The organism is Allosphingosinicella sp., assembly GCF_046295735.1.
Taxonomy (GTDB): Bacteria; Pseudomonadota; Alphaproteobacteria; order Sphingomonadales; family Sphingomonadaceae; genus Allosphingosinicella.
Map to the genome: position 1 here is coordinate 1 of NZ_JBKBMQ010000014.1, position 52,610 is coordinate 52,610.

Below are 52,610 nucleotides of genomic sequence, written 5' to 3' on the forward strand. Positions count from 1 at the left end.
GCGGCCCGATCAATGCCCACTCGTCATCCGTAAGACCAATCCACTCGCCCAACGCCGCCTCCAAAAGGAAGCTTTGAATCAACCTGCGAGTCCCCCGTCAAGCTTTGTCCACGAAACCTAATCATGAACGTTGTGGAAAATTACGGCCTCGCGATTGATCAGATACGACATGGCGAGAGGACTTTGGCTCCCGGCTCCATCGCCGCGGTGCCCAAGCAGATGCTTAATCAGCTAAGGACTGAGCTTGCGCAGCCGTTGGGGACTGAACCCATTCCAGCACACAAGATTGCCGGCCTCATGACCATCGTAGCTGATGCATCCGTGTTATTCACGACTAGGGACTGGAGCGTGGCTGGCACGCTCTCGACCATGGCCGGAGGCTTGGCAGCTACCGCAGCACCGTAAAAAATCAGGTTGCCGAATTGCCAATTTGGAAACAAAGATCTCGTTATGTTCCGCTCCGCCGCCGACCTTCCGAAGCCGGAATCGACCTTCTCGCTTCGGCGCGCGGAAAGAAGTTCGGCACCATCCTCGCCGATCCGCCGTGGTAGTTTCAGAACCGCACCGGCAAGGTCGCGCCGGAGCAGGAGATGCTAATCGTCTACTGACGCATACCCTCAGTGGCGGCGGCACCACGTCGCCGGCATCCGGTCCCTTGTCCAAGAACCGAACCCTCGTCGCCTCATAGGCTCGCCGCACCGCCTGGAGCAGTTCCGGCCTCACGCCCCGATGATAGCGTTCGAAGCGCAGCACCGTGCGCCGGCTGACGCCCGCCGCCGCGGCCGCATCCTCGAGCGACCATAAGAGCGCCGCCCGCGCCATGCGTGACTGCTCCAGCCGAAGAACAGGACGCTCCAGATCAAACCCTCTGGACGGCATCCCCACCCGCTCCGGCACCACCCGGTCGACAAGTGGGTCGCCTCGCGCCTTGAAGTCAGGCTGCGGCCTCTTCGCGGTCACGATTCATGACCGCGAAGGTCAGGCTCCAGCGCCTATCTCGGCGGCGGCACCTTGAGGGGCGGGGGGACGACGGCGCCGGCGTCGGGCCCGCCGTCGAGGAAGCGGACCCCCGCCTCCTCGTAGACCCGCCGCGCCGCCGCGATCAGCTCCGGCTTGATGTCGCGCTGCTCGTTCTCGAAGCGCAGGAGAGTGCGGCTGCTGATGCCGGCCGCGCGCGCCGCCGCCGCGATCGGCCAGTCGAGCGCCGCCCGCGCCATGCGCGACTGTGCAGGGGTGATCAGTGCACCGTCCGGAACGGCCCCTTGGACGCGGCTCCCGCCGGTCAGCATTCGTGACCAGTCAAGAAAGGATCCTCACCCATGGCGGGCGGAGGCATAACCCGACCTGCTGGCAGGTGCCAAGCATGGTTGCTCTCGCCGGAGCGGCCCAAGGGACGGACTGGCGGCGTCCGTCTGGGAACGGCCGTGATCCGTCCAACGCCCACAAACCATTGTCCTACAGCCCCCCGATCGTGCCATGGTCCGAATCGCCCGGCGCTTCGGGGCCGGCCGGCTCTTTGAACATGTCGATCACCCGCCCGCATCGGCCGCGTTGAAAAGGCTCGGGAAAATTGCCCGGTCGCGCGCGCTTTCGTCACCTTTGCCGCTTGATCGCGGCGCCGTTTCCCGGCCGGTGTGCCTGTCCGTCCCGGCGGCTTCCGTTTCGGTGGAAACCAGCTCCGTTTCGGATCAGCTTGCACCTCCTTCCGGGCCGGAACGCGGCTAACCTCCGGCCAAGGTCCAGAACGGAGGATCCGGATGCAGTCTTATTACGTGAACCGGAATCAGCAGTCGAACGGCGACCACGAGGTCCATGTGCGGAGCTGCCGCTACTTTCCGTCCAGCGCGCAATATCTGGGCGAGTTTGGCTCCTGCCACGGCGCCGTGCTCGAAGCGAAGCGCGATTATCCACGGGCCAACGGCTGCGCCTATTGCTGCCCCGCCTGCCACACGAGTTGAGAGACCGACATGATGAATGTGACGATCACGATCGGCGGCCGCGCCCACAAGGCCTCGATGCCTCAGATCCCGTCCGTAGGCGACACGATCCAGCTTTCGCTTCCGGACGCTCCGATGGCGCCCGCCCCGGTCAAGCACGTGAACTGGCAGGTCGGCCAGAACGGGAAGGTGGACGTGGACATCGAGTGCGGCTAGCCGCGCCCGCGTCCACGCCCCGGAGCGCCGCCCCGCTCAGTCGCGCCAATAGTCCTTCCGCTCCGCGCCGTCGAAACCGGCCGGAGGCGAGGCAGCAGCGCTTGAAAGCTCTTGCCCGAGCCGCACGGGCACGGATCGCGCCGGCCGAGCTTCTCGACCAGCTCCTTTTCGCCGCCGCGCACGAAGCGGAGGCCCCGCTTCACCCGCGTCTCGGACGGGAAGCCGTTACGGCGTTTGGAAATGACCTCGAAAGCAGGGGAGGTCGTCGTGGCGGTCGCGTGTCATGGTCGCCTCCTCTCGATCCCGCGGGCGGCATGCCGGCGGGGAAGGCGCCCCTAGCCCCGCCGGCCGCCCGGGTAAAGGCCCCCCGGTCCGTAACATCCCGTATCGCGGCGCCGCGCCCGCCCGCCGATAGAGCGGTCTCCACGCCAAGGGAGACGATCATGCTCGGATATATCGGTTCGCATTACGGGCTGCTGGTGATGGCGGCCGGCGGCCTGTTCATGGCGGTGCTCGGCTTCGTCAGCATCCAGGACGGCCTCGCCCGCCGCCGCGGCGGCTGAGGCGCCGGCCGGCGGCGGGGGTGAGGGGCGCCGCCGGGGAACACGCCCGTTTCGGGACGCCCGCCGCCGCCGCCGCCCGCCGCGCCCCGGCTTCCGCCCCGGCCGCCTCCTCTGCTAAAGCGGGGCCATGTCGTTGCTGTGCCGCCTCGGCTTCCACCGCGCCGCTCCGGAACCGGTCTGGAACCGGGGCTTCTTCTTCAGCCGCTGCCGCCGCTGCGGGGCCGATCTGGTCCGCACGCCGTCGGGCCGCTGGCACGTGCCCAAGGGCCGCAAGGTGGTGTGGCGCCCGCGCGCGCCGCGCGGCCGGCGCGAAGGCTGAGCGCCGCCTCTTCCCATCCTCGCCTGCGCTTCCCACATCGCCCGAAACGGGAAGGGGAATTCGAATGCAGCTCGTCCAGATCTTGCTCACCGCCGCCAGCCTGTCCGCCGCGGCGGGCGGCACCTGGGGACTGGAACAGGTGATGGAGCGCTATGCCCGCGCCCCGGCGATGAGTGCGGAGGCGCTCGCCGCCGAGCTGCGCCGGGCCGAGGAGCAGGCCGAGGAAGCGGGCGCCGCCTGATCGCGGCGCCGCGCCGCCCTCCGGCGCCTCACAGCCCTTCGGCGAAGCGCTCGTTGCCGATCATGCCCATGCGGGCGATGCCGGCGCGCTTCACCATCGCCAGCACCTCGTCGAACCGCTCGTAGCGGGTCTCGGCGTCGGCGCGCAGGTGGAGCTCGGCCGCCGGATGCGCCGCGATCGCCGCCAGCTCCGCCGCCAGGCGCCGCGCGTCCATCGGCCGCCCGTCCAGCCGCACCGCCCCGGCCGCGTCGATGTCCAGCCGGCGGACCACCGGCTCCGCTGCGGGCGCGGACACCGGCCGGGTGCCGGGCAGATCGAGCGGCACCTGGTGGGTGGAGATCGGGATGGTGATGATGAACATGATCAGGAGCACCAGCATCACGTCGATCAGGGGCGTGGTGTTGAGCTCCTTCATCGGCGCGTCCTCGGCGGCGGCGAAGGCGGGGGCCCTGGCGCGGATGGTCGGCATGCTGGCTCTCCTCTCTTTTGTTATGAGACATCGTAACATGACCGGCGCCGCGGCGGCAACGGCATCGCCGCCGCTGGTTCCGGGGCCGCCGCTCGGCTAGGCTCGCGCCATGCTCCGCCGCCTGCCGCTCGCCTTCGCCGTCGCCGGCTTCCTCGCCGCCTTGCTGCTGCTCGGGCCGATCGGGGTAGCGGTGGGGGTGCTGCGCTCCTCGTCCGACGCGCACGGGCCGTCGCTGGGCGCGCAGCTCCTGATCGCCGCCATCGTCATCGGCTTCTGCGCATTGGCGGGGGGCCTCTCCTGGCTGCTCGGCCGGCTCGTGCTGCGGCTGTTCGGGCGGCGCTGATCGCCCGATTCGGCGGCTTTGCCTGTTGACAAGTCGCGGCCGGGCGGCCATCGGGGCCGCGCTCCGGCGCCCATCGCGTTGCGATTCCTCGCCTTTCCCGGCGGCGCCCACTTATCCCCGATATCCTACTTATCCACAGGCGGAATCCGCTTTGTGCGACTCGCAAAGCATGACAGCTTCAACCCGTGGCCGAGACGATCGGACCGGAAACGGACCGACACCGCTCGAAACCACGGCGCCGGACGCGGCACCCTTCGCCTCGCAAGAGGACGATCGGAAAGCCGACCGGCGGGCGACTGGCCCTTCCGGCCCGCGCTGGAAATCCGGAACTCCGGTCCCGGATGGATGCGCGAAACAGGAAGCGGCGGCGCCGGCGGCGCGAAGGCGCTGCTGAGGGACACCGGCCGAAGCTCCGGCTTCCGGCGAGGACCCGAACGGCGGGAATGACGAAGAACCGGTTTCGGCCGGACCTTCGAAAGGAACGCCGGGGAAAGCCGGACCAGGGACGCTTCGGCGTCCAGGAGAAAGCCGACCCGAACGGCCGAACCGGGAAAAGCGAGGGCTTCGGCCCCGCGGATCGAGGAGAGGCCGGGAACGGCACCATGGCAGCGGCTTCGGCCGCGACCCCCCAGTGCCGGTCCGACGGAAGAGCGCGGCAAGCGGCGGCTTCGGCCAAGGCAAGCCCGTCTCGACCGGGGACTGCGAACGGACCCAGCGGCTTCGGCCCGGGAAAGCGCGCAGACCCGAACGGGAAGATCGAACGGAATGGCGGCTTCGGCTCCAGCTGCGAGATCCGACCGAGGGAAAGCCCAGGCGGCTTCGGCAAGGCTCCGGCCTCATTGAAGCCAAGCGGGGCGGACCCGAAAAGGGAAAGCCCAGGCGGCTTCGGCAAGGCTCCGGCCTAAGCGAAGCGAAGCGGGGCGGACCCGAAAAGGGAAAGCTCAAAGCGGCTTCGGCAAGGCTCCGGCCCCATCGAAGCGAAGCGGGGCGGACCCGACAGGGGAAGCCTGCCGCATCTCCGGCCCCGCGCCGGACCTGCGGCGGCCGACCCGAACGGAACCGGACCATCGGCTTCGGCCGCGGAACGGAACCGGGGATGGCTTGAAACGCAGCGCCCTCGGGCTTTGCGCCAACGTCGTCCGACAGGGGAGCCGCCGGAGCCTCGCTCCGGCCGGCGACCCGAACCGCCCGAGGGCGGACCAAGGCGGTGCTGCCGCGCCGCCGAAGACGGGCTCGGGAAAGTGGGGGCTGGTGGCGACACCAGCCCCCATTACCGTTTGAGGGACTGGTCGTGTTGCCGCCCCTCGCCGCCAGTTTCCCCGCGCCGCTTCGCCCCCCAACCTGTGTTCTGTGAGTGAGGAGAGGAGGGGCGAGCTTCCCTTCTGTCCCCTCCCCTGGGAACAGGGAGGGGTTAGGGGTGGGTCGGTCTCCACCGGCAGCGCGTCTCCGCTTACGCACCCACCCCCAACCCCTCCCTGCGTGCAGGGAGGGGAGAAGGTTTGGCGCTCACCCGGAAGCGGTTCGCGCCCCCCTCTTGATCCGGGCGCGTAATGAGCCGATCATGCTCGCGGTGGGGAGGGACGTCATGTTCGGACAATCCAGGAAGGACGGCGTCCGCGCGGGCGCCCGGGAGAAAGGCGGTCTCTCCTTCATCGGCCCGGAAGCGGTGGTGAGCGGCGACCTCAGGACCGACGCGCAGTTGCACGTCGACGGGCGGGTCGAAGGCGACGTGCGCTGCGCCGGGCTGATCCAGGGCGAAAAGGGCGCCATCGCCGGCAATGTCGTCGCCGACCAGGCGCGGCTCGCCGGCCTGGTCGAAGGCCGCGTCGAGGCGAAGACTTTGATCGTCGAAGGCAGCGCCCGTGTCCTCGGCGACATCGCCTATGAAACGCTCAGCATCGCGCCCGGCGCGCGGGTGGAAGGCCGCCTCAGCCGGATCGCGGGCGCCGAGGAGGGCGCCGCCCTCGCGGCCATCGCTCCCGCCAAGGCCCTGGCCAATGGCGCCGATCCCAAGGACCCGCCGCTCATCGCCATCGCCGAAGCGCCCCGCGCCGCCGCCGGTTGACCTTCACGTTCGGAACGGCCGCGCCGCGGCCTTCGTTGCTCCTGTCGAACCTCATGTCCAACAGGAGACCCTCATGGACCAGCAGCAGGATCGCGGCAGCCCCGGCGGCACCGCCGGCACGGGCGAGCCGGACGCCACGCCCGACTTCCCGACGAGCGGCAGCGCGACCCCCGGCGAGAGCCCGATCGGCGACGATCCGAAGCGCAACAGCGGCGATCCGGCGCTGAACCGCGGCGGCAAGCTCACCAGCGAAGGCACCGGCGCGGCCGGCGCCGCCGGCGAATCGGGCGGCGGCGCGCCGAGCGGCGGCGACGTCGGCGGCATGGGCGGAGCGGGCGGCGGCGCGTCCGGCCATGACCGCCCGAACGGCGGCGTCAGCCCGATGGACGCCGAAAGCGGCGGCTGACCCACTCGCCACGCGTCTCCCGCCGCGCTAGACGAAGGCGGCGGGAGGCGGGCCATGGCGGAACATCGGGGATCGGCGCACAAGGCGGTGGTGGCGTGGCGCTCCGACGGCGCCTTCGCCTCCGGGCGCTACAGCCGCGCCCATGTTTGGCGGTTCGACGGCGGCGCGGAAGTGCCCGCGTCGGCCTCGCCCGACGTGGTGCCGGTGCCGATGTCGAACCCCGCCGGCGTCGATCCCGAAGAGGCTCTGGTGGCGGCGGTCTCGTCCTGCCACATGCTCTGGTTCCTGGCGCTGGCGCAGCAGGCGGGGCTCGACGTCGAAAGCTATGCCGACGAAGCGGAAGGGCGGATGGGGCGGATCGGCCCCGGCCGCTACGCCCTGGCGGCGATCACGCTCCGCCCGCGCATCGCCTTCGCCGGCGGCGAACCGGCACCGGACCTCCTCGCCCGCCTCCACCATGAGGCGCACGGGAAATGCTTCATCGCCAATTCGCTGAAGACCGAAGTGACGGTGGAGCCGCCGCCCCCGGCGCTCAGCCGTTCAGGCTGAAGTCGAAGCCGATCTCCGCATTGAGCAACTTGGAGATGGGGCAGCCCGCCTTCGCCCCTTCCGCGATCTCACGGAAGCGTTCCGGATCGATTCCGTCGACCCGCGCCGTCAGCTGAAGGTCGGAGCGGCTGACCTTGAAGCCGTCGCCGTCTTTCTCCAGCTTCACCTTCGCCACCGTCTCGAGCGTGCCGTCGCTCAGCCCCTCCTTCGCCAGCGCGAAGGACAGCGCCATGGTGAAGCAGGCCGCGTGGGCCGCCGCGATCAGCTCTTCCGGATTGGTGCCCGGCTCCTCTCCGAAGCGGGTGCCGAAATCGTACTTTTGGTCGGAGAGCACTCCCGACTGGGTGGAGACGGAGCCGCGTCCGTCCTTGCCGAAGCCCTCGTAGCGGGCCGAAGCGGTCCTGGTCGTCATCTCGTTCCTTTCCTGGTCCTGTGGTCAGGCGCGGTTGTTGCCGCCGGGGCTTGCCGTGCCGGAGGGGCCGGTGCCGCCATGTTGCCCGGCGGGACCGCCGCCGCCAAGCCCGCTCCTGTCGCCGGGCGTGCCGGACGCGACGGCGCCGCGGCCGGCGCCCTGGCCGATCGCCTCCGCGCCGACCGGCCCGACGCCCATCGTGCCGCCGCCCGGGCCGGTCGCGCCGGTACCGAGCGCCGCCGCCTCCGCCACGATCTCTGCGTCCCTGTCGGCGGGCGCCAACGGCGTGCCGGCGAGCGTCGCGTCGGCGGAGTCGCTGGTGCCTTGAGTCGTGCCGCCGGACGGAACGCCGCGTCCCGCGACGGTGCCGCCGCCGCTCGATCCGCCGGCGCCGGCCAGATCCTCGCCGCCCACGTCGGCAAGTTCGGCGCCGTTGGTTCCGCCGCCGATGCCGCCGCTCCTGGTGTCGGGCATGGCCGTTCTCCTTCCTGCTGGTTCGAAGGCTCAACCAGCCGCCGCCGGGCGCGTTCCGCGCATGGCCGCAGCCGGAGCACGCCGGGCCGTCAACCTAGAGCTTCCCCGGATTGCATCGGATGCCCGCAGGGGAATAGACAGGCGGTTCGCAACACAAGGGGGGATGATGCTGGCCGACTGGGTTTCGGGTTCGATCTTCAACGAGATCGCGGCTCTGCTGGTCCTGGCCGCGGGCGTCGGCTTCCTCGGCCTGCTGCTACGGCAGCCGCTGATCGTCTCCTTCATCTTCGTCGGGATCATCGCCGGGCCGTCGGGCCTCGCCATCGCCCAGTCGCCGGAGCCGATCGATCTCCTCGCCGAACTCGGCATCGCCGTTCTCCTCTTCCTGGTCGGCATCAAGCTCGACGTGAAGCTGGTCCGAACGCTCGGCCTCGTCTCGCTTGCCACCGGGCTCGGCCAGGTCGCCTTCACGGCGGGCTTCGGCTATCTCATCTGTCTCGCGCTCGGCATGGATCCGGTCACCGCCGCTTATGTCGCGGTCGCGCTCACTTTCTCCTCGACCATCATCATCGTGAAGCTGCTCTCCGACAAACGGGAGATCGACAGCCTGCACGGCCGCATCGCGCTCGGCTTCCTGATCGTGCAGGACCTGGTCGTCGTGCTCGCGATGATCGTCCTGTCGGCGATCGGCGTCGGCGGGCGGGCCGACGCGGGGCCGGCGGAGATCGCCGCCGTGTTCGGCGCGGGCGCCGCGATGCTGGGCGTCACCTTGCTGTTCATCCGCTACCTGGCCGATCCGCTGACCGAGCGGCTGGCACGGGCGCCGGAGCTGCTGATCGGCTTCGCCATCGCGCTGGCGGCGGCCTATGCGGCGCTCGGCAACGCGCTGGGCTTCGGCAAGGAACTGGGCGGGCTGCTGGCGGGCGTGGCGCTCGCCTCCACTCCGTTCCGCGACGCCATCGCCGCGCGGCTCGCGCCGCTGCGCGACTTCCTGCTGCTCTTCTTCTTCATCGCGCTCGGCGCCCGGCTCGATCTCGCCAATCTCGGCCAGAGCTGGATCGACGCCAGCGTGCTGTCCGCCTTCGTCCTCATTGGCAATCCGCTGATCGTCATCGCGATCATGGTCGCGCTCGGCTATCGCCGCCGCACCGGCTTCTTCGCCGGCCTCACCGTCGCGCAGATCAGTGAATTCTCGCTCATCTTCATGGCGATGGGGGTCGCGCTCGGGCACGTCTCCGCCGACGCGCTCGGCCTCGTCACGCTGGTCGGCCTCATCACCATCGCGGCCTCGACCTACATGATCACTTATTCCCACCAGCTCTACGCCCGGCTGGAGCCGGCGCTGCGCATCTTCGACCGCCGGTCGGCGCATGCCGAGGAAAAGGCGTTCGACGGCGCCGACGGCGCGTTCGACGTGATCCTGTTCGGCCTCGGCCGCTATGGCGGCACGATCGGCCGGCGGCTGGCGGCGGACGGGCGGACGGTGCTCGGCGTGGATTTCAGCCCGCTGGCGGTGCGGCGCTGGCGCAATGACGGGCTGGATGCCGTGTTCGGCGATGCCGCCGATCCCGAATTCGTCGGCGCGCTGCCGCTGTCGCGCGCGGCATGGGTGATCTCGTCGATCCCGGAGCAGGGCGGCGGGGTCAATCATCATGACGGCCGGCTGGTGCTGCTCCGGGCCTTGCGCGACGCGGGCTTCACCGGCCGCGTCGCGATGACCGTGCATCATCAACCCGACGGAGACGTGCTGAAGGCGGCCGGCGCCGACCTGATCCTCGAACCGTTCAGCGACGCCGCCGACCGGGCGGTCGATCTGCTTGGCAGCGCCGCCGCGGCGCGCGGCCGCGGCGCGGTGGAGGAGGACGGGCAGCAGCCCATCTGGCGCTAGTGAACCGGGGAAAGGCGCCCAGCGCGGCGGGTGCCGGCCGGGCGCCCTCATGCGATCCGGGTCAGCCGCCCGACGTGGTGACCACCGGCGCAGCTCCGCCGGCGACCGCCTTCACTTCCTTGGCGGTGAGTTCGGCGATCTTCGGAGCCGCTTCTTTCCTGCGTGCCATCTTCATCCTCCCTTTTGCCCTCCGCGAGAAGCGCCGGGGTGGGGCGAGGATGACATCCGTCATACCCAGGCGGCAAGCCCTAAAGCACGGCCGCGACAGGCTTTTTCAATCGTGCCGTTCGTGCGGGAGCGGGGTTTCGGTGTCGAGCGCTTCGCGCACGTAGAGGCGCTTCACCAGCACATAGGCGACCACCGTCAGCGGCGCGGCGAAGATGATGCCGACGATGCCGAACAGCAGCCCGCCCGCCACCAGCGTGAACAGCAGCATGGCCGGCGGCAGATCGACGGCGTAGCGCTGCACGATTGGCTGGATCACATTGCCTTCGAGCTGCTGGATGAGGAGGTAGAGGCCGACCGCCCAGAGCGCGGTGTCCAGCCCCACCGTCAGCGCCAGCAGGACCCCGGGGATCGCCGCCGCGATCGGGCCCAGTATGGGGATGAACTCGAACAGTCCCGCCAGCAGCCCGAGCGCCAGCCAGGAGGGCACGCCGATCAGCCACAGGCCGAAGGCGGTCAGGCTTCCGACCAGCACCATCGACACCAACGTGCCCAGCAACCACAGTTTCAGCGCCTTGCCGCTGTCGTCCAGCCCCTCGGCGGCGAGGCCGCGGCTGCCCTTGGGGATGAGCTTCAGCAGGCCCTTGCGATAGAGGTCCGGCTGCGCGGCGAGGTAGATGCCGCCCACCACCACCAGCAAGGTGTGCGCGATCCCGCCGAAGATGGTCATCAGGATCCCGCCGACCTGCCCGAAGATGCTGGGATCGATCTCGGAGAGGATACCGCCGCCGGGATTGCCCTGCTGCTCCTCGCCCGCCGCTTCTTCGGCCGGGGCGGCGTTGCCGTCCGCCGCTTCGCCGCCGGCGCCGGCGCCGTTTTCGGCGGGCGCCGCCGGTTCGCCCGGCGCGTCTTCCCCGAAATCGGGGATTTCGATCCCATATTCCCCCGCCTGCTCGCGCGCGCTCTGCCAGGCGCCCGGCAGGCGCTCGCCGAGCTCGCGGACCTGCACCGCCATTTCCCTGCCGAACAGCGCGCCCGCCCCGCCGATCACGCCGAGCACCAGAGCGACCGCGATCATCAGCGAGAAGCCGCGGCCGATCTTCAGGTGCCGGTGGATCGGATTGGTGATCGCGCTCAGCAGCACGGCGATGACGACCGCGCCGAAGATCAGGATCAAAAGGTCGCTGAGCTTGATGAGGAGGGCCGCCACGCCGAGGATGGCGAGGAGGATCAGGACGCGGCGGATGAAGTCGCGGTCACCGCTTCGGGAAGCATCGTCTGCCATGGCTGCCAATCGCGCGGAGAATGGAAGGGTTCCGCCGCCTCGCCGTCAGCGGCCGATGGCGAAGCTGTAGGAGAGGCCGAGGCCCGCGGAGAATTGATCCCGCGAGCCGAAGGCGCGCACCACCGGCGACTGCGCCGCGTCCCCGACCAGCCGGTCGTAGCCGGCATAGCCGTGAACGCCGACGGCGGGGCTGAGCTGGTAGCGCAGGCCGGTCATCGCCCCCACCGCATGGATGCCGCCGCCGGCGCGATAGGCGGGCAGGCCGGTGCGCGCCGCCTCGGCCGCCGTGACGCCGTAATAAGCGTTCATGTAGTTGCGGTCGGCGATGCGAAGGCGCGGCCCGACGGAGAAGACCCAGGTCTCGCCGCCGCGCGCCAGCAGGTCGGCGGCGAGGTCGCCCATCCAGCCGTCATGGCCGCCCAGACCCTTGCGCCCTTCGGCGCGCAGCCGGAAGGCGGGAGTGAGATAGGTTTCGGCGAAGGCGCCGACCTCGACCGTGCGGCCGACCTCGTCCACAGGGGCGCCGACATGTTCGGCCTTGCGCCTGTCGAGCAGCCGCACCGCGGGGCCGATGTTGACCGGCGCGTCGCGGCCCAGCAGGCCGAAGCCCCAGCTGTCGTCCGCGGCCTCGATCGGCAGCGGCTCGCCCGCGCGGCGCAGGCCGAACACCGGCATCGGATAGATGCCGAGCGAGTCCGCGCCGGGATGCCGGGGATAGACCTGCGCGCCGAGGCCGATCGTCACGATGCGCTCGCCCGGCGCGGGCGGCGCCTGCTGCGCCGACGCGGGAGAGGCCAGCAAGGCACCCGCCAGCAAGGTGGGAGCGGCGAAGGCGGCGAGACGCGCGCGAGGAGCAGCTTTCATGTTGCTTCAACTACCGGCGCCGCGGATCGTTGCGCAGCCGTCGCGGATCGCCGCTCATTCATCCCGTCTTCATTTTGCGGCGACTGGTCGCACCCGCGACGGGGCGAAGCGAGCCGGAACCCCAGGAACGCGGCCGCCGCTCCAACGGTTCTTACCGCAAGCACCGATGGAGTTTCATATGCGCACCCATATTCTTCTGGCCGGAGCGGCCGCCCTGGCGGCGACCATGCCGGCACTCGCCCAGGGGCAGGGGAAAGGCAAAGGCCAGGGTGGCGGCAATCCCGCCGCCGAGATGCGGCAAGGCGGCGGCGGCGGCGGCAAGGGCGCGGAGCGCCGCGCCGGGCGCGAGAACCGCCAGGCCGAGCGCCAGAACCGCAGCGCCGCGCGCGAGCCTCGCCAGGCCGCGCGCGAGCAAAGCCGGCCCCAGCGCCAGCAACGCCAGGCGCAACGGCGCGAGGATCCCCGCGCGCAACGTCAGGTCGAACGCCGCGCCGAGCGGCCGGAGCGCCGCAACGCCAAGGCCGAACGGCGGGTCCAGCAGGCGGAGCGCAAGGCGGATCGCCGCTATGCCCGCGAGGTCCGGCGCCCGCTGGAGACGCAGAGCCGCGCCGAACAGCGTGCCTGGCGGGACGCGTCGCGCACCCGCGACCGGGCGGTGGAACGCTATGTCGACCGGCCGCGCGACGACCGGCGGTTCTGGAGCGAGGCGCGGGTGCTGCCCGCGACCGGCTTCGGCCGCGCCTGCCCGCCGGGGCTGGCCAAGCAGAACGCCTTCTGCATGCCGCCGGGCCAGCTGCGCAAGGCGCAGTATGTCGGCCGGCCGCATCCGGTCGCCCGCATCGACTACAACATCCCCGAACGCTACCGCTATCGCTTCCGCGACGCGGACGACCATTACTACCGGCACGACGGCGGCTATGTGTACCGCTTCGACCGGGGATCGAACCTGGTGTCGCGGGTGATCCCGCTGGCGGCGACCGGGCTGATGGTCGGCGAGCCGCTGCCGCTCGGCTATGAAGTCTACAACGTTCCCTACCAGTATCGCGGCCTCTATGCCGATGGCGGCGATTACAGCTACCGCTACGACGACGGCGCCATCTACCGGGTCAATTCCGGCAACGGGCTGATCGAGACGGTGGTGGCGCTCCTCACCAGCGGCGCGCTGGGCGGGCTCGGCGGGCTCGGCGTCGGCGACCTGCTGCCGGGCGGCTACGACGTCTACAACGTGCCGCTCGAACATCGCGACACCTATTACGACACGCCCGATCACCTGTACCGCTATGCGGACGGCAACATCTACCAGGTGGACCCGCAGAGCCGGATCATCGAGCAGATCATCTCGCTGATCGCCTGAGGGGGCGACCCCCGTTCCGCTCGTGACGCAACCGGAACGGGGGTCCGATCATTGTCGCTCCAGCTTCAGGAGAGTGAGACCATGATCCGCAAGATGCTTCTCATCGCCGCCGCCGGCGCGCTCGCCGCCTGCCAGCAGGGCGCGGGCGCCGGCAACGATCAGGCGGCCGCGCCGGAGCCGCCGGCCGGCTCCTCGGCGGGCGGCAATGCCGCCGGCGCCGCCAGCCGCACCATCGCCGACGGCTTCGCCCAGTCGCCCGAGCATCGCCGCCTGAACGAGGCGGTGGAGGCCGCCGGCTTCTCCGAGACGCTGCGCGGCGCCGGACCCTATACGGTGTTCGCCCCCACCGACGCGGCGCTCGACGCGCTCCCGGAGGAAGAGCGTGCCGCCCTGATGTCGCCGGAGCAGCGGGAGCGGCTCGGCAGCCTGCTCAGCTACCATATCGTGCCCGGCACGGTGATGGCGCAGGACATCGGCGTGGCGATCGACCGCGCCGGCGGCCGGGCCGAGCTGGCGACGGTCGCCGGCCCCACCTTGTCGGCCGCGCGGGACGGAGACGCGATCCTCATCACCGACGGCGCCGGCAACCGGGCCCGCGTGGTCCGCGCCGACGAGCTGCGCTCCAACGGCGTCGTCCACAGCGTCGATGCCGTGCTGATGCCCGAGCGGCGCTGAGTTGCTGCATTCAGGAAAGCTAAGCTCCTAATTCCTTGCAGGAATTCGGATGCCGTGCGACGGGGAGCCATGCTTTCAATCCTCGCATCCCTGGTGCTGGCCGCTCAGGCGCCCGCCCCGGTCGACGCCGCGACCGGCCAGCGCATCGCGACCTTGTTCTCCACGATCCACCAGTCCGAATGGTGTCCAGCGGGCAACGTCCATCTGGATCTCGCGACCGGGGAGTATCGGCTCACCGCCGGCGCGCCGCGTGCCGTCTGCAACGATGCGGGGCGGGAACGGCCGGCATTGGCCGGCGCGTTGGAACCGGCCGCACTGACCGAAATCCGCCGCGCGTTCGACCGCGCGGGAGCGGACGGGTTGAACGCCTGTTCCGGCGGAACGCCGCCGCGGATCATCGTCGGCAATGGCGGAGCGCGCATTCTGGTGCTGACCGACGGACGTGGATCCACCGCCGCTCCGGACCGGATCAGGTGCTGGACGGACGCCGCCGTCGCTTTGCACGACGCGCTGGAGACCGCCTTCCGGGCCGCCCGCTGAGGCGGCGGCCGGCGGGCCGTCCTACTCGAACTCCAGGATCACCGCGTCGACGGCCAGGCTGTCGCCGGGCTTGGCCGTGACCTTGGCGACGGTGCCGGCCTTTTCGGCGCGCAGGATATTCTCCATCTTCATCGCTTCCACGACGGCGAGCGGCTGGCCGGCCTCGACCTTGTCGCCTTCGGCGACGTTGAGGGCGGTGAGCAGGCCCGGCATCGGGCAGAGCAGATATCTGGAAAGGTCGGGCGGCACCTTCTCGATCATGTGGCGCGACAGGTCGGCGACATGGGCGGGGAGGACCTGCGCGACATGGCTCGCGCCGCGGGCGGTGAGGCGCCAGTCGCGGCCCTGGCGGCGGACCTGCACGATCCGCTCGCGTCCATCGACGGTGCCGCGGAACTGGACCTGCCCCGGCTGCCAGCGGCCCACGATATCGACCGGGTCACCGCCATCGATGAAGGCCAGCATTCCGCCTTCGTAGCGGGCGAAGGAGACGAGATGATCCGCGCCGTCGAGGCGCACCACCCGCTCCTCGGGCAGCGCCGGCGGCGTGCCGAGCTGGCCGGTGATCGCCTGCGCGCGATAGTCCGTCTCCAGGGCGGCCAGCGCGGCGACCGCGGCGAGATCGCGGACGAGCTCGGCGTCGGCGGGCGCGCCGGTGAAGCCCTCCGGATATTCCTCGGCGATAAAGCCGGTGGTGAGCTCGCCCGCGCGGAAGCGGGGGTGCTGCATCAGCGCGGACAGGAAATCGACATTGTGCCCGATCCCCTCGATCACGAAGCTGTCGAGTGCGTCGACTTGGCGGTCGATCGCTTCCTCGCGCGTCTCGCCCCAAGTGACGAGCTTGGCGATCATCGGGTCGTAGAACATGCTGACCTCGCCGCCCTCCTCGACGCCGTCGTCGACGCGAACGAGGCGGGTGGTCCGGTGCGCGTCGGCCTCGTGCGGGGCGGCGCCCTCGTCGCGGGAGACTTCGCCGAGCACCTCGCGCGGCCGTTCGTAGCGGACCAGCCGCCCGGTCGAGGGAAGGAAGCCGCGATAGGGATCCTCGGCATAGACCCGGTTCTCGATCGACCAGCCGTGGAGCCGGACGTCGTCCTGCGTGAAGCCGAGCTTCTCGCCCGCCGCGACCCGGATCATCTGCTCGACGAGATCGAGGCCGGTCACCTGCTCGGTCACCGGATGTTCGACCTGGAGGCGGGTGTTCATCTCCAGAAAGTAGAAGCTCTCGCCGGTGGGATCGGCGCCGGAGACGATCAGCTCGACGGTGCCGGCGCTGTGATAGCCGACGGCGCGGGCAAGCGCGACCGCCTGTTCGCCCATCGCCTTGCGCATCGCGGGCGTGACGAAGGGGGAGGGGGCCTCCTCCACCACCTTCTGGTGGCGGCGCTGGACCGAGCATTCGCGCTCGCCCAGATAGACGATGTTGCCATGCTTGTCGCCGAGCACCTGGATCTCGATGTGGCGCGGGCTTTCGATGAACTTCTCGATGAACACGCGGTCGTCGCCGAAGCTCGACAGGCCCTCGCGCTTGGTCGCCTCGAAACCCTCGCGCACGTCCTTCTCGCTCCAGGCGAGCCGCATGCCCTTGCCGCCGCCGCCGGCGGACGCCTTCATCATCACCGGATAGCCGATGTCGGACGCGATCCGCACAGCTTCCTCGGTGTCGGCGATCTCGCCGAGATAGCCGGGCACGACGTTGACGCCGGCTTCCTTGGCGATCTTCTTCGATTCGATCTTGTCGCCCATCGCCGCGATCGCGTTCGGCGGCGGGCCGATGAAGGCGATCCCCTCGTCGGCGAGCGCCCGGGCGAAGCTCTCCCGCTCCGACAGGAAGCCGTAGCCGGGATGCACCGCCTCGGCGCCGGTGGTCTTGCAGGCGGCGATGATCGCATCGGCCAGCAGATAGGATTCGGACGCAGGCGGCGGGCCCAGCCGCACCGCCTCGTCCGCCATCTTCACATGCGGCGCGCGCGCGTCCGCGTCGGAATAGACGGCGACGGTGGCGATGCCCATTTTCCGGGCGGTGCGGATGACGCGGCAGGCGATCTCGCCGCGGTTCGCGATGAGGATTTTAGAGAAGGTCATCGTATCCCTGATCTCGCATGACATGCTTGACGTGGCATGCCGTTTCCATTATCTCCATAGCGGTGATCGTCAGCTTCGCCAACCGGGCAACCGAGCGGTTCGTGCGCGAGGGCAAGTCGAAATTCGCCGGGCTGGATCCGGCCAGGGCGATGGCGCGGTTGCAGGTGTTGAACGCCGCCGGGTCGCTCGACGACATTCCGCCGCTCCGCTCCGTCGGGTTGCACGCCCTGTCGGGCGACCGGCAGGGCCAATGGGCGATGACGATCAACGGGCCGTGGCGGCTGGTCTTCCGGTTCCGGGACGGCAATGCCGAAGATGTCGAGATCGTGGATTATCATTGAGGACATTCGTGACCCAGTTCGCCTTTCAGCAAGTCCATCCCGGCGCGATCCTCAAGGAGGAGATCGAGACGCGCGGCCTTAGCGCCAATGCCTTCGCGCTCCGACTGCGGGTCCCTCCGCAGCGCATCCAGGACATCGTCGCCGGCCGCCGCGGCATCAGCCCCGAGACCGCGCTGCGGCTGGAGGCGAGCCTCGGCACGCCCGCCAGGCTGTGGCTGTCGATGCAGGCAGCCTACGACCTCTTCCAGGCAGAGGCCAAGCATGGCGACACCGTGCGAAGGGAAGTGATGGCGGCCTGATCGTCACGCCGCTCCTCACTCCGCCGCGACCGGCACCGGTTCGTCGGCTGCCATCGGCACGAGGCCCAGCTTCCCGAACAGCGCCGCGTCGGCGCCCGCGCCGGCATTGCCGGTGGTGAGCAGCTTGTCGCCGGTGAAGATGCTGTTGGCGCCGGCCATGAAGCAGAGCGCCTGGGTGCTTTCCGACATGCTTTCGCGTCCGGCCGACAGACGCACCATGGAACGGGGCATCGCGATGCGGGCGACGGCGACGGTCCGGACGAACTCGATCTCGTCGATCCGGGCGAGCGGCGTGCCGGCCAGCATGTCGCCCAGCACCGTGCCCTTGACCGGCACCAGCGCGTTCACCGGCACGCTTTCGGGATGGCGGGGCAGGGTGGCGAGGGCGTGGAGGAAGCCGACCCGGTCCTCCCGGCTCTCGCCCATGCCGACGATCCCGCCGCAGCACACCGCCATTCCCGATGCGCGGACATGCTCCAGCGTGTCGAGCCGGTCCGCATAGGTGCGGGTGGTGATCACCGCGCCATAATGTTCGGGCGAGGTGTCGAGATTGTGGTTGTAATAATCGAGCCCGGCGTCGGCGAGGCGATCTGCTTGGTCGCGCGTCAGCATGCCGAGCGTCATGCAGGTCTCCAGGCCCATCGCCTTGACGCCCGCCACCATGTCGCAGAGCGCGTCCATGTCGCGGTCCTTGGGATTGCGCCACGCCGCGCCCATGCAGAAGCGGCCCGACCCGTTCGCCTTCGCCTCGGCGGCGGCGGCGAGGACGCTGTCGACGTCCATCAGCTTGTCGGCCTTGAGGCCGGTCTCCGCATAAGCGGACTGGCTGCAATAGCCGCAATCCTCCGGACAACCGCCGGTCTTGATGCTGAGCAGGGTCGACAGCTGGACTTCGTTCGGCGCGTGGAAGCGGCGGTGGATGCCCTGCGCTTCGTAGAGAAGGTCGAGGAAGGGAAGGTCGAAGAGGTCCGCGATCTCGGCGCGGGTCCAGTCGGTCCGGATGTCGGTCAAGTGAGGCTTCCATGTACAGTGCCGAGGAAGGCGCCTACCCCGCCGCCGTAGCACATGGCAACCAGCGACCGGCCCAGCCCGCATGTCGTCGCTCATGCCTGCCCCCTTTCCTCCGGCTATTCCGCGGCCTCCTCGAGCGGCGGGAAATTGTGGCCGAGGAGCTTCAGCACCTCGCCGGCGGCTTCCACCAGATTGGTGCCCGGGCCGAAGATCGCCTGCACCCCCGCCTCGCGCAGCATCTCGTAATCCTGCGCCGGAATGACGCCGCCCGCCACCACCTTGATGTCGGCCCGGCCCATTGCCCGCAGGTGCCGGACGAGTTCGGGGATCAGCGTCTTGTGCCCGGCCGCGAGGCTGGAGGCGCCGACCACGTCCACATCCTTCTCGACGGCCAGCCGCGCGCTTTCCTCCGGCGTCTGGAAGAGCGGACCCGAGATCACTTCGAAGCCGAGATCGGCGAAGGCGGAGGCGACGAGATTGGCGCCCCGGTCGTGGCCGTCCTGGCCCATCTTGGCGACCAGCATGCGTGGCTTGCGCCCCAGCCGGCGTTCGACCGCGCTCACGCCTTCGCCGGCGCGCGCCCAGTTCGGATCGTCGCCATAGGCGCCGCCATAGATGCCCTTCACCGGGGTCGGGATGGTGCCGTAGCGGCCGAACACGTCCTCCAGCGCCTGACTGATTTCGCCGAGCGTGCACCGCGCGCGGGCCGCCTCGACGGCAAGGGCAAGGAGGTTCACGTCCGCCTCTCCACCTCCGGTGACGGATGGTCCGCTCTGCGCGCCCTCCCGGAGCGTGTCGAGCGCGGCCTGCGCCTTCGCTTCGTTCCGTTCGGCCCGCGTCCGTTCCAGCCGCGCGATCTGGCCGGAGCGGACGCGATCATTGTCGATCTCGAGGATCTCGAGCGGCGGCTCGTCCTTCAGGCGATAGCGGTTGACGCCGACGATCACGTCCTCGCCGCGGTCGACCCGGGCGGCACGCGCCGCCGAGGCTTCCTCGATCCGGCGCTTGGGCATGCCCTCGTCGACCGCCTTGGTCATCCCGCCCATCGCCTCGACCTCCTCGATCAGCGCCCAGGCGGCGTCGGCGAGCTGGCGGGTCAGCGCCTCGACATAATAAGAGCCGCCGAGCGGATCGGCGACGTTGGCGATGCCGGTCTCCTCGGCGATCACCAGCTGGGTGTTGCGCGCGATCCGTGCGGAGAAGTCGGTCGGGAGCGCGATCGCCTCGTCGAAGCTGTTGGTGTGGAGCGACTGGGTGCCGCCCAGCACCGCCGCCATCGCCTCGATCGTAGTGCGCATGATGTTGTTATAGGGATCCTGCTCGGTCAGCGACACGCCGGACGTCTGGCAGTGGGTGCGCAGCATCTTCGACTTGGGGTTGGTCGCGCCGAACCCGTCCATGATCCGGTGCCACAAGAGGCGCGCGGCGCGCAGCTTGGCGATCTCCATGAAGAAGTTCATGCCGATGCCGAAGAAGAAGCTGAGCCGCGGCGCGAAGGCGTCGACGTCGAGCCCCTTGGCCTGCGCCGCCCGCACATATTCCATGCCGTCGGCGAGGGTGAAGGCGAGCTCCTGCACCGCCGTCGCGCCGGCTTCCTGCATGTGGTAGCCGCTGATCGAGATCGAGTTGAAGCGCGGCATGTGACGCGACGTGTAGGCGATGATGTCCGCCACGATCCGCATCGAAGGCTCGGGCGGATAGATATAGGTGTTGCGGACCGCGAACTCCTTGAGGATGTCGTTCTGGATGGTGCCCGAGAGCTTCTCCTGCGGCACGCCCTGCTCCTCGGCGGCGACGATGTAGAAGGCCATGACCGGCAGCACCGCGCCGTTCATCGTCATCGAGACGCTCATCTCGCCGAGCGGGATGCCGTCGAACAGGATCTGCATGTCGGCGACGGTGTCGATCGCGACGCCCGCCTTGCCGACGTCGCCCACGACGCGCGGATGATCGCTGTCATAGCCGCGATGGGTGGCGAGGTCGAAGGCGACGCTGAGGCCTTTCTGCCCGGCGGCGAGGTTGCGGCGGTAGAAGGCGTTCGATTCCTCGGCGGTGGAAAAGCCCGCATATTGGCGGATCGTCCACGGCCGGCCGGTATACATCGACGCATAGGGGCCGCGCGTGAAGGGCGCGAAGCCGGGCAGGCCGGGATCCAGGTCGGCCGTGTCATCGGCCGTGTAGAGCGGTTTCACCGCCAGCCCCTCGGGCGTGTTCCAGGTGAGGTCCTTGCCCTTCACCTCCCTGGCCGCGGCGGCCTGCCAGTCTTCGATCGTGGGTTTGTTGTCATTCATATCTTCGAACCGTTCGGGCTGAGCCTGTCGAAGCCCACCCCTTTCTTACCTTCGCCCCCAAAAGGGAAGGGGCGGCCTTCAACACGCTCAGGCCGGCCGGGTGGGGAGGCTCTAATGCGCCTGTCCCGGCGTCTCCATCAACTCGATGAGAACGCCGCCCGTGTCCCTTGGATGCACGAAGATGACGAGCGTGCCGTGCGCGCCGATGCGGGGCTCGCCGAGCACCTTGGCGCCCTTCGCCTCCATCTCGGCCTTGGCCTTATGGATGTCCGGCACTTCGAAACAGATGTGATGCTGCCCCCCGGTCGGGTTCTTCTCGAGGAACTTCACGATCGGCGAGGCCTCGCCCAGCGGCTCGATCAGCTCGATCTGGCTGTTCGGCGCATCGACGAAGCACACCCGCACCCCCTGCGCCGGCAGGTCGAAGGGCGCGCCGATCGCTTCCGCGCCGAGCAGGTCGCGGTACATGGCGACGCTCTTCTCGATCGAAGGCGTGGCGACCCCCACATGGTTCAGGCGCCCGAGCTTCATCTCAGCACCGTCATCCCGGCGAAGGCCGGGATCTCGAGGTTCACAGGCACTGCGCCTCTCCAGGGGATGCCGGCCTGCGCCGGCACGACGTTACAGGGGAATATTGTCATGCTTCTTCCAAGGGTTTTCGAGCTGCTTGTCGCGCAGCTTCCGTAATCCCAGCGCGATGCGCCGCCTTGTCGAATGCGGCATGATCACCTCGTCGATGAACCCCTTCGACGCGGCCACGAACGGATTGGCGAAGCGCTGCTCATAGTCGGCGGTGCGGGCGGCGATCTTGTCGGGATCGCCGATGTCCTTGCGGAAGATGATCTCGACCGCGCCCTTGGCGCCCATCACCGCGATCTCGGCGGTCGGCCAGGCATAGTTCAAATCGCCGCGCAGATGCTTCGACGCCATCACGTCATAGGCGCCGCCATAGGCCTTGCGGGTGATCACGGTGATCTTGGGCACGGTCGCCTCGGCATAAGCGAAGAGCAGCTTCGCGCCGTTCTTGATGATGCCGTTATGCTCCTGCGCGACGCCGGGGAGGAACCCCGGCACGTCGACGAAGGTCAGGATCGGGATGTCGAAGGCGTCGCAGAAGCGGACGAAGCGCCCGGCCTTCTTCGACGAGGCGATGTCGAGCACGCCGGCGAGCACCATCGGCTGGTTCGCCACCACGCCCACGGTGCGGCCCTCGACCCGGCCGAATCCGCAGATGATGTTGGCGGCATGGGCCGGCTGGATCTCGAAGAAGTCGCCCTCGTCCAGCACTTTGCGGATGAGCTCGTGCATGTCGTAGGGCTTGTTGGCGCTGTCCGGGATGAGCGTGTCGAGGCTCGGCTCCTCCCGGTTCCAGGGGTCGGAGGTGGGCCGGACCGGAAGATCGTGACGGTTCGACAGCGGCAGGAAATCGAAGAAGTCGCGGGTGGCGAGGAGCGCGTCGATGTCATTCTCGAACGCGACGTCGGCGACGCCGGACTTGGTCGTGTGGGTGATCGCCCCGCCCAGTTCCTCCTGCGTCACCACTTCGTTGGTGACGGTCTTCACCACGTCGGGGCCGGTGACGAACATGTAGGAGCTGTCCTTCACCATGAAGATGAAGTCGGTCATCGCCGGCGAATAGACCGCGCCGCCCGCGCAGGGGCCCATGATCAGGCTGATCTGCGGGACGACGCCGCTCGCCAGCACGTTCCTCTGGAACACCTCGGCATAGCCGGCGAGGCTCGCGACGCCTTCCTGGATGCGGGCGCCGCCCGAATCGTTGAGACCGATGACGGGCGCGCCGACCTTCATCGCCATGTCCATCACCTTGCAGATCTTCTGCGCGTGGCGCTCGGACAGCGAGCCGCCGAACACGGTGAAGTCCTGCGCGAAGACGTAGACGAGCCGGCCGTTGATCGTGCCGGACCCGGTGACCACCCCGTCGCCGGGGAACTTCTGGTCCTCCATCCCGAAATCGGCGCAATTGTGCTCGACGAACATGTCATATTCCTCGAACGAGCCGGGATCGAGCAGCACGGTCAGCCGCTCGCGCGCGGTGAGGCGCCCCTTGGCGTGCTGCGCCTCGATCCTCTTCGCGCCCCCGCCGAGCCGCGCCTGCTCCCGCCGCCGCTCAAGCTCTTCGATCGTCGTCGCCATCCGGCACCCCTGTCAGCTGTTCGCCCCGCCCATATTCGGGAAGCGGTGGGGAGGCAAATCGGCGGCACGCCGAAGCCCCATTGAGAAGGCGGGTTCCAGCCGCTATCTGCCCTGCGCAAGCAAAGGACTGGACATGGCCGAATTCGCGCTTCCGAAGAACAGCAAGATCAAGGGCAAGGGCCAGGCGCACAAGGCGCCGGCCGGTGCGAAACGCGTGAAGCGCTTCAAAATCTACCGCTACGACCCCGACAGCGGCGCCAATCCGCGCTACGACACGTTCGAGCTCGATCTCGACGATACCGGCCCGATGGTCCTCGACGCGCTGATCAAGATCAAGAGCGAGGTCGATCCGACCCTCACGTTCCGCCGGTCGTGCCGGGAGGGCATCTGCGGTTCCTGCTCGATGAACATCGCCGGCCGCAACGGCCTTGCCTGCACCACTGCGATCGAGGACGTCAAAGGCGAGATCCGCATCACGCCGCTCCCGCACATGGACGTCGTCAAGGACCTCGTGCCCGACTTCACCCACTTCTTCGCGCAATATGCCTCGATCAAGCCGTGGCTGCAGACGGTGACGCCGACGCCGTCGGGCAAGGAGCGGCTGCAGTCGCCGGAGGACCGGGCGAAGCTCGACGGGCTCTACGAGTGCATCCTGTGCGCCTGCTGCTCCTCCTCCTGCCCGAGCTATTGGTGGAATTCGGACAAGTTCCTCGGGCCGGCCATCCTGCTCCAGGCCTATCGCTGGCTCGCCGACAGCCGCGACGAGATGACCGGCGAGCGGCTCGACGAGCTGGAGGATCCGTTCCGCCTCTATCGCTGCCACACGATCATGAACTGCGCGAACGTCTGCCCCAAGGGGCTCAACCCCGCCAAGGCGATCGCCGAAACCAAGAAGATGCTGCTGGAACGCGCGGTTTGATCTTCCACTCCGGCCTGCGGGAGGAGCGGCCATGAAGCTTCATCCCCGCATCCGTCATGCGCCCGATCCCGATCATCCCGGCTGGTGGACCTGGGATGTGGAGGACCGCGACCGGTTCAACGCCGCGCTGGGCAAGCTCCTGGTGCGGGCGGAGGGGCCGGGGCGGGCGCGCTGCCGGATGTTTCCGGACAAATATCACTCCAATCTCGGCAACGTCGTTCACGGCGGGGCGACGATGACCTTCATCGACATGGCCTTCTTCGCCGGCGGGCGGCTGGCGGGGGCGGACGTCGCCTTCGCCGTGACGCTGGACTGCAACGTCCAGTTCCTGAGCCCGGCCGCGCTCGATCGCCCGCTCGACGCGGAGGTGGAAGTGCTGCGCGAGACCGGACGGCTGGTGTTCCTGCGCGGACGGGTGGTGCAGGAGGAGGTGCTGGTCGCCGCCTTCGCCGGCACGCTGCGCAAGTTCGACGGCAAGAGCCACGGCAGCGACTGAGCGTCAGTCGACGCCTTCGATCAGGCCGTCGCGCATGTGGATCCGCTGGTCCGCCGCGGCGGCGACCTCCGGGTCGTGCGTGACGCAGACGACCGCGCGGCCCTCGCCATGCGCGAGCTCGCGGAAGATTTCGACCACCCGGGCCGAGTTGACGCTGTCGAGATTGCCGGTCGGCTCGTCCCCCAGCACCAGCGACGGATCGTTGGCGAGCGCGCGGGCGATGGCGACGCGCTGGCGCTGGCCGCCGGACATGCGGTCGGGAGTCTTGTGCGCCTGATCCGCCAGGTCCATCGCCTCCAGCTGTTCGAGCGCGCGGGCACGCGCCGCCTTGTCGCTCAGCCGGCCGAGGCGGCGGATCGGAATGGCGACATTTTCGAGCGCGCTGAATTCGGGCAGCAGGAAATGGAACTGGAAGACGAAGCCGAAGCGGGCGAGCCGCAGCCGTGCCCGCGCGTCGCCGCCGAGCGGGACGGTGTCGACGCCGTCAAAGACGAGGCTGCCGGCGGTCGGCCGGTCGAGGAGGCCGAGCAGATAGAGAAGCGAGGATTTGCCGCAGCCCGACGGCCCGATCACCGCCACGAAGCGGCCGGGCTCGATCCTGAGGTCCACGCCCCGCACCAGCGGCACCGGCGGGTCGCCGGGCAGGGTGCGGGTGAGGCCCGCCGCTTCGAGCAAAGCGGTCATGCCGCGCCCCGCAGGATGTCGACCGGATCGACCCGCGCCGCCTTGCGGGCCGGCAACCAGGCGGCGATCACGGCCGAAAAAAGCGACGCGCCGCCGGCGATCAGGAACTGGCGTGGCCGGCGGTCGAGCGGGATATGCTCCGTCTTGCCCTGCACGGTGAATTCGAGGCTGCCCAGGATCTGCATCAGCAGCAGCCCGAGCGCCCAGCCGAACAGGATGCCGACCAGCGCCAGCACGATCCCTTCCGTCACGAAGATGCGCTGGAGGTCGCCTTCCGAAAAGCCGATCGAGCGCATGATCGCGATGTCGCGCCGCTTGTCCGCCACCGAATTGGACACGACGGTGTAGATGCCGAAGCTCGCCACCAGCAGGATCGCCGACACCACCGTATACATGATGATGTTGCGGGTGAGCAGCAGCGTGAGGAAGTCCGCCGATCGCTCCTGCCAGCTTTCCGCCTTGTAGCCGAAGCGCCGCTCGAGATCGGCGGCGACGGCGTCGGCCGCATAGGGATCGGCGAGCTTCACCCCGATGCGGTTGATGATGAAGGGCTGGCCGGTCAGCGATTGCGCCTCGCGCAGCAGCACATAGCCGTTCGACGCGCCGAGCTGGCCGCGGCCGCGCTCGAACAGGCCCACGATGCGTAGCGATCGCGTGCCGGTTCGGCTGGTCGCGCCGACCGTGTCGCCGATCCCGACGCCGAGCCGTTCCGCCATCTGCTCGCCTATGATGATCCCGCCCGACGTGGTCTCGAGATCGCGCAGCCGCCCGGCCGAGAGGTTGTCCTCCACCGTGCTCACCCGCTGCTCGATGGCCGGATCGATGCCGATGATCCCCAGCGCCTCCTCGCGCCCGCCCACGCGGAGCGTGATCGCGCCCGACAGCGAAGGGGAGCCGACCCCGCCGGGGATCGAATCGGCGGCCTGCAGGATGCGCTGCCAGTCTTTCAGCCCGCGCACCTCGTTCCTGGGCTTGTAGCCGCGGACCTGCACTGCCGCCTCGCCAAAGGCGGTCACCGCCGGCTGGGGAGGGGGGCTGCGGATTTCGTCGGAGACGATGATGTGCGGCGCCGCATCGATAAGGGTGCGGACGAAGTCGTTCTGGCTGCCGATCATCAGCGCCGAGACGGCGAGGAAGAAGCCGACGCCCACGCCCACGCCCGACACCGCCACCACCGTCTGGCGCTTGCGGACCGCGAGATGCTTGGCGGCGATGCCGAGCAGCAGCCGCGTCCGCCCGAACATCAGCAGCCCCGAACCTCGACCCGGCCGCCTTCGCTCAGGCTCGCGGGCGGGCTGGTGAAGATGCAGGCGCCGGGGGCGAGCCCCTCCAATATCTCGATCCGCTCCGCGCCTTCGATGCCGGTGCGCACCGGACGGCGTTCGGCCTCGCCGCCTTCGCCGAGCGCCCAGACATGGCCGTCCCGCACCGCCTGGGTCGGGACCAGCAGCGCCTGCGCCTTGGCGCGGGTGACGATATTGACCTCCAGCGTCAGGCCGATCGGAAGATTTTCCGGCGAATCGGGGAGGATACGGACGCGGAAGGCGCGCTGGTTCGGATCGCCGCCGGGCGTCACGTCGCGCACCGTGCCGCGGTAGACCCGGTCGGGATAAGCGGCCGAGGACATGAGCGCACGCTGGCCGCGCACCACCCGCGGGATGTCGCGTTCGTCGACGGTGGCGGTAACGCGCAGCAGCGCCGGGTCGCCCAGCGTCAGGAGCTTGCGGCTCGGACCCGCCATGTCGCCCGGCTCCGCTTCGCGGCGCAGCACCACGCCCGATAGGCCGGCGCGGATCACATATTGGTCGAGGCGGGCCCGCGCCTGGCTCTCGGCGGCGCGGGCGGAGCGGGCGGCGGTGACGGCGCGGTCGCGTCCGGCGGCGGCGAGGAAGCCGCGCTCGAACAAGGCGAGGGCGCGTCCCTCTTCCGCTTCGGCATTGGCGGTTTGCGCGGCGAGTTGGGCGATCGCCGCCCGCTGCTCCCCGTCCTCCAGCCGGACGAGCGGCTGGCCGCGGGCGACGCGGTCGCCTTCCTCGACCAGGATCTCGACGATCGGCGCGGTGATCCGGGAGGCGACATCCACCGGCTGGCGGGGCTCGACGACGCCGGTGGCGTAGACCACCTCCACCGCCTCCCCGAGCCGGGCCTGCGTTCCCTCGACGGCGGTGGGGCCGCGGCCGAAGGCGTACCAGCCGCCGCCGGCGGCGAGCGCGAGGAGCAGGAGCAGCAGCCAGACCGACCGTGAACCCATCCCCCGTCTCCTCCCCGAAGCGGAACCTAGCAGGGGTGCGGGAAGCCGGGAAGCCGGGACACCTTTTCACCGCCGGGGGGCGCGTCTATGCCGCGCCGGTGTCAGAGGTTCTCCAGCGATATCGAAGCCTTGTCGCCGCGGGCGAGCTTCGCCCCGACGCCGATCAGGAACGGGCGGCCGTGCGGCTGGACCGGCTGGCGGTTGCGCTCGGCGCTGGGCGGCGGGAGCCGGGGCTGATCGCCCGCTTGCTGGGGCGGGGCCGGGAAGGGGCGCCGCGCGGCATCTATATGTGGGGCGGCGTTGGGCGCGGCAAATCGATGCTGATGGACCTCGCTTATGACGCGATCGCCTTCCAGCCGAAGCGCCGCGTCCATTTCCACGAATTCATGCTGGAGGTCCACGAGCGGCTCCGCGCCGAGCGCGCGAAGGAGGCGGGCGACCCGATCCCGCCGGTCGCCCGCGCGATCGCCGCCGAGGCGCGGCTGCTCTGCTTCGACGAGATGGTGATCAACAACAGCGCCGACGCGATGATCCTGTCGCGCCTGTTCGGCCAGCTGCTGGAGGCCGGCGTCACCGTGATCACCACCTCGAACCGCCCGCCGCGCGACCTTTATCTGGGCGGCCTCAACCGCGAACTGTTCCTGCCGTTCATCGACCTCATCGAAGGCGCGCTCGACGTCGTGGCGCTGAACGGGCCGGTCGACTACCGGCTGGAGCGGCTCGGCGGATTCCCCACCTGGTACGTACCGAACGGGCCGGAAGCCACGCAGGCGCTGTCCGCCGCCTTCTTCCGCCTGACCGACTATCCGCCCGAAGACCGCGCCCACGTCCCCTCGGAGGAGCTGAAGGTGCCCGGCGGCCGCACGCTCCACGTGCCCAAGAGCCTGAAGGGCGTCGCCGTCTTCTCCTTCAAGCGGCTGTGCGGCCAGCCGCGCGGCGCCGCCGACTATCTGACGATCGCGCGCCACTATCATACGGTCGTGATCGTCGGCATCCCCCGGCTCGGCCCCGAAAACCGCAACGAGGCGGCGCGCTTCGTCACCCTGATCGACGCGCTCTACGAGCAGAAGGTGAAGCTCCTCGCCGCCGCCGACGCCGAACCCCACGACCTCTATCCCGCCGGCGACGGCGCCTTCGAGTTCGAGCGCACCGCGAGCCGCCTTATCGAGATGCAGAGCGCCGATTATCTCGCGCGCGGCCATGGCGAGGATTGAGCCTCCTTGCCTGTTGCCCCTGCGCGAGGAGGCGTCTAAGCGGGCGCCACGTCCGTGGCCGCCGCCGGCGGCCGTTCCGCATTGACATCAGAAAAGGGCTCCGAAACCCCAATGGCTCGCAAGAAAATCGCGCTCATCGGCGCCGGCATGATCGGCGGCACGCTCGCTCACCTGGCGGGCATTCGGGAGATGGGTGACATCGTCCTGTTCGACATCGCCGAGGGCATTCCGCAGGGCAAGGCGCTCGATCTTGCGCAGGCGGCGCCGGTCGAGGGCTTCGACGCGCGGCTGAAGGGCACCAACGACTATGCCGACATCGCCGGCGCCGACGTGTGCATCGTCACCGCCGGCGTGCCGCGCAAGCCCGGCATGAGCCGCGACGATCTGCTCGGCATCAACCTCAAGGTGATGAAGGCGGTGGGCGAGGGCATCAAGGCGCATGCGCCGGACAGCTTCGTCATCTGCATCACCAACCCGCTCGACGCGATGGTGTGGGCGCTGCGCGAATTTTCGGGCCTGCCGCATCACATGGTGGTCGGCATGGCGGGCGTGCTGGACTCGGCGCGGTTCCGCCACTTCCTGGCCGAGGAATTCGACGTCTCGGTCGAGGACGTCACCGCCTTCGTGCTCGGCGGCCATGGCGACACGATGGTGCCGGTGGTGCAGTACAGCACCGTCGCCGGCATCCCGGTGCCGGATCTCATCAAGATGGGCTGGTCCACGCAGGAGAAGATCGACGCGATCGTCCAGCGCACCCGCTCGGGCGGCGGCGAGATCGTCCAGCTGCTCAAGACCGGTTCGGCCTATTACGCCCCCGCCACCTCGGCGATCGCGATGGCCGAGAGCTTCCTCAAGGACAAGAAGCGGGTGCTGCCCGCGGCGGCCCACCTCACCGGCCAATATGGCGTCGACGACCTCTATGTCGGGGTGCCGGTGGTGATCGGGGCCGGCGGCGTCGAGCGGATCGTCGAGATCGAGCTGGACGCGACCGCCCGCGAGAATTTCGACGTGTCGGTGAATGCGGTCAAGGAACTGCTCGACGCCTGCAAGGGCATCGACAGCTCGCTCGGCTAGTCCATGCTCGTGGAGAGCGAACCGCGGATGATGTGCCGGCGAGCGGACCGCGCCGGCGCTCGCGTTGACGCTCTTTCGGCCACTTCTTATTTTACACATAAGCTGTGTAAATGCGGGACGCTCGCGTGACCAAGAACATCACCCTCGCCGTCGACGAAGAGCTGCTGGCGCGGTTTCGCGTGCTGGCGGCCGAGCGCCGCACCTCCGTCAACGCGCTGATCCGCCAGCATATGGAGGAAGCGACGGGCCTGCTCGAAAAGCGCCGCGAAGCCCGCGCGTGGATGGCGGCGAAAGCGCGCGAGAACGGCGCGCGCGACGAGCCCGGCACCGATGGCGGTTGGCGCTGGAACCGGGAAGACAGCTACAGCGGCCCCCGCTTCGACAGGCTGCGGAACATCTGATGGCTGGTCTGTTCTTCGACACCAACATCCTGCTCTACGCGGCCCGGCCCAAGCTGACCGGCGCCGATGCGGCGAAGCGCGCAGTGGCGGAAGAGCTGGTCGGCGCGCATGATTTCACGATTTCCGGACAAGTGCTGGCGGAGTTCTACGCCAACGCGGTTCGGACCGGTCCGCATCGGCTTTCGTCCGAAGAAGCGGACGAGTGGATTGAGCGTCTGGCGGTCCTGCCGTGCGTTGCGATCGATGCCGGCCTGGTCCGTTCCGGAATCGCATTGTCGGAGCGCTACCGGCTCAACTATTGGGACGGAGCGATCATCGCGGCGGCGCACGAAGGCGGCGCCGACTTGCTCTACACCGAAGATCTGAACGACGGCCAGCGCTATGGCAGCGTCACGGCCGTCAATCCCTTCAAACACCTTCCGAGCTGACTGGAGTTCCATGGCCATTCTCGTCAACGCCAATACCCGCGTGATCACGCAGGGCATTACCGGTGCCCAGGGCACCTTCCACACCGAGCAGGCGATCGCCTACGGGACGAAGATGGTCGGCGGCGTCACGCCCGGCAAAGGCGGGCAGCAGCATCTCGGCCTTCCCGTCTTCGACACGGTCGAGGAAGCGGTGAAGACCACCGGGGCCGACGCCTCGGTCATCTACGTGCCGCCGCCCTTCGCGGCCGATTCGATCCTGGAGGCGATCGACGCCGAAGTGCCGCTGATCGTCTGCATCACCGAAGGTATTCCGGTGCTGGACATGGTGCGGGTGAAGCGGGCGCTGTCCGGATCGAAGTCGCGCCTGATCGGTCCCAACTGCCCGGGCGTCCTGACGCCGGACGAGTGCAAGATCGGCATCATGCCCGGCCAGATCTTCCGCAAGGGATCGGTCGGCGTCGTCAGCCGCTCCGGCACGCTCACCTACGAGGCGGTGTTCCAGACCTCGCAGCAGGGCCTCGGCCAGACGACGGCGGTCGGCATCGGCGGCGATCCGGTGAACGGCACCAACTTCATCGACGTGCTCGAGCTGTTCCTCGCCGACGAGGCGACGCAGTCGATCATCATGATCGGCGAGATCGGCGGATCGGCCGAGGAGGAAGCCGCCCAGTTCCTCGCCGACGAGGCGAAGAAGGGCCGATCCAAGCCCACCGTCGGCTTCATCGCCGGCCGCACCGCGCCTCCGGGCCGGCGCATGGGCCATGCGGGCGCGATCGTCTCCGGTGGCCAAGGCGGCGCCGAAGACAAGATCGCAGCGATGGAGGCGGCTGGAATTCGCGTGTCTCCGAGCCCATCTGAACTCGGGACGACCCTTGCCGAACTTTTGAAGGGCTGAGGGATTGGTGGAACCGGGGCGCATCGGGGCGCGCCCGCGTAAAGGCATGTGACCGTGGACAGCTTCGGCGAAATCGAACGCGTGGAGGGCCCCAGCTGGGCCCGCGACAATTGGCCGCTCATGGACCTCGACGAGGTCAATGCGGGTCTCGACCCCACCCGGATGACGATCGAGAAGGTCGCCGCCGGCGCGAAGGCGCGCGCGGTCGCCGCGGGGCGCTCCGACGCGGAGGTGCAGGAGGCCGCGCGCGATTCGATCCGGGCAATGATGCTGATCCGCACCTACCGGGTGCGCGGCCATCTCGCCGCCGATCTCGATCCGCTCGGCCTCGCCAGGCGCGACCTGCCGGCCGATCTCACGCCCGAATATCACGGCTTCGAGGGCGCGGCGCTCGACCGTCCCGTCTTTCTCGGCGGGACGATGGGCATCGAGACCATCACCGTGCGCGAGCTGGTCGAGGTGCTGCGACGCAATTATTGCGGCCATGTCGGCCTCGAATATATGCACATCAACGACCTTGCCGAGCGCCGCTTCCTGCAGGAGCGGATGGAGGGGCGCGACAAGGAGATCAGCTTCACCCCCGAGGGCAAGGAAGCGATCCTCGCCAAGGTGATCGAGGCGGAGCAGTGGGAGAAGTTCCTCGCCCGCAAATATGTCGGCACCAAGCGCTTCGGCCTGGACGGCGGCGAATCGATGGTCCCCGCGCTCGAGGCGGTGATCAAATATGGCGGGCAGTTCGGCGTGCGCGAGATCGTGCTCGGCATGGCGCATCGCGGCCGCCTCAATGTGCTCGCCAACGTGATGGGCAAGCCCTATCGCGCCATCTTCTCGGAATTCGCCGGCGGCTCCGCCAATCCGGAGGATGTCGGCGGATCGGGCGACGTCAAATATCATCTCGGCACCTCGTCGGACCGCGAGTTCGACGGCATCCAGGTGCATATGTCGCTGCTTCCCAACCCCTCGCATCTCGAGGCGGTGAACCCGGTGGTGCTCGGCAAGGCGCGCGCCCAGCAGGTGCAGCGAGGCGATCCGGACGGCACCGAAGTGCTTCCCGTGCTGCTCCATGGCGACGCGGCCTTTGCGGGGCAGGGCATCGTGGCCGAGATCCTCGGCTTTTCCGGTCTTCCAGGATACGGCACCGGCGGCACGCTCCACTTCATCATCAACAACCAGGTCGGCTTCACCACCTCGCCGCAATATGCGCGCTCGTCCCCCTATCCTTCCGACGTCGCGAAGATGGTCCAGGCGCCGATCCTGCACGTCAACGGCGACGATCCCGAGGCGGTGACCTTCGCCTGCAAGCTCGCCATCGAATATCGGCAGAAGTTCAAGCGCGACATCGTCATCGACATGTGGTGCTACCGCCGCTTCGGTCACAATGAAGGCGACGAGCCCGGCTTCACCCAGCCGCAGATGTATGCCGCCATCCGCAAGCATCCCCCCATCTCCGCCCTCTACGGCGCGCGGCTGATCGAAGAGGGCGTGGTCGACAAAGGCTGGGTCGATGGTCATGTCGCCCAGTTCACCGCGATGATGGAGGACGAGTTCGAAGCGGCGAAGACTTATCTGCCGAACAAGGCGGACTGGTTCGAAGGCCGCTGGGCGGGACTCGGCGCGCCGGGGACGCCCGAAGAGGAGCGCCGCAACGCGCCCACCAGCATCGACGCGGAGACGCTGGCCGCGCTCGGTCGTACGCTGACGCACGTTCCGTCCGACCTCGCGGTCCACAAGACGCTGCAGCGCATCCTCGACGCCAAGGCGGAGATGTTCCGCACCGGCGCCAATTTCGATTGGGCGACGGCCGAGGCGCTCGCCTTCGGCACATTGGTCGGCGAGGGCTTCCAGGTCCGCCTGTCCGGCCAGGACAGCGGCCGCGGCACGTTCAGCCACCGCCACGCCGTCTGGGTCGATCAGAATGACGGCCGCAAATATATCCCGCTGACCCAGATCGAAGGCGGCCGGTTCGAGGTGCGCGACAGCCCGCTGTCCGAATTTGGGGTGCTCGGCTTCGAATATGGCTATGCGCTGTCCGACCCGCGCACCCTGGTGCTGTGGGAAGCGCAGTTCGGCGATTTCGCCAACGGCGCCCAGGTGATCATCGACCAGTTCATCTCGTCCGGCGAATCGAAGTGGCTGCGCGCCAACGGGCTCGTGATGCTGCTTCCTCACGGCTATGAGGGGCAGGGGCCCGAGCACAGCTCGGCCCGGCCGGAGCGCTATCTGCAGCTCTGCGCCGAAGACAATATGCAGGTCGCCTATTGCACCACGCCGGCCAATTATTTCCACATCCTGCGGCGCCAGATGCACCGGCCGTTCCGCAAGCCGCTGGTGATCATGACTCCCAAGTCGCTGCTGCGCCACAAGCAGGCGGTGTCGGGCGTCGCCGATTTCACCGGCGACAGCCACTTCATGCGCATCCTGTCCGACCTCAACCCGCCCCGGGACGAAGAGGTGAAGCGGCTGGTCCTGTGCGCCGGCAAGGTCGCCTACGAGCTGATGGACGCGCGCGACGAGGCGGGGGACCGCGCCACCTCCGTCGTCCGGCTCGAACAGCTTTATCCCTTCCCGTCCGAGCCGCTGATCGCGCGCCTGAAGCGGATGACCAACCTCGAGGAGGTGGTCTGGGCGCAGGAAGAGCCGAAGAATCAGGGCTTCTGGACGTTCGTCGAACGGCGGATCGAGAAATGCCTGGTCGCGGCCGGCGTCGCGCCGCAGCGGCCGGTCTATGCGGGCCGCGCCGCGTCGGCCTCGCCGGCGACGGGGCTTGCCAAGCGGCACGCGGCGGAGCAGGCGGCGTTGATCGCCGAGGCGCTCGGCCTCGAAGGGGCGCGGCCCGAACAGCGCAAAGCGGGGTAGAGGAACGATATGGCAACCGAGGTTACAGTCCCGACGCTTGGGGAATCGATCACCGAGGCGACGCTCGGCGCCTGGCTGAAGCAGCCCGGAGACCCCGTCGCCGCCGACGAACCGATCGCCAGCCTCGAGACCGACAAGGTCGCCGTCGAGGTCCCGTCGCCGGTCGCGGGCACGATGGGCGAGCATCTCGTGTCCGAAGGCGACACCGTCGAGGTGGGCGCCGCCATCGCCCGGATCGAGGAAGGCGCGTCGGCGGCGCCGGCGGCACCCTCCGCGTCCGCCGACGGCGGTGAGGCGGACGAGGAAGAGGACGAGGAGGGCGGCGAAGGCTCCAGCCTCACCCTGTCCCCGGCGGTCCGCCGCGCGGTGCTGGAACATCAGATCGATCCCTCGCGGATCAAGGGCACCGGCAAGGACGGCCGCATCACCAAGGACGATGTGCTCGCCGCCGCCAAGGCCCAGCGGGCCGAAGCCGCCGCTCCGTCGCCGTCGCCTTCTCCCGCTTCCTCCGCCGCCCCGAAGGCGGGCGGCGAACGGCGCGAAGAGCGGGTGCGGATGACGCGCCTGCGCCAGACCATCGCCCGCCGGCTTAAGGAGGCGCAGAACACGGCCGCCTTGCTCACCACCTTCAACGACGTCGACATGACGGCGGTGATGGAGGCCCGCGGCCGCTACAAGGACCTGTTCGAAAAGAAGCACGGCATTCGGCTCGGCTTCATGGGCTTCTTCGTGAAGGCCGCCTGCCTCGCCGCGCGCGACATCCCCGCCGTCAACGCCTACATAGAAGGCGACGAGATCGTCTATCACGATTATGTGGACGTGTCGGTGGCGGTCTCGGCCCCGAACGGGCTGGTCGTGCCGGTGATCCGCAACGCCGACCGGATGAGCTTCGCCGAGATCGAGAAGACGATCGCCGACTTCGGCCGCCGCGCCAAGGACGGCACGCTCAAGATGGAGGAGATGCAGGGCGGCACCTTCACCATCTCCAACGGCGGCGTGTTCGGTTCGCTGCTGTCGACGCCGATCGTCAACCCGCCGCAGTCGGCGGTGCTCGGCATGCACCGGATCGAGGAGCGGCCGGTGGTGCGCGACGGCCAGATCGTCGCCCGCCCGATGATGTATCTCGCCCTCACCTACGACCACCGCCTGGTCGACGGCCGCGAGGCGGTCACCTTCCTGGTGCGGATGAAGGAAGCGATCGAGGATCCGACGCGCTTGCTGATCGACTTGTGATCCACCCCACCACCGTCACCCCGGCGAACGCCGGGGTCTCCGTCGGGCAGAGGCGGAGGCGGCGGTGACGAGATGCCGGCCTTCGCCGGCATGACGAAGAGGCAGAAATGGCAGAGACTGAATTCGACGTAATCGTGATCGGCGCCGGGCCGGGCGGCTATGTGGCGGCGATCCGTGCGGCGCAGCTGGGACTGAAGACGGCCTGCGCCGAGAGCCGCGAGACTCTGGGCGGGACCTGCCTCAACGTCGGCTGCATCCCCTCCAAGGCGTTGCTTCATGCCTCCGAGCTGTTCGAGGAAGCGGCTCACGGAACGCTCGCCAAATGGGGCGTCAAGGCGAGCGGGGTCGAGCTCGACCTCGACGCCATGCACGGCGGCCGGCGCGAGGCGGTGGACGGGCTCACCAAGGGCATCGAATTCCTGTTCAAGAAGAACAAGGTGACCTGGCTGAAGGGCCGTGCGAGCTTCCAGGACAAGGGCACGCTCGAGGTCGGCGGGACCGCCTACAAGGCGAAGCATATCGTCATCGCCACCGGTTCCTCGGTCACGCCGCTGCCCGGCGTCGAGATCGACCAGGAGCGAATCGTCGATTCGACCGGCGCGCTTGAGCTTTCGAAGGTGCCGGGCCACCTGGTGGTGATCGGCGGCGGCGTGATCGGGCTTGAGCTCGGCTCGGTCTGGCGCCGGCTCGGCGCGAAGGTCACCGTCGTCGAATATCTCGACCAGATCCTGCCCGGAATGGACGGCGAGGTCCGCAAGGAAGCGGCCAAGATCTTCAAGAAGCAGGGCTTCGAGCTGCGCACCTCGACCAAGGTGACGAAGGCCGAGAAGACCGGCGACGGCGTCACGCTGACCGTCGAGCCCGCCAAGGGCGGCGAAGCGCAGACGATCGAGGCGGACGTGGTGCTGGTCGCGATCGGCCGGCGCCCGAACACCGAGGGGCTCAACCTCGAAGCGGCGGGCGTGAAGCTCAACCAGCGTGGCCAGATCGAGGTCGATCACGATTTCCGCACCGGGGTCGAGGGCATCTACGCGATCGGCGACGTGACGCCCGGCCCGATGCTCGCCCACAAGGCGGAGGACGAAGGCGTCGCGGTGGCGGAAATCCTCGCCGGCCAGATCGGCATCGTCAATCACGACGTGATCCCGTCGGTCGTCTACACCTATCCGGAAATCGCCGCCGTCGGCCTCACCGAGGAAGATGCCAAGGCGCGCGGCGAGGTGAAGGTCGGCAAGTTCCCGATGATGGCCAACAGCCGCGCCAAGACCAACCGCGACACCGACGGCTTCGTGAAGGTGGTGGCCGACGCCCGAACGGACCGCGTGCTCGGCGTCCACATCATCTCGTCGGTTGCCGGCACGATGATCGGCCAGGCCGCCCAGGCGATGGAGTTCGGCGCCACCAGCGAGGACATCGCTTATACCTGCCACGCCCACCCCACCCATTCGGAAGCGCTGAAGGAAGCGGCGATGGCGGTCACCGGCAAGCCGATCCACATCTGAGCCGCGCCGGTGTCGCTCGCTTTCATCGCGGCTGCCGCGCTGGCCGCGCAACCGCATCCGGTAGCGGAAAACTGGCGGCTGGAAGATCGGCCCGCCGAATGTCTGGCGACCCACGGCGCGGGTCTGGAGATCGCTGTGACGCCGAACTCGGGTGTCGCGGCGTTGACGGTGATCGATCCGAGCCCCGCGCTTGCGGGGGCGGCGGCGTCAGGACCACTTCAGATCGTGCTCGATTCGCCGCCGTTGCGGATCGGCGACGCCGCGTTCCAGATGTTCCAAACGGGCGGACAGAAGCGGCTCTCTCTGTTCCGCCTGCCATCTGAGCTGCTGCAGCGGATCGCAACGTCTGCGGAGCTTCGCCTGGAGCAGGGTGGATCGGCGGTCGCCGCCTTCCCGCTGGGGCCGGTCGGCGAGGCGATCGACGGGATCCGGCGCTGCGAGGAGACCCGGCTGCGGGAATGGGGCGTCGACGTCGAAGCCCTGCTGGGCCTGCAGCGCAGGCCTCATCCGCTCGTCGCGGTGCAAATCGGGGTAGACGATTATCCCACGGCGTCCCGTTCGGCTCGCGAGGAAGGGATGGTCGTCGTGCGCCTCGACCTCAATGCCGAGGGGCGGGTGCAGGAATGCGCTGTGGCGGTGGGGAGCGGCCATGCCGCGCTCGATCGCACGACCTGCCGCCTCTATCGGGCGAGGGCCCGCTACCGGCCGGCACTGGGAGCCGACGGGACTCCGGTGCCGTCGCAGACGGTGGCGCGCGCATTGTGGCGGCTGCCCTAAGGGGAGCGGCTGTGCTAGCGGGCGGCGCATGGCTCCCGTCCACCTACCCGACGCGCTCGCTCCGGCGCTGCAGTGGCTCGATTATGCCGGCATCGCCGTGTTCGCGCTGTCCGGCGCCCTGGTCGCGGCGGAGAAGAAGCAGACGCTCGTCACCTTCATCTTCTTCGCGGTGATCACCGGCGTCGGCGGCGGGACGGTGCGCGACCTGCTGATCGGCGCGCCGGTCTTCTGGATCGCCACCAACGCCTTCCTGATCATCTGCATGGCCGCCGCCCTGGTCGTGTGGATGCTGCCGAAGGGACTGTGGCGGGGCGCGTCGCTCCTGTGGCTGGATGCGGCGGGGCTCGCGGCCTATGCGACCTACGGCGCGGCCAAGGGCCTGGCCTTCGGCGTGGCGCCGCTTCCAGCGATCGCGATGGGGGTGCTGACCGGCTGCGTGGGCGGCATCATCCGCGACATCATCGCCGGCGAACCGTCGATCCTGATGCGGCCCGAACTCTACGTGACCGCCGCCGCCTTGTCGGCGGCGCTGATGGTCGGGCTGGCCGCCGCGGGCGTGCCGGGCGCGTTGGCCGGCGCGATCGCCGCGCTGGCGGGCTTCACCCTGCGCGACGCGGCGATCGCGCGGGGCTGGTCGCTCCCGGCCTATCGCAGCTGAGGCCGAAGCGGTCCCTCAGCCGTCGGTGGTACGACCGTCGAAATGGTCGTTGTCATGGTCGCGCTCGGCCTGTTCGCGGTCCTTGTGGACGGTGCCGTCCTTGTGCTCGGGCGGGCCGTAGATGGTGTAGAGCTTCAGCGGCTCCGACCCGGTGTTCACCACATTGTGGCGCGCGCCGGCGGGCACGATGACACCGAAATCGTCCTCCACCCGGTGCACCTTACCGTCGATATGGACCTCGCCCTCGCCTTCCTCGAAGCGGAAGAACTGGTCGACATCCTCGTGCACCTCTTCGCCGATGTCGCAACCGGGAGGGAGCGTCATCGCCACGAGCTGGAGGTTGCGGGCGGTGTAGAGCACCCGCCGGAAATCGGCGTTCTCCAGCGTCGCCCGCTCGATATTGTCGACATATCCCTTCTTCATGACATCTTCCTCGTTACGTCTGCGCACCGGTCTCAGGTGGGACGCGCCGCGGCAGGGTCAAGCGGCGGCGTTCGCCCCGGCAGGTAATCCCCGCCGGCGATGCCGGGTTCCGAAGGACCGGCGCGCGAAAGCGTCAGCGGCCGCCTTCCTGCAGCCGCTTGGCGAGGTCGCGGGCGCGGATCAGATGCTGGTTGATCGGTCCGGCCACGCTGTTGGCATGATCGGCCATCGCCTGATTGTCGGCGGTGGAGAGATAGCCGGTGACGAGCCCCATCGCCTTTTCATGGGCGGCGACCTGCTGGACCGTCCAGGTGCGGTCGAAATCCGCGCCGGAGAGGCCGCGCAGCGCGTCAAGGTCGCGCTGCTGGTCTTCCGACAAGCGGGGCTCGGCGGGAAGCTGGATCTGGGCCCCGGCGGCCGCCTGGCGCAGCCGCTCGGTCGACTGGCGGTGGTCCTGGAGGATCATGCGCGCAAGCTCGCGCACCTCTTCATTGTCCGCCCGCTCGATCGCGATCTCCGCGCTCTCGATCTCGAACCGGTCGCTCGCGGCGACCAGATTGGCATATTCTATCGCGTTCACCGCGGCGGGCACCGCTTCGGCCTGCATGTTGGTGACCGGCTCGCCCGGCACCACCTGCTGATCGTTCGCGGCGCCGGCATCCCCGCCGGTGCCGCAGGCGGCAAGCGCCAGCGCGCCGGCCGCGGCCGTCATCAGGGCGATCCGCATAAGCTCTCCTTCCATTGGGTCGTTCGGCCGATCAACGTGAGACGCGCCGGGCCGTTCCGCCGCCGGAACAACAGCTCTGCCGCTCCTCCTGCTACCGCCGGTCGACGACCAGCCGGCCGCCCTTGATCACCACCGGCACGCTTTCGAGAAGGCTGATGTCGCGCAGCGGATCGCCGTCCACGGCGATCATGTCGCCGAACCGGCCGGGGGCGATCGCGCCCAGGTCGGCGGTGCGGGCCAGCGCTTCGGCGGCGTTGGCGGTCGCGGCCTGGATCGCCTGCATCGGCGTCATCCCGAACTGCACCATCCGCGCGAACTGGCGGCCGCCGGTGCCGTGCGGATAGACCCCCGCGTCGGACCCGAAGACGTGGCGCGCGCCGAGTTCCACCGAGCGGCGGAAGCTCTCGCGCTGGCGGGTGCCGACCTGCCGTTCCTTCTCCAGATTCTCCGGAAGGACGTTGTTCCGCTCCCCCTCGGCCAGCGTATATTCGGTGTTGTAGATGTCCATCGACAGGAAGGTCCCGCGGCGGATCGCCATCCGGATCGCCTCGTCGTCCAGGAAGCTGGCATGTTCGATGGTGGTGAAGCCCGCCTCGATCGCGGCCTTGATCCCTTCCGTGCCGTGGGCGTGGGCGGCGGTGGTCATGCCCAGCTGGCGCGCCTCGGCGACGATCGCGCTCAGCTCCTCCAGCGTCAGCTGCTGCTGGCCGACGCCGGTGTTGCGGGAAAAGACGCCGCCGGTCGCGCAGGCCTTGATCACCTCGGCGCCATATTTGCGCTGCTCGCGGGCGCGGCTGCGCAGCGCCTGCGGTCCGTCGGCGACGCCGCCGCGGGTCGCCTGGTAGGAGGGAGGCAGGAGGTTGTTGTCGCAATGGCCGCCGGTCGCGCCCAGGCTGTGGCCGGCGGGCACGATGCGCGGGCCTTCGATGATCCCTTCCTCGATCGCTTCCTTGATGCCGACATCGGAGAAGTCGCGCGATCCGACGTTGCGGATGGTGGTGAAGCCCGCCTCCAGCATCGCGCGCGCATTGGCGACGCCCTGCGCCGTCCAGAAATGGTCGGTGAAGCGCAGCCGCGTATAGCCGCCGTAGCGCGGATTGCTGTCGAGATGGACGTGCATGTCGATGAGGCCGGGGAGGAGGGTCTTGCCCGGCAGGTCGATGCGGGTCGCGCCTTCGGGGATGACCGGGCGGGCCGCGCCTTCGCCGACTACCGAGACGATGCGGCCGTCGGTGATCACCACCACCGGCCGCTCGACCGTGCGGCCGGCGAGCACGTCCACCAACCGGTCGGCCGTCACCACCACCGTCTCGGCGGAAGCGGGCGCGGTGGCGAGCGCGGCGATGGCGATGGAACAGGCGGCGAAGAGCTTGCGCATGGGAAAAGGGCTCCGATGGGGCTGTCGTCGCGAACGGTTAGCCGCCCGGCGCGGCCGCCGCCAGAGGCTTCGCTCGCGCCGCGGGCGCGCGCCCGCTTGCAAACTTCCCCCGTTGACCCATATCCCTCCGGCGGTTATAGGCCGCCTCGCCCGGGGCTGGTGGTGGCTTGTGCAAGCCAGACGCTTCCTCACAGGGCACAGAGCTTGAACATTGCTGTGCGCTCGCAAAAGGCCTGGGGGGCCAGTCTGGCCGCCGGGTCCTTTGCGCATTTTGCGTGACAGTAAAGTAACTTAAGGAAGTGAAGGGCTTCATGCCGACGATCAATCAGCTGATCCGCAAGGGTCGCGAGCCGCAGAAGGCGCGCTCGAAGGTTCCCGCGATGGAAGCGAACCCGCAGAAGCGCGGCGTTTGCACCCGCGTCTACACGACGACCCCGAAGAAGCCGAACTCGGCGCTGCGCAAGGTGGCCAAGGTGCGCCTGACCAACCAGCGCGAAGTGATCAGCTACATCCCCGGCGAGGGCCACAATCTTCAGGAGCACAGCGTCGTCCTGATCCGCGGCGGCCGTGTGCGCGACCTTCCGGGCGTGCGCTACCACGTGCTGCGCGGCGTTCTCGACACGCAGGGCGTCAAGGACCGCAAGCAGAGCCGCTCGAAGTACGGCGCCAAGCGTCCGAAGTAAGTCAGCGCGTCGTCCCGGCGAAGGCCGGGACCTCGGGGAGAGGGGTCGAGCCTTTCACCCGACGAGACCCCGGCCTTCGCCGGGGTGACGATCAAGAACAGTAAGCCCCGGACGGGTTCCGGACCAGGCTGAAGCATAAAGGAAGAGAAGAATGTCTCGTCGTCGCCGTCCCGAAAAGCGTGAAATCCTCCCCGATCCGAAGTTCGGGGACGTCGTGCTGTCGAAGTTCATGAATTCCGTCATGCTCGACGGCAAGAAGTCCGTCGCCGAAGGCATCGTCTATGGCGCGCTCGACAATGTCGAAGCCCGCGCCAAGAAGGACCCGCTGCAGGTGTTCCACGATGCGCTGAACAACGTGAAGCCGGGCATCGAAGTCCGCTCGCGGCGCGTCGGCGGCGCCACCTACCAGGTGCCGGTCGAGGTCCGCACCGAGCGCGCCCAGGCGCTCGCCATCCGCTGGCTGATCAGCGCCGCCCGCGCGCGCAGCGAGAAGACGATGGCCGGCCGTCTCTCGGGCGAGCTGCTCGACGCGTCGAACAATCGCGGCAACGCGGTCAAGAAGCGCGAGGACACGCACCGGATGGCCGAAGCCAACCGCGCCTTCTCGCATTACCGCTGGTAACAACTTAACGCCGGGCCGGACGCCCGGCCTGGAGACAAGATCATGGCCCGCAGCCATCCGCTCGAGCGCTACCGCAACATCGGCATCATGGCCCACATCGATGCCGGCAAGACGACGACGACCGAGCGCATCCTTTATTATACCGGCAAGTCCTACAAGATCGGCGAGGTCCATGAGGGCACCGCCACCATGGACTGGATGGAGCAGGAGCAGGAGCGCGGCATCACGATCACGTCGGCCGCGACGACCTGTTTCTGGAACGATCACCGGATCAACATCATCGACACGCCGGGCCACGTCGACTTCACCATCGAGGTGGAGCGTTCGCTGCGCGTGCTCGACGGCGCGGTCGCCTGCTTCGACGGCGTCGCCGGCGTGGAGCCGCAGTCCGAGACGGTGTGGCGCCAGGCCGAAAAGTACAAAGTGCCGCGGATGTGCTTCGTCAACAAGCTCGACCGCACCGGCGCCAACTTCGAGATGTGCGTGAACATGATCAAGGATCGCCTCGGCGCGCGCCCGGCCGTCCTTTATCTCCCGATCGGCATCGAAGGCGGCTTCAAGGGCCTCGTCGACCTGGTCGAGAACCGCGCCATCATCTGGCTCGAGGAGAGCCTCGGCGCGAAGTTCGAATATCAGGACATCCCCGCCGACCTCGCCGACGCCGCCGCGGCAGCCCGCATGGAGCTGATCGAGATGGCCGTCGAGCAGGACGACGACATCATGGAAGCCTATCTGGGCGGCGAGGAGCCGGATGCGGCCACGCTCAAGAAGCTGATCCGCAAGGGCACCTTGAACTTCTCGTTCGTGCCGGTGCTGTGCGGCTCGGCGTTCAAGAACAAGGGCGTCCAGCCGCTGCTCGACGCCGTGGTCGACTATTTGCCGAGCCCGCTCGACATTCCGGCGGTCGAAGGCCTGAAGCTGGACGGCGAGACCCCGGACACGCGTCCGGCGGACGACAGCGCGCCGTTCTCGGCGCTCGCCTTCAAGATCATGAACGATCCGTTCGTCGGCTCGCTCACCTTCGCCCGCATCTATTCGGGCAAGCTCGAGAAGGGCACCGTCCTCAACACGGTGAAGGACAAGAAGGAAAAGATCGGCCGCATGCTGCTGATGCATGCCAACAGCCGTGAGGACATCGATGAAGCCTATGCCGGCGACATCGTTGCCATCGCGGGCCTCAAGGACACGACGACGGGCGACACCCTGTCGGCGCCGAACGCGCCGATCATCCTGGAGCGGATGGAGTTCCCGGATCCGGTGATCGAGCTCAGCGTCGAGCCGAAGACCAAGGCCGACCAGGAGAAGATGGGCATCGCCCTCAACCGCCTGGCCGCCGAGGATCCGAGCTTCCGCGTCTCGACCGACCACGAATCGGGTCAGACCATCATCAAGGGGATGGGCGAGCTCCACCTCGAGATCCTGGTCGACCGCATGAAGCGCGAGTTCAAGGTCGACGCCAATGTCGGCGCGCCGCAGGTCGCCTATCGCGAATATCTGAAGAAGCCGGTCGAGCTCACCTACACCCACAAGAAGCAGTCGGGCGGCTCCGGCCAGTTCGGCGAAGTAAAGGTTCAGGTGAAGCCGGGCGAGCGCGGTTCGGGCTTCCAGTTCTTCGACGAGATCAAGGGCGGCAACATTCCGCGCGAATATATCCCGTCGGTGGAAAAGGGCATGCGCGAGACGGCCGAGACCGGATCGCTGATCGGCTTCCCGATCATCGACTTCGAGGTGCACCTGATCGACGGCAAGTATCACGACGTCGACTCTTCGGCGCTCGCGTTCGAGATCTGCGCCCGCGGCGCCATGCGCGAAGCCGCCCAGAAGGCCGGCATCACGCTGCTCGAGCCGATCATGAAGGTCGAAGTGGTGACGCCGGAGGATTATCTGGGCGACGTCATCGGCGACATCAACAGCCGCCGCGGCCAGATCCAAGGCACCGACAGCCGGGGCAATGCCCAGGTGGTCGAAGCCATGGTCCCGCTCGCCAACATGTTCGGCTACGTGAACGAGCTGCGGTCCTTCACCCAGGGCCGCGCCCAGTACACGATGCAGTTCTCGCACTATGACGAAGTGCCGCAGAACGTCGCCGACGAGGTGAAGGCGAAGCTGGCGTAAGCGGGAGAAAGCCGCTAGGTGCGGCCACCTCCCGGTGATTCACCAGAGTTTCGATCCAGCCGCCGTCGGGCGGGGGCGGTCGAGGGAATTTTGAGAAGAAGGTAGGACAACAATGGCGAAAGCTAAGTTTGAGCGGACGAAACCGCATTGCAACATCGGCACCATCGGTCACGTCGACCATGGCAAGACGTCGCTCACCGCGGCGATCACCAAGGTCCTCGCCGAAACGGGCGGCGCGACCTTCACCAGCTACGACAATATCGACAAGGCGCCGGAAGAGCGCGAGCGCGGCATCACCATTTCGACCGCGCACGTCGAATATGAGACCGAGAACCGCCACTACGCCCACGTCGATTGCCCGGGCCACGCCGACTATGTGAAGAACATGATCACCGGCGCCGCGCAGATGGACGGCGGCATCCTGGTGGTGTCGGCCGCCGACGGCCCGATGCCGCAGACCCGCGAGCACATCCTGCTCGCCCGCCAGGTCGGCGTTCCGGCGCTGGTCGTGTTCATGAACAAGGTCGACCAGGTCGACGACGAGGAGCTGCTGGAGCTCGTCGAGCTCGAGATCCGCGAGCTGCTTTCGTCCTACGACTTCCCGGGCGACGACATCCCGGTCATCAAGGGTTCGGCGCTCGCCGCCCTCGAGGACAGCGACCGCAAGATCGGGCATGACGCGATCCTGGAGCTGATGCAGGCCGTCGACAGCTACATCCCGCAGCCGGAGCGTCCGCTCGACCGTCCGTTCCTGATGCCGATCGAAGACGTGTTCTCGATCTCGGGCCGCGGCACCGTCGTGACCGGCCGCGTCGAGACCGGTATCGTCAAGGTGGGCGAGGAAGTCGAGATCGTCGGCATCAAGGACACCCAGAAGACCGTCGTCACCGGCGTCGAGATGTTCCGCAAGCTGCTCGATCAGGGCCAGGCGGGCGACAATATCGGCGCGCTGCTGCGCGGCGTCGGCCGTGACGAGGTGGAGCGTGGCCAGGTTCTGGCCAAGCCGGGCTCGATCACGCCGCACACCGACTTCCAGGCCGAGGTCTATGTCCTCTCGAAGGACGAAGGCGGCCGTCACACGCCGTTCTTCGCCAACTACCGTCCGCAGTTCTACTTCCGCACGACCGACGTGACGGGCGAAGTGGTCCTGCCGGAAGGCACCGAGATGGTGATGCCGGGCGACAACGTGCAGCTGCAGGTCAAGCTCATCGCGCCGATCGCGATGGACCAGGGTCTGCGCTTCGCCATCCGTGAAGGCGGCCGGACCGTCGGCGCGGGGGTTGTCGCCGAGATCACGAAGTAATATAGGGCACGGGCCGCGCGGCTCCCCAGGGATTCGCGCGGCCCGCCGAATTTGTCAGCGTCATCCCGTCGAAAGCCGGGATATCGTCGGGTGAAAGGCGCGAGCCTTTCCGCATCGAGGCCCCGGCCCGCGCCGGGGCGACGCGTTTCGTAAGGTATTTGTTTCGCTCCTTCGGGGGCTTGGCTCTTTCGCATCGGTAAATGGACATGGAAACGCAGAATATCCGGATTCGCCTGAAGGCGTTCGATCATCGTGTGCTCGATCAGGCCACGGGCGACATTGCCGACACCGCTCGGCGCACCGGCGCTCTTATTCGCGGGCCCATTCCGCTGCCGACGCGTATCGAGAAGTTCACCGTCAACCGTTCGCCCCATGTCGACAAGAAGTCGCGCGAGCAGTTCGAGGTGCGCACCTACAAGCGCCTGCTGGACATCGTTCAGCCGACGCCGCAGACGGTCGACGCGCTGATGAAGCTCGATCTCGCCGCGGGTGTTGATGTTGAGATCAAGCTGGCCTAAGGAGCCGGCACGCCGAGGAAATTCGGCAAACGCGTCGTCCCGGCGAAGGCCGGGATCTCGTCGGAAAGGACCCAGCGTCTTTCCGACCTGAGGCCCCGGCCTTCGCCGGGGCGACGAAGGATACAGGGATACCGCACGGCTTCTGCCGTGGCCTGCGTCCCCCGCATTCCCCGCCTCGGCGAGGAAATTAGCCCAGCGGGGCACGCATATTTTTTGGGCTAGCACGCCCCCGGAGATCGTCTTCGGGGGCCTCTGTCATGAGGAGTTTGGTCATGCGCACCGGCGTGATCGCGAAGAAAATGGGGATGACCCGCATATTCCAGGACGATGGGCGCCACGTGCCCGTCACCGTCCTGGCGCTCGACAATGTCCAGGTGGTCGCCCGCCGTGAGATCGACCGCGACGGCTATGCCGCCGTGCAGCTCGGCGCCGGCACCGCCAAGGCGAAGAACCTCACCAAGCCGGAGCGCGGCCATTTCGCCAAGGGCGAAGTGGAGCCCAAGGCGAAGGTCGTCGAATTCCGCGTCGCCGAGGATGCGCTCCTCGACGTCGGCGCCGAGCTGTCGGCCGACCATTTCGTCGCCGGCCAGTATGTCGACATCCAGGGCGTGACGCAGGGCAAGGGCTTTGCCGGCGCGATGAAGCGCTGGGGCTTCGGCGGCATGCGCGCCACCCACGGCGTCTCCATCTCGCACCGTGCCCACGGTTCGACCGGTCAGCGCCAGGATCCGGGCCGCGTCTTCAAGAACAAGAAGATGGCCGGCCACATGGGCGCCCGCAACCGCACCCAGCAGAATCTCGAGGTCGTGCGCACCGACGCCGACCGCGGCCTCATCTTCGTCAAGGGCTCGGTGCCGGGCCACAAGGGCAGCTGGCTGCTCGTCAAGGACGCGGTAAAGGTCACCCGCCCCGAAGGCGCCCCCTATCCGGCCGGCATCCGCCAGGCCGCCAATGCCAACGAAGCTCCCGCTGAGACGCCGGCCGAAGCCGCCGCTCCGGAAGCCACCGAAGCCCAGGAAGGCTAAACGATGAAGGTCAAGGTTCAGACCCTCGACGCCACGGGTAAGGGCGACATCGAGCTCAACGAGGCCGTGTTCGGCGTCGAGCCGCGCGCCGACATCCTGCACCGCGTCGTAACCTGGCAGCTCGAGAAGCGCCGCGGCACCGCCCGCGCCGCCCGCGAACGCAGCGACGTCGCCCGCACCGGCAAGAAGTTCGGCCGCCAGAAGGGCGGCGGCACCGCCCGTCACGGCGACCGGCGCGCCCCGATCTTCATCGGCGGCGGCAAGGCGCACGGACCCCGCGTTCGCGACTTCAACCCGTCGCTGAACAAGAAGGTTCGCGCGCTCGGTCTCAAGATGGCGCTCTCGGCCAAGGCCCGCGACGGCCAGCTGATCGTCATGGAGAATCTCGACGTCACGGAAGCCAAGACCAAGGCGCTCAAGGAGCGGCTCGGCAAGCTCGGCTTCGGCAAGACGGCGCTGGTGATCGACGGCGAGGCGCTCAACGTCGGCTTCGCCCAGGCGTCGTCCAACCTCCGCGAGATCAACCTTCTCCCGGCGGTCGGCGCCAATGTTTACGACATCCTGCGGCACGAGACGCTGGTTCTGACCCGCGCGGCCGTCGAAAGCCTGGAGGCGCGGTTCAATGGCTAAGAAGAAGCAGCAGGCGGTCGACATCAACCATTACGATGTCGTGCTCGCCCCCCACATCACCGAGAAGACGACCCTGCTCTCCGAGCACAATGCGGTCGTGTTCAAGGTGGCGGGCGATGCCACCAAGCCGCAGATCAAGGCGGCGGTCGAGGCGCTGTTCGGCGTCAACGTGACCGGCGTCAACACCCTCACCCAGAAGGGCAAGACCAAGCGCTGGAAGGGTCGTCCCTATCAGCGTTCGGACATGAAGAAGGCGATCGTGACGCTGGCCGAAGGCCAGACCATCGACGTCACCACCGGTATCTGAGGCGCGAGCGATGGCACTCAAGCAATATAACCCGACCAGCCCCGCGCAGCGCGGCCTGATCCTCGTCGACAAGTCGGCGCTTTGGAAGGGCAAGCCCGTCAAGGCGCTGACCGAAGGCAAGAAGAAGACCGGCGGTCGCAACAACAAGGGCCATGTGACCTCGCGCGGCATCGCCGGCGGCCACAAGCAGCGCTACCGCTTCATCGACTTCAAGCGTCGCAAGTGGGACGTTCCGGCCACCGTCGAGCGGCTGGAATATGATCCCAACCGCACCGCCTTCATCGCGCTGGTGCGCTACGAGGATGGCGAGCAGGCCTATATCATCGCGCCGCAGCGGCTCGCGCCGGGCGACACGATCGTCGCCGGCCGCAAGGTCGACGTGAAGCCGGGCAACGCCATGGAGCTGGGCCAGATGCCGGTCGGCACCATCGTCCACAATGTGGAGATGAAGCCGGGCAAGGGCGGCCAGATCGCGCGTTCGGCGGGCACCTATGTCCAGGTGGTCGGCCGCGACCGCGGGATGGTGATCGTCAGGCTCAATTCAGGTGAGCAGCGCTATATCCGTTCGGACTGCATGGGCACCGTCGGTGCCGTGTCGAACCCGGACAACCAGAACCAGAACTTCGCGAAGGCCGGCCGCAGCCGCTGGATGGGCCGCCGTCCGCTGACCCGCGGCGTTGCGAAGAACCCGGTCGACCACCCGCACGGCGGCGGCGAAGGCCGCACCTCGGGCGGCCGTCACCCGGTCACCCCCTGGGGCAAGCCGACCAAGGGTGCGCGCACCCGCAACAACAAGGCGACGGACAAGATGATCATCCGTTCGCGCCACGCGAAGAAGAAGAGGTAACAATGGCCCGCTCCGTCTGGAAAGGTCCGTTCGTCGAGCTCAGCCTTCTGAAGAAGGCCGAAGCCGCGCAGGAAGCCGGTGGCCGCGCGCCGATCAAGACCTGGTCGCGCCGCTCCACGATCCTGCCGCAGTTCGTCGGGTTGACGTTCAACGTCTACAACGGCCGTAAATTCATCCCGGTCTCGGTCAACGAGGACATGGTCGGCATGAAGCTGGGCGAGTTCGCTCCCACCCGCTTCTTCCCGGGCCACGCCGCCGACAAGAAGGGCAAGAGGTAAGCCATGGGCAAGCAGGCAGCTCCCCGCCGCGTGGCGGACAATGAAGCGCTCGCCGTCGGCACGATGATCCGTGGCTCGGCGCAGAAGCTCAACCTGGTCGCGGGCCTGATCCGCGGCCGCAAGGTCGAGGAAGCGCTCAACATCCTCTCCTTCTCCAAGAAGGCGATGGCGGTCGACGTGCGCAAGGTGCTCGCGTCCGCGGTCGCCAATGCCGAGAACAACCACAATCTCGACGTCGACAGCCTGGTCGTCGCCGAGGCGTCGGTCGGCAAGAGCATCTCGATGAAGCGCTGGACGCCGCGTGCCCGCGGCCGTTCGGCCCGCATCGTCAAACCGTTCAGCCGCGTGCGCATCGTCGTGCGCGAGGCCAGCCAGGAAGCGTAACCCATGGGTCAGAAATCCTCTCCGATCGGGCTCCGCCTGCAGATCAACCGGACCTGGGACAGCCGCTGGTTCGCCGAAGGCGACGATTACGGCCGGCTGCTGCTCGAGGACCTGAAGATCCGCACCTTCATCATGAAGGCGCTGCCGCAGGCCGCGATCTCCAAGGTCGTGATCGAGCGTCCGGCGAAGCTGTGCCGCGTCTCCATCTATGCCGCGCGCCCCGGCGTGATCATCGGCAAGAAGGGCGCGGACATCGAAAAGCTCCGGAAGCAGCTCTCCGCGATGACCTCCAGCGACGTGTCGCTGAACATCGTCGAGATCCGCAAGCCCGAGATCGACGCCAAGCTCGTCGCCCAGGGCGTCGCCGACCAGCTGGAGCGCCGCGTGGCGTTCCGCCGGGCGATGAAGCGCGCGGTTCAGTCCGCTCTCCGCCTCGGCGCCGAGGGCATCCGCATCACCTGCGCCGGCCGTCTCGGCGGCGCGGAGATCGCGCGCACCGAATGGTATCGCGAGGGCCGCGTGCCGCTGCACACGCTGCGCGGCAACGTCGATTATGCCGAGGCGACCGCCCACACCGCTTATGGCGTGTGCGGCGTCAAGGTTTGGATCTTCAAGGGCGAGATCCTCGGTCACGACCCGCTCGCACAGGATCGGCTGATGATGGAGGCTCAGACCTCCGGCGTCCGCCCGGCGCGTTAAGGAACAAAAGAAATGCTGCAACCGAAACGCACCAAGTTCCGCAAGGCCTTCAAGGGCCGCATCCATGGCGACGCCAAGGGCGGCACGGCGCTCAATTTCGGCGCCTATGGCCTGAAGGCGATGGAGCCGGAGCGGATCACCGCGCGGCAGATCGAAGCGGCCCGCCGCGCGATCACCCGCCACATCCGCCGTCAGGGCCGCTTGTGGATCCGCATCTTCCCGGATGTGCCCGTCTCGTCGAAGCCGGCCGAGGTCCGCATGGGCTCGGGCAAGGGCTCGCCGGAGCATTGGGTCGCCCGCGTGAAGCCGGGCCGCGTCCTGTTCGAGCTGGACGGCGTCCCCGGCCCGCTCGCCAAGACCGCCTTCGAGCGCGCGGCCGAGAAGCTTCCGATCAAGACGAAAGTGATCGCCCGGCTGGGCGAGTCGCTGCTCGAGGACGAATAAGATGGCCAAGATCGACGATCTCAAGACCCGCACCGACGACCAGCTGACCGACGAGCTGGCGCAGCTGAAGCGCGAGCAGTTCAACCTGCGCTTCCAGGCCGCCACCAACCAGCTCGAGAAGCCGTCGCGGATCCGCGAGGTGCGCCGCACCATCGCCCAGATCAAGACGCTGCAGAACGAGCGCGCCCGCGCCGCTCAGGCCCAGGGCTAAGGAGTAACAGAGATGCCGAAGCGCGTTCTCACCGGCACCGTGGTGTCGGACAAGACGGACAAGACCGTGGTGGTCAAGGTCGAGCGGCGGGTGAAGCACCCGCTCTACGGCAAGATCATCAAGCTGTCGAAGAAGTATCACGCCCATGACGAGGGCAACGAGTATCGCGAAGGCGAGACCGTCCGCATCGAGGAGACGCGGCCGATCTCGAAGCTGAAGACCTGGACCGTGGTCGGGCGCGTCAACATGCACGCCACCCCGGAAGAGACCAGGGCCGAGGCCGAAGCCGCCGAGAAGGCGGACGCGTAAGTTCCCGGCCCTGCCGGTTTTTAGAAGCTGATCGCCGGGCGCGTCCCGGTTGAAGTGAAAGAAGGAATGGATCGATGATCCAGATGCAGTCGAACCTCGACGTCGCCGACAACAGCGGCGCTAAGCGCGTCCAGTGCATCAAGGTGCTGGGCGGCTCCAAGCGGCGCTTCGCGGGCGTCGGCGACATCATCGTCGTTTCCGTCAAGGAAGCGGCGCCGCGCGGCCGCGTGAAGAAGGGCGACGTCCACAAGGCCGTCATCGTCCGCACCGCCAAGGACATCCACCGCCCCGACGGTTCGACGATCCGCTTCGATTCGAACGCGGCCGTCCTCGTCAACAACAACCAGGAGCCGATCGGCACCCGCATCTTCGGGCCGGTCGTCCGCGAACTGCGCGCGAAGAAGCATATGAAGATCATCTCCCTCGCGCCGGAGGTCTTGTAAGGTCATGGCTGCTGCGAAGATCAAGAAAGGCGACAAGGTCGTCGTCCTGTCCGGCAAGGACAAGGGCAAGCATGGCGAGGTCGTCCGCGCCTTGCCTAAGGAAGGCAAGGTCGTGGTGTCGGGCGTGAACGTGATCACCCGCCACCGCAAGGCGAGCCAGGCCAACCCGCAGGGCGGGCTCGAGAGGAAGGAAGCGCCGCTTCACGTGTCGAAGGTGGCGATCGAGGATCCGAAGACCGGCAAGCCGACGCGCGTCCGGTTCGAGGTCCGCGACGGCAACAAGGTCCGCGTCGCAGTGCGGTCCGGGGAGACGATCAATGGCTGAGGCCAAATACACGCCGCGCCTGAAGCGCGACTATGATGAGCGCATCGCTCCGGCGATGATGGAGAAGTTCGGTTACAAGAACCGGATGGAGATCCCGCGGCTCGAGAAGATCGTGCTGAACATGGGCGTCGGCGAGGCGACCCAGGACAAGAAGCGCGTCGAGACCGCCGCGTCCGAGATGGAGCTGATCGCGGGCCAGAAGCCGGTGATCACCAAGGCGAAGAAGTCGATCGCCCAGTTCAAGCTGCGCGAAGGCATGCCGATCGGCGTCAAGGTCACCCTGCGCCGCGACCGGATGTACGAGTTCCTCGACCGGCTGGTCACGATCGCGCTGCCGCGCGTGCGCGACTTCCGCGGCCTCAACCCGAAGTCGTTCGACGGCCGGGGCAATTACGCGATGGGTCTTCGGGAACAGATCATCTTCCCGGAAATCAACTATGACCGCATCGACAAGGTGCGCGGCATGGACATCATCGTCACCACCACCGCGAAGACGGACGAGGAAGCGCGCGAGCTGCTGCGCCTCTTCAACTTCCCCTTCCCGGCCGAACAGGATCAGAAGCAGGCGGCCTGAGGCCGGCCTGCTCCTCGAGAAAGGAAGAGAA

At 68.3% G+C, this 52,610-nt stretch carries 62 protein-coding genes and 1 pseudogene; 44 read left to right on the plus strand and 19 right to left on the minus strand.

What is annotated here, in order from left to right; genetic code table 11:
• Window positions 1-324: 324 nt before the first annotated feature.
• Both ACK4K7_RS13000 and ACK4K7_RS13005 read right to left on the minus strand, forming a co-directional pair.
• Window positions 325-879, minus strand: coding sequence for a helix-turn-helix domain-containing protein (locus tag ACK4K7_RS13000; RefSeq protein ID WP_431866794.1), 555 nt, complete (start codon window positions 877-879; stop codon window positions 325-327).
• 113 nt (window positions 880-992) lie between these two features.
• On the minus strand, window positions 993-1,289 hold the full coding sequence (locus tag ACK4K7_RS13005; RefSeq protein WP_431866613.1) for a hypothetical protein: 297 nt from the start codon (window positions 1,287-1,289) through the stop codon (window positions 993-995).
• Window positions 1,290-1,757: 468 nt separating this feature from the next.
• On the opposite strand from ACK4K7_RS13005, the gene ACK4K7_RS13010 reads away from it, so the two are divergent.
• Together ACK4K7_RS13010 and ACK4K7_RS13015 are read left to right on the plus strand one after the other, a co-directional pair.
• Complete coding sequence (locus ACK4K7_RS13010) at window positions 1,758-1,958, plus strand: hypothetical protein (protein ID WP_431866615.1); 201 nt, start codon at window positions 1,758-1,760, stop codon at window positions 1,956-1,958.
• Window positions 1,959-1,967: 9 nt separating this feature from the next.
• Entirely contained in the window at window positions 1,968-2,153 is a 186-nt protein-coding gene (locus ACK4K7_RS13015) for a hypothetical protein (RefSeq protein WP_431866617.1), read from the plus strand.
• Here ACK4K7_RS13015 and ACK4K7_RS13020 read toward each other — a convergent pair.
• Window positions 2,150-2,356, minus strand: coding sequence for an SEC-C metal-binding domain-containing protein (locus ACK4K7_RS13020; protein ID WP_431866618.1), 207 nt, complete (start codon window positions 2,354-2,356; stop codon window positions 2,150-2,152). The two genes, ACK4K7_RS13015 and ACK4K7_RS13020, sit on opposite strands and share 4 nt — an antisense overlap.
• 487 nt (window positions 2,357-2,843) lie before the next feature.
• Between ACK4K7_RS13020 and ACK4K7_RS13025 the strand changes: the two genes are divergently transcribed.
• Together ACK4K7_RS13025 and ACK4K7_RS13030 are read left to right on the plus strand one after the other, a co-directional pair.
• Window positions 2,844-3,035 (plus strand): hypothetical protein, encoded by a 192-nt coding sequence (locus ACK4K7_RS13025; RefSeq protein WP_431866619.1) that lies wholly within the window; start codon window positions 2,844-2,846, stop codon window positions 3,033-3,035.
• Window positions 3,036-3,099: 64 nt separating this feature from the next.
• Window positions 3,100-3,276 (plus strand): hypothetical protein, encoded by a 177-nt coding sequence (locus ACK4K7_RS13030; protein WP_431866620.1) that lies wholly within the window; start codon window positions 3,100-3,102, stop codon window positions 3,274-3,276.
• A 28-nt stretch (window positions 3,277-3,304) separates the two neighbouring features.
• On the opposite strand, the gene ACK4K7_RS13035 is transcribed toward ACK4K7_RS13030, so the two are convergent.
• A complete protein-coding gene (locus ACK4K7_RS13035; protein ID WP_431866621.1) occupies window positions 3,305-3,745 on the minus strand; it encodes an ExbD/TolR family protein in 441 nt (146 codons plus the stop codon).
• A 109-nt stretch (window positions 3,746-3,854) separates the two neighbouring features.
• On the opposite strand from ACK4K7_RS13035, the gene ACK4K7_RS13040 reads away from it, so the two are divergent.
• The 4 genes and pseudogenes from ACK4K7_RS13040 to ACK4K7_RS13055 all read left to right on the plus strand — a co-directional run.
• Window positions 3,855-4,088 (plus strand): hypothetical protein, encoded by a 234-nt coding sequence (locus ACK4K7_RS13040; RefSeq protein WP_431866622.1) that lies wholly within the window; start codon window positions 3,855-3,857, stop codon window positions 4,086-4,088.
• Window positions 4,089-5,673: 1,585 nt separating this feature from the next.
• Complete coding sequence (locus tag ACK4K7_RS13045; RefSeq protein WP_431866623.1) at window positions 5,674-6,153, plus strand: bactofilin family protein; 480 nt, start codon at window positions 5,674-5,676, stop codon at window positions 6,151-6,153.
• Between the two features lie 73 nt (window positions 6,154-6,226).
• The gene (locus ACK4K7_RS13050; RefSeq protein ID WP_431866625.1) at window positions 6,227-6,559 is read left to right on the plus strand and encodes a hypothetical protein; all 333 of its coding nucleotides are present in this window, start codon (window positions 6,227-6,229) and stop codon (window positions 6,557-6,559) included.
• A 273-nt stretch (window positions 6,560-6,832) separates the two neighbouring features.
• A pseudogene (locus ACK4K7_RS13055) lies at window positions 6,833-7,015 on the plus strand (OsmC family protein); the annotation flags it as partial.
• A gap of 76 nt (window positions 7,016-7,091) precedes the next feature.
• Here the strand turns inward: ACK4K7_RS13055 and ACK4K7_RS13060 are convergent.
• Window positions 7,092-7,520, minus strand: coding sequence for an OsmC family protein (locus tag ACK4K7_RS13060; RefSeq protein WP_431866626.1), 429 nt, complete (start codon window positions 7,518-7,520; stop codon window positions 7,092-7,094).
• 24 nt (window positions 7,521-7,544) lie between these two features.
• Complete coding sequence (locus ACK4K7_RS13065; protein WP_431866628.1) at window positions 7,545-7,994, minus strand: hypothetical protein; 450 nt, start codon at window positions 7,992-7,994, stop codon at window positions 7,545-7,547.
• 163 nt (window positions 7,995-8,157) lie between these two features.
• On the opposite strand from ACK4K7_RS13065, the gene ACK4K7_RS13070 reads away from it, so the two are divergent.
• On the plus strand, window positions 8,158-9,882 hold the full coding sequence (locus ACK4K7_RS13070; RefSeq protein ID WP_431866629.1) for a cation:proton antiporter: 1,725 nt from the start codon (window positions 8,158-8,160) through the stop codon (window positions 9,880-9,882).
• Between the two features lie 274 nt (window positions 9,883-10,156).
• Here the strand turns inward: ACK4K7_RS13070 and ACK4K7_RS13075 are convergent, their stop codons facing one another.
• Window positions 10,157-11,332: an AI-2E family transporter gene (locus ACK4K7_RS13075; RefSeq protein ID WP_431866631.1), complete on the minus strand. Its 1,176-nt coding sequence runs from the start codon at window positions 11,330-11,332 to the stop codon at window positions 10,157-10,159.
• 45 nt (window positions 11,333-11,377) lie between these two features.
• Window positions 11,378-12,196 carry a MipA/OmpV family protein gene (locus ACK4K7_RS13080; protein WP_431866632.1) on the minus strand — a complete coding sequence of 273 codons (819 nt, stop codon included), beginning with the start codon at window positions 12,194-12,196 and terminating at the stop codon, window positions 11,378-11,380.
• 178 nt (window positions 12,197-12,374) lie between these two features.
• On the opposite strand from ACK4K7_RS13080, the gene ACK4K7_RS13085 reads away from it, so the two are divergent.
• The 3 genes from ACK4K7_RS13085 to ACK4K7_RS13095 all read left to right on the plus strand — a co-directional run bounded on the left by ACK4K7_RS13085 (window position 12,375) and on the right by ACK4K7_RS13095 (window position 14,765).
• The gene (locus ACK4K7_RS13085) at window positions 12,375-13,550 is read left to right on the plus strand and encodes a hypothetical protein (protein WP_431866633.1); all 1,176 of its coding nucleotides are present in this window, start codon (window positions 12,375-12,377) and stop codon (window positions 13,548-13,550) included.
• A gap of 81 nt (window positions 13,551-13,631) precedes the next feature.
• Complete coding sequence (locus ACK4K7_RS13090) at window positions 13,632-14,225, plus strand: fasciclin domain-containing protein (RefSeq protein WP_431866635.1); 594 nt, start codon at window positions 13,632-13,634, stop codon at window positions 14,223-14,225.
• A gap of 69 nt (window positions 14,226-14,294) precedes the next feature.
• Window positions 14,295-14,765 carry a hypothetical protein gene (locus tag ACK4K7_RS13095; RefSeq protein WP_431866637.1) on the plus strand — a complete coding sequence of 157 codons (471 nt, stop codon included), beginning with the start codon at window positions 14,295-14,297 and terminating at the stop codon, window positions 14,763-14,765.
• A 21-nt stretch (window positions 14,766-14,786) separates the two neighbouring features.
• On the opposite strand, the gene ACK4K7_RS13100 is transcribed toward ACK4K7_RS13095, so the two are convergent.
• Window positions 14,787-16,850, minus strand: coding sequence for a biotin carboxylase N-terminal domain-containing protein (locus ACK4K7_RS13100; protein ID WP_431866639.1), 2,064 nt, complete (start codon window positions 16,848-16,850; stop codon window positions 14,787-14,789).
• Between the two features lie 62 nt (window positions 16,851-16,912).
• Between ACK4K7_RS13100 and ACK4K7_RS13105 the strand changes: the two genes are divergently transcribed.
• Complete coding sequence (locus ACK4K7_RS13105; RefSeq protein ID WP_431866641.1) at window positions 16,913-17,191, plus strand: type II toxin-antitoxin system RelE/ParE family toxin; 279 nt, start codon at window positions 16,913-16,915, stop codon at window positions 17,189-17,191.
• 8 nt (window positions 17,192-17,199) lie between these two features.
• The gene (locus ACK4K7_RS13110; RefSeq protein WP_431866643.1) at window positions 17,200-17,490 is read left to right on the plus strand and encodes a HigA family addiction module antitoxin; all 291 of its coding nucleotides are present in this window, start codon (window positions 17,200-17,202) and stop codon (window positions 17,488-17,490) included.
• A gap of 15 nt (window positions 17,491-17,505) precedes the next feature.
• Here the strand turns inward: ACK4K7_RS13110 and bioB are convergent, their stop codons facing one another.
• The 4 genes from bioB to ACK4K7_RS13130 form a co-directional block, all read right to left on the minus strand.
• Window positions 17,506-18,501, minus strand: coding sequence for a biotin synthase BioB (bioB, locus tag ACK4K7_RS13115; RefSeq protein WP_431866645.1), 996 nt, complete (start codon window positions 18,499-18,501; stop codon window positions 17,506-17,508).
• A gap of 116 nt (window positions 18,502-18,617) precedes the next feature.
• Complete coding sequence (gene scpA / locus ACK4K7_RS13120) at window positions 18,618-20,792, minus strand: methylmalonyl-CoA mutase (RefSeq protein WP_431866646.1); 2,175 nt, start codon at window positions 20,790-20,792, stop codon at window positions 18,618-18,620.
• 111 nt (window positions 20,793-20,903) lie between these two features.
• On the minus strand, window positions 20,904-21,323 hold the full coding sequence (gene mce, locus ACK4K7_RS13125; protein WP_431866648.1) for a methylmalonyl-CoA epimerase: 420 nt from the start codon (window positions 21,321-21,323) through the stop codon (window positions 20,904-20,906).
• Between the two features lie 90 nt (window positions 21,324-21,413).
• Window positions 21,414-22,946, minus strand: coding sequence for an acyl-CoA carboxylase subunit beta (locus tag ACK4K7_RS13130; protein ID WP_431866650.1), 1,533 nt, complete (start codon window positions 22,944-22,946; stop codon window positions 21,414-21,416).
• A gap of 133 nt (window positions 22,947-23,079) precedes the next feature.
• On the opposite strand from ACK4K7_RS13130, the gene ACK4K7_RS13135 reads away from it, so the two are divergent.
• Window positions 23,080-23,865, plus strand: coding sequence for a succinate dehydrogenase iron-sulfur subunit (locus ACK4K7_RS13135; protein ID WP_431866652.1), 786 nt, complete (start codon window positions 23,080-23,082; stop codon window positions 23,863-23,865).
• A gap of 31 nt (window positions 23,866-23,896) precedes the next feature.
• Complete coding sequence (locus ACK4K7_RS13140) at window positions 23,897-24,361, plus strand: PaaI family thioesterase (protein ID WP_431866654.1); 465 nt, start codon at window positions 23,897-23,899, stop codon at window positions 24,359-24,361.
• Between the two features lie 3 nt (window positions 24,362-24,364).
• Here ACK4K7_RS13140 and ACK4K7_RS13145 read toward each other — a convergent pair whose 3' ends face one another.
• From ACK4K7_RS13145 to ACK4K7_RS13155, 3 genes are read right to left on the minus strand one after another with little or no spacing between them, the layout of a single operon-like run.
• Window positions 24,365-25,045, minus strand: a complete 681-nt coding sequence (locus tag ACK4K7_RS13145) for an ABC transporter ATP-binding protein (RefSeq protein ID WP_431866656.1) — start codon at window positions 25,043-25,045, stop codon at window positions 24,365-24,367.
• Window positions 25,042-26,289: an ABC transporter permease gene (locus ACK4K7_RS13150; RefSeq protein WP_431866658.1), complete on the minus strand. Its 1,248-nt coding sequence runs from the start codon at window positions 26,287-26,289 to the stop codon at window positions 25,042-25,044. The genes ACK4K7_RS13145 and ACK4K7_RS13150 overlap by 4 nt, the downstream gene beginning before the upstream one ends.
• Window positions 26,289-27,296, minus strand: a complete 1,008-nt coding sequence (locus ACK4K7_RS13155; RefSeq protein WP_431866660.1) for an efflux RND transporter periplasmic adaptor subunit — start codon at window positions 27,294-27,296, stop codon at window positions 26,289-26,291. The genes ACK4K7_RS13150 and ACK4K7_RS13155 overlap by 1 nt, the downstream gene beginning before the upstream one ends.
• A 98-nt stretch (window positions 27,297-27,394) precedes the next feature.
• Between ACK4K7_RS13155 and zapE the strand changes: the two genes are divergently transcribed.
• The 10 genes from zapE to ACK4K7_RS13205 all read left to right on the plus strand — a co-directional run bounded on the left by zapE (window position 27,395) and on the right by ACK4K7_RS13205 (window position 38,334).
• Window positions 27,395-28,510 (plus strand): cell division protein ZapE, encoded by a 1,116-nt coding sequence (zapE, locus tag ACK4K7_RS13160; RefSeq protein WP_431866662.1) that lies wholly within the window; start codon window positions 27,395-27,397, stop codon window positions 28,508-28,510.
• A gap of 111 nt (window positions 28,511-28,621) precedes the next feature.
• The gene (gene mdh / locus ACK4K7_RS13165; protein WP_431866664.1) at window positions 28,622-29,584 is read left to right on the plus strand and encodes a malate dehydrogenase; all 963 of its coding nucleotides are present in this window, start codon (window positions 28,622-28,624) and stop codon (window positions 29,582-29,584) included.
• Window positions 29,585-29,709: 125 nt separating this feature from the next.
• On the plus strand, window positions 29,710-29,985 hold the full coding sequence (locus tag ACK4K7_RS13170; RefSeq protein ID WP_431866665.1) for a ribbon-helix-helix protein, CopG family: 276 nt from the start codon (window positions 29,710-29,712) through the stop codon (window positions 29,983-29,985).
• Entirely contained in the window at window positions 29,985-30,413 is a 429-nt protein-coding gene (locus ACK4K7_RS13175) for a PIN domain-containing protein (protein WP_431866667.1), read from the plus strand. The genes ACK4K7_RS13170 and ACK4K7_RS13175 overlap by 1 nt, the downstream gene beginning before the upstream one ends.
• 10 nt (window positions 30,414-30,423) lie before the next feature.
• Window positions 30,424-31,308 (plus strand): succinate--CoA ligase subunit alpha, encoded by an 885-nt coding sequence (gene sucD, locus ACK4K7_RS13180; RefSeq protein WP_431866669.1) that lies wholly within the window; start codon window positions 30,424-30,426, stop codon window positions 31,306-31,308.
• A gap of 54 nt (window positions 31,309-31,362) precedes the next feature.
• A complete protein-coding gene (locus ACK4K7_RS13185) occupies window positions 31,363-34,164 on the plus strand; it encodes a 2-oxoglutarate dehydrogenase E1 component (protein ID WP_431866671.1) in 2,802 nt (933 codons plus the stop codon).
• Between the two features lie 9 nt (window positions 34,165-34,173).
• Entirely contained in the window at window positions 34,174-35,397 is a 1,224-nt protein-coding gene (gene odhB, locus ACK4K7_RS13190; RefSeq protein ID WP_431866673.1) for a 2-oxoglutarate dehydrogenase complex dihydrolipoyllysine-residue succinyltransferase, read from the plus strand.
• 107 nt (window positions 35,398-35,504) lie between these two features.
• Window positions 35,505-36,899, plus strand: a complete 1,395-nt coding sequence (gene lpdA, locus ACK4K7_RS13195; protein ID WP_431866674.1) for a dihydrolipoyl dehydrogenase — start codon at window positions 35,505-35,507, stop codon at window positions 36,897-36,899.
• A gap of 9 nt (window positions 36,900-36,908) precedes the next feature.
• Entirely contained in the window at window positions 36,909-37,676 is a 768-nt protein-coding gene (locus ACK4K7_RS13200) for a TonB family protein (RefSeq protein WP_431866676.1), read from the plus strand.
• A 28-nt stretch (window positions 37,677-37,704) separates the two neighbouring features.
• Window positions 37,705-38,334, plus strand: a complete 630-nt coding sequence (locus tag ACK4K7_RS13205; protein WP_431866678.1) for a trimeric intracellular cation channel family protein — start codon at window positions 37,705-37,707, stop codon at window positions 38,332-38,334.
• 15 nt (window positions 38,335-38,349) lie between these two features.
• Here ACK4K7_RS13205 and ACK4K7_RS13210 read toward each other — a convergent pair whose 3' ends face one another.
• The 3 genes from ACK4K7_RS13210 to ACK4K7_RS13220 all read right to left on the minus strand — a co-directional run bounded on the left by ACK4K7_RS13210 (window position 38,350) and on the right by ACK4K7_RS13220 (window position 40,862).
• Window positions 38,350-38,757, minus strand: a complete 408-nt coding sequence (locus tag ACK4K7_RS13210; RefSeq protein ID WP_431866680.1) for a cupin domain-containing protein — start codon at window positions 38,755-38,757, stop codon at window positions 38,350-38,352.
• Window positions 38,758-38,890: 133 nt separating this feature from the next.
• Complete coding sequence (locus ACK4K7_RS13215; protein WP_431866682.1) at window positions 38,891-39,484, minus strand: DUF4142 domain-containing protein; 594 nt, start codon at window positions 39,482-39,484, stop codon at window positions 38,891-38,893.
• 91 nt (window positions 39,485-39,575) lie between these two features.
• Window positions 39,576-40,862, minus strand: coding sequence for an amidohydrolase family protein (locus ACK4K7_RS13220; protein ID WP_431866684.1), 1,287 nt, complete (start codon window positions 40,860-40,862; stop codon window positions 39,576-39,578).
• Window positions 40,863-41,173: 311 nt separating this feature from the next.
• Between ACK4K7_RS13220 and rpsL the strand changes: the two genes are divergently transcribed.
• From rpsL to rplE, 18 genes are all read left to right on the plus strand, one after another.
• A complete protein-coding gene (gene rpsL, locus ACK4K7_RS13225) occupies window positions 41,174-41,545 on the plus strand; it encodes a 30S ribosomal protein S12 (RefSeq protein WP_106639566.1) in 372 nt (123 codons plus the stop codon).
• 151 nt (window positions 41,546-41,696) lie between these two features.
• On the plus strand, window positions 41,697-42,167 hold the full coding sequence (gene rpsG / locus ACK4K7_RS13230; protein ID WP_431866685.1) for a 30S ribosomal protein S7: 471 nt from the start codon (window positions 41,697-41,699) through the stop codon (window positions 42,165-42,167).
• 42 nt (window positions 42,168-42,209) lie between these two features.
• Entirely contained in the window at window positions 42,210-44,282 is a 2,073-nt protein-coding gene (gene fusA, locus ACK4K7_RS13235) for an elongation factor G (RefSeq protein ID WP_431866687.1), read from the plus strand.
• Between the two features lie 112 nt (window positions 44,283-44,394).
• Window positions 44,395-45,585 carry an elongation factor Tu gene (gene tuf, locus ACK4K7_RS13240; RefSeq protein WP_431866689.1) on the plus strand — a complete coding sequence of 397 codons (1,191 nt, stop codon included), beginning with the start codon at window positions 44,395-44,397 and terminating at the stop codon, window positions 45,583-45,585.
• A gap of 206 nt (window positions 45,586-45,791) precedes the next feature.
• Window positions 45,792-46,103, plus strand: a complete 312-nt coding sequence (rpsJ, locus tag ACK4K7_RS13245) for a 30S ribosomal protein S10 (RefSeq protein WP_028969184.1) — start codon at window positions 45,792-45,794, stop codon at window positions 46,101-46,103.
• 272 nt (window positions 46,104-46,375) lie between these two features.
• Window positions 46,376-47,128 (plus strand): 50S ribosomal protein L3, encoded by a 753-nt coding sequence (gene rplC / locus ACK4K7_RS13250; protein ID WP_431866796.1) that lies wholly within the window; start codon window positions 46,376-46,378, stop codon window positions 47,126-47,128.
• 3 nt (window positions 47,129-47,131) lie between these two features.
• Window positions 47,132-47,758, plus strand: a complete 627-nt coding sequence (gene rplD, locus ACK4K7_RS13255; RefSeq protein WP_431866690.1) for a 50S ribosomal protein L4 — start codon at window positions 47,132-47,134, stop codon at window positions 47,756-47,758.
• Entirely contained in the window at window positions 47,751-48,065 is a 315-nt protein-coding gene (locus tag ACK4K7_RS13260) for a 50S ribosomal protein L23 (RefSeq protein WP_431866693.1), read from the plus strand. Before rplD ends, ACK4K7_RS13260 begins: the two co-directional genes overlap by 8 nt.
• Before the next feature lie 10 nt (window positions 48,066-48,075).
• Window positions 48,076-48,912: a 50S ribosomal protein L2 gene (rplB, locus tag ACK4K7_RS13265; RefSeq protein ID WP_431866694.1), complete on the plus strand. Its 837-nt coding sequence runs from the start codon at window positions 48,076-48,078 to the stop codon at window positions 48,910-48,912.
• Between the two features lie 2 nt (window positions 48,913-48,914).
• The gene (gene rpsS, locus ACK4K7_RS13270) at window positions 48,915-49,190 is read left to right on the plus strand and encodes a 30S ribosomal protein S19 (RefSeq protein WP_431866695.1); all 276 of its coding nucleotides are present in this window, start codon (window positions 48,915-48,917) and stop codon (window positions 49,188-49,190) included.
• Between the two features lie 3 nt (window positions 49,191-49,193).
• Window positions 49,194-49,574, plus strand: coding sequence for a 50S ribosomal protein L22 (rplV, locus tag ACK4K7_RS13275; protein WP_431866697.1), 381 nt, complete (start codon window positions 49,194-49,196; stop codon window positions 49,572-49,574).
• A gap of 3 nt (window positions 49,575-49,577) precedes the next feature.
• Complete coding sequence (rpsC, locus tag ACK4K7_RS13280; RefSeq protein ID WP_431866699.1) at window positions 49,578-50,273, plus strand: 30S ribosomal protein S3; 696 nt, start codon at window positions 49,578-49,580, stop codon at window positions 50,271-50,273.
• 12 nt (window positions 50,274-50,285) lie between these two features.
• The gene (gene rplP / locus ACK4K7_RS13285; RefSeq protein WP_431866701.1) at window positions 50,286-50,717 is read left to right on the plus strand and encodes a 50S ribosomal protein L16; all 432 of its coding nucleotides are present in this window, start codon (window positions 50,286-50,288) and stop codon (window positions 50,715-50,717) included.
• A gap of 1 nt (window position 50,718) precedes the next feature.
• Window positions 50,719-50,928: a 50S ribosomal protein L29 gene (gene rpmC / locus ACK4K7_RS13290; protein ID WP_431866702.1), complete on the plus strand. Its 210-nt coding sequence runs from the start codon at window positions 50,719-50,721 to the stop codon at window positions 50,926-50,928.
• 12 nt (window positions 50,929-50,940) lie between these two features.
• Window positions 50,941-51,237, plus strand: a complete 297-nt coding sequence (rpsQ, locus tag ACK4K7_RS13295) for a 30S ribosomal protein S17 (RefSeq protein WP_431866704.1) — start codon at window positions 50,941-50,943, stop codon at window positions 51,235-51,237.
• A gap of 74 nt (window positions 51,238-51,311) precedes the next feature.
• Complete coding sequence (gene rplN / locus ACK4K7_RS13300; RefSeq protein ID WP_114954646.1) at window positions 51,312-51,680, plus strand: 50S ribosomal protein L14; 369 nt, start codon at window positions 51,312-51,314, stop codon at window positions 51,678-51,680.
• A gap of 4 nt (window positions 51,681-51,684) precedes the next feature.
• Complete coding sequence (gene rplX, locus ACK4K7_RS13305) at window positions 51,685-52,005, plus strand: 50S ribosomal protein L24 (protein WP_431866706.1); 321 nt, start codon at window positions 51,685-51,687, stop codon at window positions 52,003-52,005.
• Window positions 51,998-52,579 (plus strand): 50S ribosomal protein L5, encoded by a 582-nt coding sequence (gene rplE, locus ACK4K7_RS13310; protein WP_431866708.1) that lies wholly within the window; start codon window positions 51,998-52,000, stop codon window positions 52,577-52,579. The genes rplX and rplE overlap by 8 nt, the downstream gene beginning before the upstream one ends.
• Window positions 52,580-52,610 lie beyond the last annotated feature (31 nt).

Excerpts from the sequence above, each read along its gene's own strand:
- ACK4K7_RS13000 (WP_431866794.1), bottom strand. The coding sequence starts at position 879 with ATGCCGTCCAGAGGGTTTGATCTGGAGCGTCCTGTTCTTCGGCTGGAG.
- ACK4K7_RS13005 (WP_431866613.1), bottom strand. The coding sequence starts at position 1,289 with ATGCTGACCGGCGGGAGCCGCGTCCAAGGGGCCGTTCCGGACGGTGCA.
- ACK4K7_RS13010 (WP_431866615.1), top strand. The coding sequence starts at position 1,758 with ATGCAGTCTTATTACGTGAACCGGAATCAGCAGTCGAACGGCGACCAC.
- ACK4K7_RS13015 (WP_431866617.1), top strand. The coding sequence starts at position 1,968 with ATGATGAATGTGACGATCACGATCGGCGGCCGCGCCCACAAGGCCTCG.
- ACK4K7_RS13025 (WP_431866619.1), top strand. The coding sequence starts at position 2,844 with ATGTCGTTGCTGTGCCGCCTCGGCTTCCACCGCGCCGCTCCGGAACCG.
- ACK4K7_RS13030 (WP_431866620.1), top strand. The coding sequence starts at position 3,100 with ATGCAGCTCGTCCAGATCTTGCTCACCGCCGCCAGCCTGTCCGCCGCG.
- ACK4K7_RS13035 (WP_431866621.1), bottom strand. The coding sequence starts at position 3,745 with ATGCCGACCATCCGCGCCAGGGCCCCCGCCTTCGCCGCCGCCGAGGAC.
- ACK4K7_RS13040 (WP_431866622.1), top strand. The coding sequence starts at position 3,855 with ATGCTCCGCCGCCTGCCGCTCGCCTTCGCCGTCGCCGGCTTCCTCGCC.
- ACK4K7_RS13045 (WP_431866623.1), top strand. The coding sequence starts at position 5,674 with ATGTTCGGACAATCCAGGAAGGACGGCGTCCGCGCGGGCGCCCGGGAG.
- ACK4K7_RS13050 (WP_431866625.1), top strand. The coding sequence starts at position 6,227 with ATGGACCAGCAGCAGGATCGCGGCAGCCCCGGCGGCACCGCCGGCACG.
- ACK4K7_RS13060 (WP_431866626.1), bottom strand. The coding sequence starts at position 7,520 with ATGACGACCAGGACCGCTTCGGCCCGCTACGAGGGCTTCGGCAAGGAC.
- ACK4K7_RS13065 (WP_431866628.1), bottom strand. The coding sequence starts at position 7,994 with ATGCCCGACACCAGGAGCGGCGGCATCGGCGGCGGAACCAACGGCGCC.
- ACK4K7_RS13070 (WP_431866629.1), top strand. The coding sequence starts at position 8,158 with ATGATGCTGGCCGACTGGGTTTCGGGTTCGATCTTCAACGAGATCGCG.
- ACK4K7_RS13075 (WP_431866631.1), bottom strand. The coding sequence starts at position 11,332 with ATGGCAGACGATGCTTCCCGAAGCGGTGACCGCGACTTCATCCGCCGC.
- ACK4K7_RS13080 (WP_431866632.1), bottom strand. The coding sequence starts at position 12,196 with ATGAAAGCTGCTCCTCGCGCGCGTCTCGCCGCCTTCGCCGCTCCCACC.
- ACK4K7_RS13085 (WP_431866633.1), top strand. The coding sequence starts at position 12,375 with ATGCGCACCCATATTCTTCTGGCCGGAGCGGCCGCCCTGGCGGCGACC.
- ACK4K7_RS13090 (WP_431866635.1), top strand. The coding sequence starts at position 13,632 with ATGATCCGCAAGATGCTTCTCATCGCCGCCGCCGGCGCGCTCGCCGCC.
- ACK4K7_RS13095 (WP_431866637.1), top strand. The coding sequence starts at position 14,295 with ATGCTTTCAATCCTCGCATCCCTGGTGCTGGCCGCTCAGGCGCCCGCC.
- ACK4K7_RS13100 (WP_431866639.1), bottom strand. The coding sequence starts at position 16,850 with ATGACCTTCTCTAAAATCCTCATCGCGAACCGCGGCGAGATCGCCTGC.
- scpA (WP_431866646.1), bottom strand. The coding sequence starts at position 20,792 with ATGAATGACAACAAACCCACGATCGAAGACTGGCAGGCCGCCGCGGCC.
- mce (WP_431866648.1), bottom strand. The coding sequence starts at position 21,323 with ATGAAGCTCGGGCGCCTGAACCATGTGGGGGTCGCCACGCCTTCGATC.
- ACK4K7_RS13130 (WP_431866650.1), bottom strand. The coding sequence starts at position 22,946 with ATGGCGACGACGATCGAAGAGCTTGAGCGGCGGCGGGAGCAGGCGCGG.
- ACK4K7_RS13135 (WP_431866652.1), top strand. The coding sequence starts at position 23,080 with ATGGCCGAATTCGCGCTTCCGAAGAACAGCAAGATCAAGGGCAAGGGC.
- ACK4K7_RS13140 (WP_431866654.1), top strand. The coding sequence starts at position 23,897 with ATGAAGCTTCATCCCCGCATCCGTCATGCGCCCGATCCCGATCATCCC.
- ACK4K7_RS13145 (WP_431866656.1), bottom strand. The coding sequence starts at position 25,045 with ATGACCGCTTTGCTCGAAGCGGCGGGCCTCACCCGCACCCTGCCCGGC.
- ACK4K7_RS13150 (WP_431866658.1), bottom strand. The coding sequence starts at position 26,289 with ATGTTCGGGCGGACGCGGCTGCTGCTCGGCATCGCCGCCAAGCATCTC.
- ACK4K7_RS13155 (WP_431866660.1), bottom strand. The coding sequence starts at position 27,296 with ATGGGTTCACGGTCGGTCTGGCTGCTGCTCCTGCTCCTCGCGCTCGCC.
- mdh (WP_431866664.1), top strand. The coding sequence starts at position 28,622 with ATGGCTCGCAAGAAAATCGCGCTCATCGGCGCCGGCATGATCGGCGGC.
- ACK4K7_RS13175 (WP_431866667.1), top strand. The coding sequence starts at position 29,985 with ATGGCTGGTCTGTTCTTCGACACCAACATCCTGCTCTACGCGGCCCGG.
- sucD (WP_431866669.1), top strand. The coding sequence starts at position 30,424 with ATGGCCATTCTCGTCAACGCCAATACCCGCGTGATCACGCAGGGCATT.
- odhB (WP_431866673.1), top strand. The coding sequence starts at position 34,174 with ATGGCAACCGAGGTTACAGTCCCGACGCTTGGGGAATCGATCACCGAG.
- lpdA (WP_431866674.1), top strand. The coding sequence starts at position 35,505 with ATGGCAGAGACTGAATTCGACGTAATCGTGATCGGCGCCGGGCCGGGC.
- ACK4K7_RS13205 (WP_431866678.1), top strand. The coding sequence starts at position 37,705 with ATGGCTCCCGTCCACCTACCCGACGCGCTCGCTCCGGCGCTGCAGTGG.
- ACK4K7_RS13210 (WP_431866680.1), bottom strand. The coding sequence starts at position 38,757 with ATGAAGAAGGGATATGTCGACAATATCGAGCGGGCGACGCTGGAGAAC.
- ACK4K7_RS13215 (WP_431866682.1), bottom strand. The coding sequence starts at position 39,484 with ATGCGGATCGCCCTGATGACGGCCGCGGCCGGCGCGCTGGCGCTTGCC.
- ACK4K7_RS13220 (WP_431866684.1), bottom strand. The coding sequence starts at position 40,862 with ATGCGCAAGCTCTTCGCCGCCTGTTCCATCGCCATCGCCGCGCTCGCC.
- rpsL (WP_106639566.1), top strand. The coding sequence starts at position 41,174 with ATGCCGACGATCAATCAGCTGATCCGCAAGGGTCGCGAGCCGCAGAAG.
- rpsG (WP_431866685.1), top strand. The coding sequence starts at position 41,697 with ATGTCTCGTCGTCGCCGTCCCGAAAAGCGTGAAATCCTCCCCGATCCG.
- fusA (WP_431866687.1), top strand. The coding sequence starts at position 42,210 with ATGGCCCGCAGCCATCCGCTCGAGCGCTACCGCAACATCGGCATCATG.
- tuf (WP_431866689.1), top strand. The coding sequence starts at position 44,395 with ATGGCGAAAGCTAAGTTTGAGCGGACGAAACCGCATTGCAACATCGGC.
- rpsJ (WP_028969184.1), top strand. The coding sequence starts at position 45,792 with ATGGAAACGCAGAATATCCGGATTCGCCTGAAGGCGTTCGATCATCGT.
- rplC (WP_431866796.1), top strand. The coding sequence starts at position 46,376 with ATGCGCACCGGCGTGATCGCGAAGAAAATGGGGATGACCCGCATATTC.
- rplD (WP_431866690.1), top strand. The coding sequence starts at position 47,132 with ATGAAGGTCAAGGTTCAGACCCTCGACGCCACGGGTAAGGGCGACATC.
- ACK4K7_RS13260 (WP_431866693.1), top strand. The coding sequence starts at position 47,751 with ATGGCTAAGAAGAAGCAGCAGGCGGTCGACATCAACCATTACGATGTC.
- rplB (WP_431866694.1), top strand. The coding sequence starts at position 48,076 with ATGGCACTCAAGCAATATAACCCGACCAGCCCCGCGCAGCGCGGCCTG.
- rpsS (WP_431866695.1), top strand. The coding sequence starts at position 48,915 with ATGGCCCGCTCCGTCTGGAAAGGTCCGTTCGTCGAGCTCAGCCTTCTG.
- rplV (WP_431866697.1), top strand. The coding sequence starts at position 49,194 with ATGGGCAAGCAGGCAGCTCCCCGCCGCGTGGCGGACAATGAAGCGCTC.
- rpsC (WP_431866699.1), top strand. The coding sequence starts at position 49,578 with ATGGGTCAGAAATCCTCTCCGATCGGGCTCCGCCTGCAGATCAACCGG.
- rplP (WP_431866701.1), top strand. The coding sequence starts at position 50,286 with ATGCTGCAACCGAAACGCACCAAGTTCCGCAAGGCCTTCAAGGGCCGC.
- rpmC (WP_431866702.1), top strand. The coding sequence starts at position 50,719 with ATGGCCAAGATCGACGATCTCAAGACCCGCACCGACGACCAGCTGACC.
- rpsQ (WP_431866704.1), top strand. The coding sequence starts at position 50,941 with ATGCCGAAGCGCGTTCTCACCGGCACCGTGGTGTCGGACAAGACGGAC.
- rplN (WP_114954646.1), top strand. The coding sequence starts at position 51,312 with ATGATCCAGATGCAGTCGAACCTCGACGTCGCCGACAACAGCGGCGCT.
- rplX (WP_431866706.1), top strand. The coding sequence starts at position 51,685 with ATGGCTGCTGCGAAGATCAAGAAAGGCGACAAGGTCGTCGTCCTGTCC.
- rplE (WP_431866708.1), top strand. The coding sequence starts at position 51,998 with ATGGCTGAGGCCAAATACACGCCGCGCCTGAAGCGCGACTATGATGAG.